Source organism: Alteromonas sp. 5NS40-0096 (assembly GCF_057544385.1).
In genome coordinates this window covers 173,015-230,685 of the sequence record NZ_BAAJLQ010000006.1, presented here as the reverse complement: position 1 = coordinate 230,685, position 57,671 = coordinate 173,015, and the positions used below count along the sequence as shown (strand labels likewise).

The 57,671-nt window shown below is 46.2% G+C and carries 47 protein-coding genes and 1 tRNA gene (1 of these 48 cut by a window edge); 21 read left to right on the top strand and 27 right to left on the bottom strand.

Annotated elements, in window-relative coordinates; all coding sequences use genetic code 11:
• Positions 1 to 136: 136 nt before the first annotated feature.
• Positions 137 to 1,342, top strand: a complete 1,206-nt coding sequence (locus AC27G9_RS17825; protein ID WP_487075833.1) for an OmpA family protein — start codon at positions 137 to 139, stop codon at positions 1,340 to 1,342.
• A gap of 92 nt (positions 1,343 to 1,434) precedes the next feature.
• Here AC27G9_RS17825 and dnaB read toward each other — a convergent pair whose 3' ends face one another.
• On the bottom strand, positions 1,435 to 2,829 hold the full coding sequence (gene dnaB / locus AC27G9_RS17820; protein ID WP_487075832.1) for a replicative DNA helicase: 1,395 nt from the start codon (positions 2,827 to 2,829) through the stop codon (positions 1,435 to 1,437).
• Between the two features lie 131 nt (positions 2,830 to 2,960).
• Between dnaB and AC27G9_RS17815 the strand changes: the two genes are divergently transcribed.
• From AC27G9_RS17815 to AC27G9_RS17800, 4 genes are all read left to right on the top strand, one after another.
• Positions 2,961 to 4,856 (top strand): diguanylate cyclase domain-containing protein, encoded by a 1,896-nt coding sequence (locus AC27G9_RS17815; protein ID WP_487075831.1) that lies wholly within the window; start codon positions 2,961 to 2,963, stop codon positions 4,854 to 4,856.
• Between the two features lie 149 nt (positions 4,857 to 5,005).
• Positions 5,006 to 6,844: a tetratricopeptide repeat-containing diguanylate cyclase gene (locus AC27G9_RS17810; protein WP_487075830.1), complete on the top strand. Its 1,839-nt coding sequence runs from the start codon at positions 5,006 to 5,008 to the stop codon at positions 6,842 to 6,844.
• Between the two features lie 11 nt (positions 6,845 to 6,855).
• Positions 6,856 to 8,700, top strand: a complete 1,845-nt coding sequence (locus AC27G9_RS17805; protein ID WP_487075829.1) for a tetratricopeptide repeat-containing diguanylate cyclase — start codon at positions 6,856 to 6,858, stop codon at positions 8,698 to 8,700.
• Positions 8,697 to 10,508 (top strand): tetratricopeptide repeat-containing diguanylate cyclase, encoded by a 1,812-nt coding sequence (locus AC27G9_RS17800; RefSeq protein ID WP_487075828.1) that lies wholly within the window; start codon positions 8,697 to 8,699, stop codon positions 10,506 to 10,508. Before AC27G9_RS17805 ends, AC27G9_RS17800 begins: the two co-directional genes overlap by 4 nt.
• Before the next feature lie 87 nt (positions 10,509 to 10,595).
• Here the strand turns inward: AC27G9_RS17800 and AC27G9_RS17795 are convergent, their stop codons facing one another.
• From AC27G9_RS17795 to AC27G9_RS17785, 3 genes are read right to left on the bottom strand one after another with little or no spacing between them, the layout of a single operon-like run.
• Positions 10,596 to 11,579, bottom strand: a complete 984-nt coding sequence (locus tag AC27G9_RS17795; protein ID WP_487075827.1) for a DUF4097 family beta strand repeat-containing protein — start codon at positions 11,577 to 11,579, stop codon at positions 10,596 to 10,598.
• Positions 11,580 to 11,595: 16 nt separating this feature from the next.
• Entirely contained in the window at positions 11,596 to 12,099 is a 504-nt protein-coding gene (locus tag AC27G9_RS17790; protein WP_487075826.1) for a hypothetical protein, read from the bottom strand.
• Positions 12,089 to 12,658, bottom strand: coding sequence for an RNA polymerase sigma factor (locus AC27G9_RS17785; protein WP_487075825.1), 570 nt, complete (start codon positions 12,656 to 12,658; stop codon positions 12,089 to 12,091). Before AC27G9_RS17785 ends, AC27G9_RS17790 begins: the two co-directional genes overlap by 11 nt.
• 173 nt (positions 12,659 to 12,831) lie before the next feature.
• Here AC27G9_RS17785 and AC27G9_RS17780 point away from each other — a divergent pair, with 173 nt between their 5' ends.
• Positions 12,832 to 13,476 carry an MOSC domain-containing protein gene (locus tag AC27G9_RS17780; RefSeq protein WP_487075824.1) on the top strand — a complete coding sequence of 215 codons (645 nt, stop codon included), beginning with the start codon at positions 12,832 to 12,834 and terminating at the stop codon, positions 13,474 to 13,476.
• A 78-nt stretch (positions 13,477 to 13,554) separates the two neighbouring features.
• Here the strand turns inward: AC27G9_RS17780 and rplI are convergent, their stop codons facing one another.
• From rplI to rpsF, 3 genes are read right to left on the bottom strand one after another with little or no spacing between them, the layout of a single operon-like run.
• Positions 13,555 to 14,007 (bottom strand): 50S ribosomal protein L9, encoded by a 453-nt coding sequence (gene rplI / locus AC27G9_RS17775; protein WP_487075823.1) that lies wholly within the window; start codon positions 14,005 to 14,007, stop codon positions 13,555 to 13,557.
• A gap of 26 nt (positions 14,008 to 14,033) precedes the next feature.
• A complete protein-coding gene (gene rpsR / locus AC27G9_RS17770) occupies positions 14,034 to 14,261 on the bottom strand; it encodes a 30S ribosomal protein S18 (RefSeq protein WP_073316739.1) in 228 nt (75 codons plus the stop codon).
• Positions 14,262 to 14,272: 11 nt separating this feature from the next.
• Positions 14,273 to 14,659: a 30S ribosomal protein S6 gene (gene rpsF / locus AC27G9_RS17765; protein WP_487075822.1), complete on the bottom strand. Its 387-nt coding sequence runs from the start codon at positions 14,657 to 14,659 to the stop codon at positions 14,273 to 14,275.
• A 265-nt stretch (positions 14,660 to 14,924) separates the two neighbouring features.
• Here rpsF and AC27G9_RS17760 point away from each other — a divergent pair, with 265 nt between their 5' ends.
• Entirely contained in the window at positions 14,925 to 15,383 is a 459-nt protein-coding gene (locus AC27G9_RS17760; protein WP_487075821.1) for a cupin domain-containing protein, read from the top strand.
• Between the two features lie 6 nt (positions 15,384 to 15,389).
• Here AC27G9_RS17760 and AC27G9_RS17755 read toward each other — a convergent pair whose 3' ends face one another.
• Complete coding sequence (locus tag AC27G9_RS17755) at positions 15,390 to 17,696, bottom strand: carbohydrate binding family 9 domain-containing protein (RefSeq protein WP_487075820.1); 2,307 nt, start codon at positions 17,694 to 17,696, stop codon at positions 15,390 to 15,392.
• A 155-nt stretch (positions 17,697 to 17,851) separates the two neighbouring features.
• Between AC27G9_RS17755 and AC27G9_RS17750 the strand changes: the two genes are divergently transcribed.
• Positions 17,852 to 19,237 (top strand): methyl-accepting chemotaxis protein, encoded by a 1,386-nt coding sequence (locus AC27G9_RS17750; protein WP_487075819.1) that lies wholly within the window; start codon positions 17,852 to 17,854, stop codon positions 19,235 to 19,237.
• A gap of 75 nt (positions 19,238 to 19,312) precedes the next feature.
• Here the strand turns inward: AC27G9_RS17750 and AC27G9_RS17745 are convergent, their stop codons facing one another.
• Both AC27G9_RS17745 and AC27G9_RS17740 read right to left on the bottom strand, forming a co-directional pair.
• Positions 19,313 to 22,441, bottom strand: a complete 3,129-nt coding sequence (locus AC27G9_RS17745; protein ID WP_487075818.1) for an efflux RND transporter permease subunit — start codon at positions 22,439 to 22,441, stop codon at positions 19,313 to 19,315.
• A gap of 1 nt (position 22,442) precedes the next feature.
• A complete protein-coding gene (locus tag AC27G9_RS17740; RefSeq protein ID WP_487075817.1) occupies positions 22,443 to 23,684 on the bottom strand; it encodes an efflux RND transporter periplasmic adaptor subunit in 1,242 nt (413 codons plus the stop codon).
• Positions 23,685 to 23,916: 232 nt separating this feature from the next.
• Here AC27G9_RS17740 and AC27G9_RS17735 point away from each other — a divergent pair, with 232 nt between their 5' ends.
• Positions 23,917 to 24,927 carry a LysR family transcriptional regulator gene (locus AC27G9_RS17735; protein WP_487075816.1) on the top strand — a complete coding sequence of 337 codons (1,011 nt, stop codon included), beginning with the start codon at positions 23,917 to 23,919 and terminating at the stop codon, positions 24,925 to 24,927.
• Positions 24,928 to 24,932: 5 nt separating this feature from the next.
• On the opposite strand, the gene AC27G9_RS17730 is transcribed toward AC27G9_RS17735, so the two are convergent.
• Together AC27G9_RS17730 and AC27G9_RS17725 are read right to left on the bottom strand one after the other, a co-directional pair.
• Positions 24,933 to 25,871: a GlxA family transcriptional regulator gene (locus AC27G9_RS17730; protein WP_487075815.1), complete on the bottom strand. Its 939-nt coding sequence runs from the start codon at positions 25,869 to 25,871 to the stop codon at positions 24,933 to 24,935.
• 117 nt (positions 25,872 to 25,988) lie between these two features.
• Complete coding sequence (locus tag AC27G9_RS17725) at positions 25,989 to 26,750, bottom strand: MBL fold metallo-hydrolase (protein ID WP_487075814.1); 762 nt, start codon at positions 26,748 to 26,750, stop codon at positions 25,989 to 25,991.
• 310 nt (positions 26,751 to 27,060) lie between these two features.
• Between AC27G9_RS17725 and AC27G9_RS17720 the strand changes: the two genes are divergently transcribed.
• The 4 genes from AC27G9_RS17720 (at position 27,061) to AC27G9_RS17705 (ending at position 33,777) form a co-directional block, all read left to right on the top strand.
• Entirely contained in the window at positions 27,061 to 30,342 is a 3,282-nt protein-coding gene (locus tag AC27G9_RS17720; RefSeq protein WP_487075813.1) for a VPS10 domain-containing protein, read from the top strand.
• A 157-nt stretch (positions 30,343 to 30,499) separates the two neighbouring features.
• The gene (locus tag AC27G9_RS17715; RefSeq protein WP_487075812.1) at positions 30,500 to 32,383 is read left to right on the top strand and encodes a TonB-dependent receptor domain-containing protein; all 1,884 of its coding nucleotides are present in this window, start codon (positions 30,500 to 30,502) and stop codon (positions 32,381 to 32,383) included.
• A 35-nt stretch (positions 32,384 to 32,418) separates the two neighbouring features.
• Positions 32,419 to 32,946: a PepSY domain-containing protein gene (locus AC27G9_RS17710; RefSeq protein WP_487075811.1), complete on the top strand. Its 528-nt coding sequence runs from the start codon at positions 32,419 to 32,421 to the stop codon at positions 32,944 to 32,946.
• An 84-nt stretch (positions 32,947 to 33,030) separates the two neighbouring features.
• Positions 33,031 to 33,777, top strand: a complete 747-nt coding sequence (locus AC27G9_RS17705) for a DUF1223 domain-containing protein (protein WP_487075810.1) — start codon at positions 33,031 to 33,033, stop codon at positions 33,775 to 33,777.
• A 378-nt stretch (positions 33,778 to 34,155) separates the two neighbouring features.
• Here AC27G9_RS17705 and AC27G9_RS17700 read toward each other — a convergent pair.
• From AC27G9_RS17700 to mutY, 3 genes are all read right to left on the bottom strand, one after another.
• Positions 34,156 to 34,231 (bottom strand) — tRNA-Phe (locus AC27G9_RS17700).
• A gap of 136 nt (positions 34,232 to 34,367) precedes the next feature.
• Positions 34,368 to 34,640: an oxidative damage protection protein gene (locus AC27G9_RS17695; protein WP_487075809.1), complete on the bottom strand. Its 273-nt coding sequence runs from the start codon at positions 34,638 to 34,640 to the stop codon at positions 34,368 to 34,370.
• 41 nt (positions 34,641 to 34,681) lie between these two features.
• Positions 34,682 to 35,722 carry an A/G-specific adenine glycosylase gene (gene mutY / locus AC27G9_RS17690; protein ID WP_487075808.1) on the bottom strand — a complete coding sequence of 347 codons (1,041 nt, stop codon included), beginning with the start codon at positions 35,720 to 35,722 and terminating at the stop codon, positions 34,682 to 34,684.
• A gap of 77 nt (positions 35,723 to 35,799) precedes the next feature.
• On the opposite strand from mutY, the gene AC27G9_RS17685 reads away from it, so the two are divergent.
• The 6 genes from AC27G9_RS17685 to arcA all read left to right on the top strand — a co-directional run bounded on the left by AC27G9_RS17685 (position 35,800) and on the right by arcA (position 42,516).
• Entirely contained in the window at positions 35,800 to 36,492 is a 693-nt protein-coding gene (locus AC27G9_RS17685) for an alpha/beta fold hydrolase (protein WP_487075807.1), read from the top strand.
• A 119-nt stretch (positions 36,493 to 36,611) separates the two neighbouring features.
• On the top strand, positions 36,612 to 37,331 hold the full coding sequence (gene trmB, locus AC27G9_RS17680; RefSeq protein WP_487075806.1) for a tRNA (guanosine(46)-N7)-methyltransferase TrmB: 720 nt from the start codon (positions 36,612 to 36,614) through the stop codon (positions 37,329 to 37,331).
• Entirely contained in the window at positions 37,328 to 38,416 is a 1,089-nt protein-coding gene (locus AC27G9_RS17675; RefSeq protein ID WP_487075805.1) for a methyltransferase, read from the top strand. The genes trmB and AC27G9_RS17675 overlap by 4 nt, the downstream gene beginning before the upstream one ends.
• A 78-nt stretch (positions 38,417 to 38,494) precedes the next feature.
• Positions 38,495 to 39,922 carry a glycogen synthase GlgA gene (gene glgA / locus AC27G9_RS17670; RefSeq protein WP_487075804.1) on the top strand — a complete coding sequence of 476 codons (1,428 nt, stop codon included), beginning with the start codon at positions 38,495 to 38,497 and terminating at the stop codon, positions 39,920 to 39,922.
• A gap of 105 nt (positions 39,923 to 40,027) precedes the next feature.
• The gene (locus tag AC27G9_RS17665; protein WP_487075803.1) at positions 40,028 to 41,674 is read left to right on the top strand and encodes a sensor histidine kinase; all 1,647 of its coding nucleotides are present in this window, start codon (positions 40,028 to 40,030) and stop codon (positions 41,672 to 41,674) included.
• A gap of 134 nt (positions 41,675 to 41,808) precedes the next feature.
• Positions 41,809 to 42,516, top strand: a complete 708-nt coding sequence (gene arcA, locus AC27G9_RS17660) for a two-component system response regulator ArcA (RefSeq protein ID WP_487075802.1) — start codon at positions 41,809 to 41,811, stop codon at positions 42,514 to 42,516.
• A gap of 64 nt (positions 42,517 to 42,580) precedes the next feature.
• On the opposite strand, the gene pmbA is transcribed toward arcA, so the two are convergent.
• Positions 42,581 to 43,912: a metalloprotease PmbA gene (gene pmbA, locus AC27G9_RS17655; protein WP_487075801.1), complete on the bottom strand. Its 1,332-nt coding sequence runs from the start codon at positions 43,910 to 43,912 to the stop codon at positions 42,581 to 42,583.
• Between the two features lie 71 nt (positions 43,913 to 43,983).
• Here pmbA and yjgA point away from each other — a divergent pair, with 71 nt between their 5' ends.
• Complete coding sequence (yjgA, locus tag AC27G9_RS17650; RefSeq protein ID WP_487075800.1) at positions 43,984 to 44,517, top strand: ribosome biogenesis factor YjgA; 534 nt, start codon at positions 43,984 to 43,986, stop codon at positions 44,515 to 44,517.
• Positions 44,518 to 44,957: 440 nt separating this feature from the next.
• Here the strand turns inward: yjgA and AC27G9_RS17645 are convergent, their stop codons facing one another.
• A complete protein-coding gene (locus AC27G9_RS17645; RefSeq protein ID WP_487075799.1) occupies positions 44,958 to 45,320 on the bottom strand; it encodes a hypothetical protein in 363 nt (120 codons plus the stop codon).
• A 190-nt stretch (positions 45,321 to 45,510) separates the two neighbouring features.
• Between AC27G9_RS17645 and AC27G9_RS17640 the strand changes: the two genes are divergently transcribed.
• Positions 45,511 to 45,966 (top strand): S1 RNA-binding domain-containing protein, encoded by a 456-nt coding sequence (locus AC27G9_RS17640; RefSeq protein ID WP_487075798.1) that lies wholly within the window; start codon positions 45,511 to 45,513, stop codon positions 45,964 to 45,966.
• Positions 45,967 to 46,074: 108 nt separating this feature from the next.
• Here AC27G9_RS17640 and AC27G9_RS17635 read toward each other — a convergent pair whose 3' ends face one another.
• From AC27G9_RS17635 to AC27G9_RS17590, 10 genes are all read right to left on the bottom strand, one after another.
• Positions 46,075 to 46,524: a GNAT family N-acetyltransferase gene (locus AC27G9_RS17635; protein WP_487075797.1), complete on the bottom strand. Its 450-nt coding sequence runs from the start codon at positions 46,522 to 46,524 to the stop codon at positions 46,075 to 46,077.
• Positions 46,525 to 46,739: 215 nt separating this feature from the next.
• Complete coding sequence (gene tldD, locus AC27G9_RS17630; RefSeq protein WP_487075796.1) at positions 46,740 to 48,182, bottom strand: metalloprotease TldD; 1,443 nt, start codon at positions 48,180 to 48,182, stop codon at positions 46,740 to 46,742.
• The gene (locus AC27G9_RS17625; RefSeq protein ID WP_487075795.1) at positions 48,166 to 48,993 is read right to left on the bottom strand and encodes a carbon-nitrogen hydrolase family protein; all 828 of its coding nucleotides are present in this window, start codon (positions 48,991 to 48,993) and stop codon (positions 48,166 to 48,168) included. The genes tldD and AC27G9_RS17625 overlap by 17 nt, the downstream gene beginning before the upstream one ends.
• On the bottom strand, positions 48,986 to 52,840 hold the full coding sequence (locus AC27G9_RS17620; protein ID WP_487075794.1) for a YhdP family protein: 3,855 nt from the start codon (positions 52,838 to 52,840) through the stop codon (positions 48,986 to 48,988). The genes AC27G9_RS17625 and AC27G9_RS17620 overlap by 8 nt, the downstream gene beginning before the upstream one ends.
• Entirely contained in the window at positions 52,837 to 54,303 is a 1,467-nt protein-coding gene (gene rng, locus AC27G9_RS17615; RefSeq protein ID WP_487075793.1) for a ribonuclease G, read from the bottom strand. Before rng ends, AC27G9_RS17620 begins: the two co-directional genes overlap by 4 nt.
• Positions 54,300 to 54,884, bottom strand: coding sequence for a Maf family protein (locus AC27G9_RS17610; protein ID WP_487075792.1), 585 nt, complete (start codon positions 54,882 to 54,884; stop codon positions 54,300 to 54,302). The genes rng and AC27G9_RS17610 overlap by 4 nt, the downstream gene beginning before the upstream one ends.
• On the bottom strand, positions 54,884 to 55,363 hold the full coding sequence (gene mreD / locus AC27G9_RS17605) for a rod shape-determining protein MreD (RefSeq protein ID WP_487075791.1): 480 nt from the start codon (positions 55,361 to 55,363) through the stop codon (positions 54,884 to 54,886). The genes AC27G9_RS17610 and mreD overlap by 1 nt, the downstream gene beginning before the upstream one ends.
• Positions 55,356 to 56,216, bottom strand: a complete 861-nt coding sequence (gene mreC / locus AC27G9_RS17600; RefSeq protein WP_487075790.1) for a rod shape-determining protein MreC — start codon at positions 56,214 to 56,216, stop codon at positions 55,356 to 55,358. The genes mreD and mreC overlap by 8 nt, the downstream gene beginning before the upstream one ends.
• Positions 56,217 to 56,249: 33 nt before the next feature.
• On the bottom strand, positions 56,250 to 57,293 hold the full coding sequence (locus AC27G9_RS17595; RefSeq protein WP_487075789.1) for a rod shape-determining protein: 1,044 nt from the start codon (positions 57,291 to 57,293) through the stop codon (positions 56,250 to 56,252).
• 301 nt (positions 57,294 to 57,594) lie between these two features.
• Positions 57,595 to 57,671 carry the final stretch of a DUF6701 domain-containing protein gene (locus tag AC27G9_RS17590; protein WP_487075788.1) on the bottom strand. Its footprint extends 3,526 nt past the window's final position, so 77 of the gene's 3,603 nt are visible here — the last part of the coding sequence; the start codon falls outside the window, past its right edge — the gene reads right to left on this strand; the stop codon is at positions 57,595 to 57,597.

Below are 57,671 nucleotides of genomic sequence, written 5' to 3'. Positions count from 1 at the left end.
GCATTTAAACTCCTATACTGCATTTAACTAGCATTGTTTATTTGTCGACCACTAGGTTAGGCGATTACAATATAGGCGACGCAGGTATGGTCATTTGAAAACACATTAAACACACTTAGAACTACAGGAAGTAATGATGAAAAAAATCATAACACTCTCTTTGCTGGCCAGTATGGCTGGCGCGGCTATTGCGGATGACAAACCGCAAAACGATGGCGACTGGATTGGTGTATTTGGGCAGTACTATTCAGCTGACGACAACAAACCTGTTAACACTGGGCCTCTAGATGATGGTTTTGGTTTAGGTGCAGAAGCAGGTTTCAGATTTACCGACGACTGGGCAGCGAGACTTGAGCTTTCTTATCTGGATATCGATGGAAAATCAGGTGCCAACGATGACTCAGGCCTTATGTACGGCGCAGACGCCATGTACTTCCTAGAAGATGATGTGATGTATTTGTTTGGCGGTTTGCGCCAGCAACATCTCGATGAGACCTATCGCATGGCTTCGCTTGGTTTGGGTAAACATTGGGAAGTATCGGATAAACTTCGCGTGATTACCGAGGTCGCAACTTACTATGATTTTGGTCAAGAGTTTAACGACGTTAGCCTAAAACTTGGTTTGAGCTACTACTTCGATAAGCCAACCTCATCCGCTCCAACTCCGGCTCCAGCGGCGCCTAAAGATAGTGATAATGATGGTGTAATCGATGCTAACGACAAATGCCCTGCAACTGCAGCCGGCGTGAAGGTTAATAGTATGGGCTGCCCAATGGACTCTGACGGCGACGGTGTACTTGATTCTAGCGATCAATGTCCTTCTACGCCACGAGGAACTGTGGTTGACGCAAAAGGCTGTAAAGTAGTCAATGACAGCGACAACGACGGCGTGAAAGACGATAAAGACCAATGTCCTGCTACACCAGCTGGCGACAAAGTCTACCCAGAAAACGGTTGTACAGTATTCGGTGAAGAAGACGTCTCTATTTCACTTGAAGTGTTGTTCGCGAATAACAGTAGTGAAGTCGCAGAGCCTAATCACCCTGATATTGTCGAGTTTGCCGAGTTCATGAAACGCTACGGTACTGCTAACGCTACAATTGAAGGCCATACTTCAGCGGTTGGTTCGGCAAGTTATAACCAACGCTTATCTCAACAGCGTGCAGATTCAGTTAAAACATTGCTTGTTGAGGAATTTGGTATCAGCGCAGATCGCCTAGAAGCGGTAGGTTACGGTGAGTCACAACTTTTGAACACTGCTAACACTGCAGAGGCGCACCGTCAGAACCGTCGTATCACAGCGACAGTTTCAGAAACAATTAAAGTTCGCCAAACAAAATAATCGCGAGATGAGATATCAAAAAAGCGCCCTTGAGGCGCTTTTTTTATGAATAAATACACAATTCATTAAGTGCACATTGTGCTATTGGCTAGCTAGTACTCGTCGGCTACGGCTGGACCTGCGTAGTTATCAAACCGAGAAAATTGCCCTTGGAAGGTTAGCCTACTGGTGCCGATTGGGCCGTTACGTTGCTTACCTATAATGATTTCGGCGACCCCTTTGTCTTCACTGTTCTCGTGATAAACCTCGTCACGGTAAATGAACATAATCAAGTCAGCATCCTGCTCGATTGAACCTGATTCACGAAGGTCAGAGTTAACTGGGCGCTTGTCGGCACGTTGCTCTAGCGTACGGTTAAGCTGAGAGAGCGCTACAACTGGCACTTCCAGTTCTTTTGCTAACGCTTTGAGTGAACGGGAAATTTCTGCGATTTCCAAGGTTCGGTTGTCGCTCAAAGCCGGGACTCGCATTAACTGCAAATAGTCGACCATGATAAGGCTTATACCACCGCGCTCTCGAGCCAATTTCCTCGCCCGGCTTCGCACGTCCATGGGCGTCAAGCCCGATGAATCATCAACAAACAAGTTATCCTTGTCTTTGAGCATTGCCATCGTGTTGGAAATTCTTGCCCAATCTTCATCATCTAATTGAGCAGTACGAATCTTAGTTTGATCTACTCGGCTCAAGGATGCCAGCATACGCATCATGATTTGTTCTGAGGGCATCTCAAGACTGAAAACCAATACGGGCTTTTCTTCTAACAACATGGCATTTTCAACCAGGTTCATGGCGAAGGTAGTTTTGCCCATTGAAGGACGCGCCGCGACAATGATCAAATCGGAAGGCTGTAAACCACTGGTTTTCTTATCCAGATCAGTATAACCGGTTGATACCCCTGTCACTTCTTTGTTGGTTTTAACCAGTGCTTCGAGACGGTCGATGGTTTTACCCAATACCGCATCTACGCCCTTGGGACCTTCGTTTTCACCGGTGCGCTTTTCTGCAATCTCAAACACTCGGCTTTCGGCTAAGTCGAGTATATCTGCACTCTCGCGGCCTTCGGGGTTGTAACCCACCTCGGCGATTTCATGGGCCACACCAATGAGCTCGCGGGTTACAGCGCGCTCACTGATGATTTTGGCATATGCGGTCACGTTAGCAGAGCTAGGCGTATTTTTGGCGAGTTCACCAAGATAAGCCAGCCCACCCGCGTCTTCTAAGTGATTGTGTTTTTCCAGCTCTTCAGAAACAGTGATGATATCAACGGGAATGCTGTCACTGAGTAACTTCAAAATGGCAGTAAAAATAATCTGATGCGAGCGATTATAGAAATCTGATTCCGTGACTATTTCAGCGACTTTATCCCAGCTTTCAGGATCTATAAGCATGCTGCCAATCACCGACTGCTCCGCCTCGATACTATGTGGGGGAACCTTCAGTTTTTCGACGTTTTTATCGTTTGGGGTTGATACCGCTTTCACGCTCATCTCTTACAATCGCACTCGGGCTCATATTATGCGCTAAAACGTCGCGTTTTTAAATTGGCTTTTACCATTGTGTTATATGACTTTGGTTCAATTTTCTGGCAGACTAATCGGTTTTCCGGCATTCAACTGTAATGCCATATGAGTTTTCGCAATGTTGGACATTGTGTCATGGAAAAGGACGACTTGTAGTAGATGTTGTTGCCGTGTTCATTCGATTTATCCTTATTCTGAGTATCGCTTTTTACTCTTCTTTTACCTATTCCAGCCCCCGTGTGTCGGAATATTTTGACAGTAGAGACAGACTCTTTTCTCTGCCATTGTCAGAACGCTATACTCAGCTTGTAGAGACTGCGCCCTTTGACCTCAATACGCCTGAAGGCCGCTATTTTTACAATGTCATTTTACTCGATTCCAATGCCAGTGACTTGTATCGACCATTAACACGCAACGATGTGCGTGAACTGCAGCGCCATGCACCCGAGCTGGCACTGGAGTACGAACTGGTTGAAATGCGTTTATCCGATGCCGACTCGGCGTCGAGACTGGCAATTATCAATAGCGTAATCCAGCGGGCTAAAGAAAGTGGATATCAGCGCCTAGCGCGGTTCGCAACCTCAGATAAGGTAAGCGTGCTACTTGATAGGCAAGAGTACAAACAGGCTATTGAAACCATCCTTTCTGTCATAGATACAGCGCCAGATATCGACCGTTATATGACAATATCCGACTACCCATTACCGGTTATCTACAAAGACCTCGCAGATGCATTTTTCATGGATTCGCAACCGCAAACGTCTATTTATTACTGTCAACGCTATGCTGATTATCTCGCCAACGATGAATATGTTCAGTTTGACGCAAAGCTTTGCAAGGCTCGGGCATTGCTGAGCCTCAATGATTTTACGAAAGTTATTCAGGAAGCTTACCCGGTACTAGAGCAAGCCGCACCATTGGGGTACGACCACCTTGCCATTGCGGGTTCACTGTATATCGCAAAGGCGAATGTGGGGCTGGGTCATTTTGACATTGCAGTGGAATATGCCAAATCGGCATTAACCGTTATGGCGCAAAAAAACCTGTTCGGATACGGGGATGAACTGTACTTGAGTTTGGTCCTAGCTCAAGCCTATAACGGCCTGATGCAGCCTGATGATGCAATACGCACTATTTCTGCTCTGCGTGAAAAGAGCAGTTACATTCAAGAGACGCCGCGCTTCGCACGTATGCTGCTTGAGGTTGAAGCGGAGGCTAGCTTGCTCAAACAAAACTTGCCTCGAGCAATCGACGCACTGCAGCAAATCATTGCCATCGACAGTAAGAAAAGCGCGCCAACTGAACAGGCGCTGCAAACACCTGAGTTACTTGAAAAGCTTAACCAAAACCACCTTGATTATTTGCAAAGCCAATTTGCAGACATTGAACAGCGCAACAAAATCGTGCTTGCTGTATCAATTGTGGCTATCGTTTGTGTGATTTTCTTAGCAGGCGCACTCTATCGCAGTAAAAGAACACGCACTCTGCCGCAGTCTTACGGCGAATTTGATGTCTACACCAATTCACTCCAAAAATTTGCCTTTACCGACAAATTAGACGACACCCTGTGCCAAACACGCAACGCCAATGAAGTGTTCTGCCTCGCTCGTGTCGATGTTCCAGCGCTTGAAGACATAAAAAAACAAGGACGACCCACTTGGGAGGCTTCACTGCATGAGATTGCCACGATAATCAACAACTCTGTGGAGGTTAATGACAGTCTTTGTCGGCTAGACGGTAATGAATTCGCCATTTTACTGCCTACTGACTACCTTCACGATGCAACGCGTAAACTTCGCTTGGTCAGTGAAAAGCTGGCATCTCAGCACTATGCCACGCATATCGCAGTACTTGAATTTGTACCGGCACTAGATAGCGACACGGCTATCGCCACTATTGATACGTTTTTACAAATGCATCATGAACAAGAGGTTATTAGTGGGAGAGTATCGTCAACTGGTAGTGTTAAACCTGTCGTTATTGCCCATACGTAATCGCAAATGCGTAAACTGTACTTTTTGATAGTTAATTAAATCAAAGGCTTCTGGCATACTCAGTGATTTATCGGACATCGGTTTTTGCTCGCAATCTTGTCATCGACTCAAGCGACGCACTTACCTACACCCAAAGATCGCTCATAACTATGCGTTTTATCATTCCTATTTTTTGCTTAGTGATATTGCTAAACAGTGCCATTGCAGTAGCTGATTCTGTAGGGCAAGCCTATATCGATGAAAGAGCGAGAATATTGGATTTGCCCTACGATTCCCGCTTAACCACGTTAGCAGAAAGTGAGGTTTTTGATAGGAATACAGTGTTGGGCGAGTACTTTTATCAAAATACCTATTATTGGGGGACGGAAGAAACAAAGTTCTTTGGGCTACAAGGTGCCGACAGAGAAAAACTCAAACAGCAACATCCCTATTTCTACGTTGAAATGCTGTATGAAGAAGTTCATTTTAATGAGAGCGATGCTTTACTTAACTACATGAAAGTATCGGAAATCGCCAAAGCCAATGGTTTATACGATATCGCAATGACATCCTCATCTATGGCATCAGAGGCGTTATTCAACGATGGTAAATTAGTCGATGCTGTTAGAGTTTTGGAATCGGTAATTCACTTACCTAATACACAAAGTGAATACCTCAGAACTCAAACCCCAACAATTGAAGACATTTTCCGTAGATTGGCCAATGTTTATATGTTGCTCGATGAGTTTGATACAGCGCTAAAATTTTGCGAAAAATCTTCCAGTACTAACGACTTAAAGAATTTGGTCTTTGTCTTCGCCCAATTATGTAAAGCAAACGCCTATTACTATTCAGGAAATCCACAACGAACCCTTGATATTGTTTACCCAATTTTAGAATCAGAAGGTAAACACCCGTACTATTTAATCAATCAAGCTTCTTATTGGATAGTCGCTAGAGCTAACAATCAATTGGGCTTATATGATGAAGCACTAGAGTTTGGTTTAAAAGCGCTCGAATTAGATAATGAACCCAGTACGATCTCAATTTCCCTAGGCTTGATCTTGACTGAAATCGTAACGTCCTATGTTGGCCTGGGTGATGAGAAAAACGCGACGCTCTATGCAGAGCGACTTGAAGAACCCATTAAATTACATAGTGATGTGCCCTTCACTTACCGAAAATTCTTAGTCGCCAAGTCACTCAATCAAGAACTGCAAGGGGATTACCAAGGCGCCCATGCAACACTCACCGAAATTCTTGAAATTGATGCAACACTCAAACGATTAAATGCAAACAGAAGTTCAGTTGTGAGTACCGTCAATGGTCTCAGTCAGAACCGAGTGCAGTACTTGGAAACCATTGCCGCAGAGGCGGAAGCGCACCAACAACAGCGCAATCTCGCAATTGCGTTAAGCCTCTTATTCTGTAGCCTTTGCTTGTTCATTTACTGGCGTAAACAAAATAAGCTCAAGTCCCTCGCCCACGCTATTGAGCGTGATGCCAGTACTGGTCTGTACTCCTATGGCTTTAGTTTGTTGGCCCTTGCAGACGCCATTGATACCCCTTCGTCTACGCCAACAACACTGGCGTTATTGAAAGTGGGCAATTTGAGCCTTACTATGAGACAAAAAGGCGAAGACTACGCAAACAACAGTCTTATCGGCATCGCCAAACACCTGAAATCAACACTGCCAGACAGTTTTACGATAGGCCGTTACAGTCAAGATACCTTTATTGTCGTGTTCCCCAAGACCTATGCAAAGGAGGCTGAGCTTATTCTCAGGGACGCGATTAAACCCTATGCGGCCGATATACAACTCTACAGTTCTAGCATCACCTTGAGCGCAGGAGTACTGGAAATAACCAAGCCACTTTCCTTGGACTATGCATTGGAACGATGCGAAGCGTTGCTTCCCAATAGCCCTTCTCCGACTGAGTTTGTTACCCATATTAGTACCAATGACATGGATGTAAAAGCTGTGACTGAAACGGTGGTTGCCAAGTGAGATTCCTGCATTTGTCAAAGACAATAGGCCCGTGTATCGGCTTGCTTTTGCTGGTGCTATCTAGCGCTTTGGCCAATGCCGATTCTGTTGGGCAAGCCTATATCGATGAAAGAGCACGAATAAGGAGTTTGCCCTACGATTCCCACTTAACCGCGTTAGCAGAAAGTAAGGTTTTTGATAGGAATACAGTGTTAGGCGAGTACTTTTATCAAAATACCCATTATTGGGGAACAGAAGACAGAGTTTTCTTTGGACTGAAAGGCGCCGACAGAGAAAAACTCAAACAGCAGCACCCCTATTTCTACGTTGACATGTTACTCGAAGAAGTAAATGCGACTTCAGATAACAGCCCAGAACAATATATAGAAGTCATGGGGATAGCGAAACAGCTCGGCTTTTACGATATAGCATTTGAAGCTGCAGACCTTGCCTCTAACAAACTCTTTAAGCGCGGTAAGATAGTAGGTGCCATTGCAGCTTTGGAATCGGTAATTCATTTACCCCCCACACAAAGTGAATACCTCAGAACGCCAACCCCAACAATCGAAGGCATTTTCCATACATTGGCCAATGTTTATATGTTGCTCGATGAATTAGATTCTGCGCTAAAATTTTGCGAAAAATTATACGCTGGTGCCGATATTAAAAGCTTGGAGTTTGTACACACACAGTTATGTAAAGCAAACGTCTATTACTATTCTGGAAACCCGCAACAAACCCTTGATATTGTTTATCCTATTTTAGAATCAAAATATACGTACCCGTTCTATGGACTCTACTCAACTGCTAATTGGCTAGTCGCTAGAGCCAACAATCAGCTAGGCTTGTATGAAGAAGCACTAGAATTGGGTTTAACAGCGCTCGAAATAAATGACGAACCCGAATCCATCTCACTTTACCCAGGGCTGATCTTGACTGAAATCGTAATGTCTTACGTTGGCCTGGGTGATAAGAAAAACGCGGCGTATTATGCGGCGCTGCTTGAAGAGTCCATACGGTTACACAGTGATGAGCCAATCAGTTATCGAAAATTCTTAGTCGCCAAGTCACTAAACCAAGAACTGCAAGGGGATTACCAAGGCGCCCATGCAACACTCACTGAAATTCTTGAAATTGATGCAACACTCAAACGATTAAATGCAAACAGAAGTTCAGTTGTGAGTACCGTCAATGGCCTTAGCAAGAGCCGAGTGCAGTACCTGGAAACCATTGCCGCAGGGGCGGAAGCGCACCAACAACAGCGCAATCTCGCAATTGTGTTAAGCCTCTTATTCTGTAGTCTTTGCTTGTTTGTTTACTGGCGTAAACAAAATAAGCTCAAATCCCTTGCCCACGCTATTGAACGTGATGCCAGTACTGGTTTGTACTCCTATGGCTTTAGTCTGTTGGCCATTGCAGACGCCATTGATACCCCTTCGTCTACGCCAACAACGCTGGCGTTATTGAAAGTGGGCAACCTGAGCCTTGCCATGAGACAAAAAGGGGAAGACTACGCAAACAACAGTCTTATCGGCATCGCCAAACACCTGAACTCAACACTGCCAGATAGTTTTACGATAGGCCGTTACAGTCAAGATACCTTTATTGTCGTGTTCCCCAAGACCTATGCAAAGGAGGCTGAGCTTATTCTCAGGGACGCCATCAAACCCTATGCGGCCGATACACAACTCTACAGTTCTAGCGTCACTTTAAGCGCAGGGGTACTGGAAATAACCAAGCCACTTTCCTTGGATTATGCACTAGAGAGATGCGAGGCATTACTTCCCAATAGCCCTTCTCCGACTGAGTTTGTTATCCATATCAGTACCAATGACATGGATGTAAAAGCTGTGACTGAAACGGTGGTTACCAAGTGAGATTCCTCCACTTATCAAAGACAATAGGCCCGTGTATCGGCTTACTTTTGCTGGTGCTATCTAGCGCTTTGGCCAATGCCGATTCTATTGGGCAAGCCTATATCGATGAAAGAGCGCGAATAATGGAATTGCCCTACGATTCCCGCTTAACCGCGTTAGCAGAAAGTGAGGTTTTTGATAGGAATACTGTGTTGGGCGAGTACTTTTATCAAAATACCTATTATTGGGGGACGGAAGACAAAGTTTTCTTTGGGCTACAAGGCGCCGACAGAGAAAAACTCAAACAGCAGCACCCCTATTTCTACGTTGAAATGTTGCATGAAGAAGTTCATTTTAATGAAAGCGATGCTGTACTTCACTACATGAAAGTATCGGAAATCGCTAGAGTCAATGGCTTTTACAATATCGCACTAACGTCCTCACTTTTTGCATCAGTGGCGCTGTTCGACGATGGTAAATTAGTCGATGCAATTCAAGTTTTAGAGCCGATCATCAGCCTGCCAAATACCCCTAGCTTATACAACACCAAAGACGCTTTTAATATGAACGATGTTTTTCAGTCTCTGGCCAACATTTATATGTTGCTCGATGAGTTTGATTCTGCTCTTAGGTATTGTCATCAATCTACTATCGATATTGATAAAGCGAGCAGAAGTTACTTTCTTTCGAAGCTTTGTGTTGCACATGTTTACTACTACTCCGGCAGTCCGCAACAAACGCTAAACATTGGTTACTCTCTTTTAGAAGCTGAATATAGTTTGCCCTACTACAATGCCTTGCCTTATATCCATTGGATCAACGCTAGAGCTAACAATGAATTGGGTTTGTATGAAGAAGCATTAGAATTTGGTTTAGAAGCGCTCAAATTAAATGATGAACCCAGTACGGTCTCACTGTCCCTAGGCTTGATCTTGACTGAAATCGTAACGTCCTACGTTAGCCTTGGTGATAAGAAAAACGCGGCGCATTATGCGGCGTTACTTGAAGAACCTATTAAATTACACAGTGATGTTCCCTTCAGTTACCGAAAATTCTTAGTCGCCAAGTCACTGAACCAAGAACTACAAGGGGATTACCAAGGCGCTCATGCAACACTCACCGAAATTCTTGAAATTGATGCAACACTCAAGCGCCTTAATGCAAACAGAAGTTCAGTTGTGAGTACCGTCAATGGTCTCAGTCAGAATCGTATTACGTACCTAGAAACCATTGCCGCAGAAGCCGAAGCGCAGCAACAACAGCGTAATCTCGCAATTGCGTTAAGCCTCTTATTCTGTGGCCTTTGCTTGTTCATTTACTGGCGTAAACAAAATAAGCTCAAATCCCTCGCCCACGCTATTGAGCATGATGCCAGTACCGGTTTGTACTCCTATGGCTTCAGTTTGTTGGCCCTTGCAGACGCCATTGATACCCCTTCGTCTACGCCAACAACGCTGGCGTTATTGAAAGTGGGCAATCTAAGCCTTGCCATGAGACAAAAAGGCGAGGACTACGCAAACAACAGTCTTATCGGCATCGCCAAACACTTGAAATCAACACTGCCAGACAGTTTTACGATAGGCCGCTACAGCCAAGATACCTTTATTGTCGTGTTCCCCAAGACCTATGCAAAGGAGGCGGAGCTTATTCTCAGGGATGCCATCAAACCCTATGCGGCCGACACACAACTCTACAGCTCCAGCATCACTTTAAGCGCAGGGGTACTGGAAATAACCAAGCCACTTTCCTTGGACTATGCATTGGAACGATGCGAAGCATTGCTTCCCAATAGCCCTTCGCCTACTGAATTTGTAATCAACACTCGATAGGGCAATAAAAAGGCTGCGCGGCCATCTCCCGTAACAAAAAGCCAGGTCAATGACCTGGCTTTTGATAATACGAACTACGCTGACCGTTTAGTTGTTTTCTAGTGTGACTCTGCCGCTGACCGTCGACACTTCCACTCGAGCTTTACCGCCGTTATGAGAAAACTCTAACCATCTGCGTGGGCCATACTTAGCTTTCATCATCTTGTCAGCACTAATGCGGTTGACGATACGTCCTCCTGCATGTGCTTCGATATCAAAGCGTGCCGATACGTCGTCTTGGAACGCTAGTGTAATACTGCCGCCCACTGAACTCGCTCGAACTTCGCCATTGGACTGTAGATTCATTGATGCGCGTACGCTGCCATTAACAGTCTCAACGTCGAAGTCTTGAATGCTCTCAAGCTCTACATCGACATCGCCATTGACCGTCTCGATTGTCACGTCTTCAGCATCACTGATTACGTCTATGCTACCGTTAACTGAGTTGAGCGATAACTCTTCTGTTTCGCGGCCTTTACCTCGAATACCACCGTTAACCGTTTCGACAACTAATTCGCCAACGAGATTGTCAAAGCGAATGTCCCCGTTGACCGATTCAAGTCGGGCATCTCCGGTGATTTTATCAAGCTGAATCGAGCCGTTTACCACGTCTACTTTGACGTTGCCTTGGATGTCAGAAATATCGACGTCCGCATTAACAGAGGTGTAACCGATGCGAGACTCCTGCGGTACATAAATCTTTAGGTCGTCACCTTCGTCGCTTCCCCAGCCCCATTTTTTACCGCTCTTTTTGACTTCGATCTCAATGATGATATCGCGGCCTTTGCGCTCAAAAATGAACTCTTCAGTACGTTCGCCTAACGTGCCTGTCACGCGCACTTCATCTTTGTCCCAGCCTATGATCTCAGCTTCGCCATTGATATGTTCGATTTCGACATAACTGCCCTTCTCGGCCTGTAAGGACTCATCAACCGATTGCTGTGCGAAAGCATTGCTGCTGCATAAAATCGCTAGAGAAGTAAGCGCACCGACCATCGGACAAAAATTTCGAAAAGACGTTATTGAATACATAATTGTCACCTTGTGGTTAAATTTGACGCCATTTGGGCGCGTGCACTCGCTCAATAAGCTCAATTTGTTGTTGATAAACACTTTGTAGCATTCTCAAAAGTGCTTTGTTGTTCGGATCTTCTTTCAGCGCAAGCTTAATTGCTACCGCTGCCTGATCTAATTCATTCAGTTGTTGTTCCCAGTTTTCTGTCACCGCAGCCGTATCGCTGAACTGCACCAACAATGCTTCTCGCTGCGCTTGGTATTGTGTGCTCAGCGCCTCTACTAACTGGTCGCCTTGTAACGCGATATCTTGCTCTGGCGCAATTGTCGTTTGCACACCGAACCAAGACAGTGTTGCCACTAGACCCACACTGGCTGCCACCGCGACTAGTCGCCCCGATCCTGATTTTTTCTCGATCGCCCCGCCATCTTCTATGCCGAGTTCGATACCTTTCCACAGATCTCTCTCTGGTGCTTTGCCTTGTGGTAAAGCATCTAACTTGGACTGTAACTCTGCTTCAAATGCTTTATTCGTCATAACCCATCCACTCACTCATTAACTGCTTCGCTCGGTGAAATTGCGCTTTACTCGAACCCACTGCCATATTTAGCATCTTGCTGATGTCTTCATGCCGATAACCTTCGACAGCATGCAACACAAAAACCATTCTCGCTCGTTCTGGTAACCGTAAAATTAACGCTTCCAAATCCACGTCACCTGCCGAGGTATCACTATGCGCGGTTTCTTCGATTCCACTGTCTTCGATATTCATCATTCGCTGCCACCATCCCCGTTGCTTGCGAATGTATGAAATGGTGACATTTGCCGTCACACTGTGCAGCCATGTCGAAAACTTAGATTGCTCATTAAAATTAGCGAGCTTTGACCATAACTGTATGAAGACTTCTTGCGTTGCATCCTCGGCCAAACTCTTATCAGCAGTAAGGCGATAGCACAAACTGTAGACCTTGTTGATATACAAGTCGTACAGCTGCTTATACGCGGCCTTGTCACCCTCTCGGGCGGCACGGATTACCGCAAGCTCTCTGGCTTGTGCAAACTCTTCTTGGGCATCTACCACATTAGTTTGCGACATCACCTAGCGTCCTCAGCATGTCTGTTCCTATCAAAGTAAAGCTGTCTTGTTTATTGAGTCGTCGTCTAATCTACAATGGTTTAAACGGTTAAAAAACTTTTTTTGAATTTACCTAGCCCAAACAAAAATTATCGTTAAACTAATGCTTTGCCGAATCTCAAGGAGACGTGAATATGCAAGTCAACGCATTGTTTGCAGCAACCCCAAAACCTTTCGGCCCCCGCGGGGCTCCCAGTAGCATTATCAAATCCCCTGTCGATACCATTACCGTTGAAATGGACCACACCTTAGAAGACGAGCAAGGCAACAAAAAGCTTCATGGTGGCCCTGAGAAAGTACTTCACCAATACGGCCCAATGGCTTATGACACATTAAAACAGGCTTTTCCAACACTTGGAGATTTGAGCGCACCGGGAAACATCGGCGAAAACCTCTCTGTTGAAGGAATGGAAGACACTAACGTGTGTGTTGGCGATGTATACCAAATTGGCAATGTAGTCATCCAAGTCAGTGCACCGCGTGCGCCGTGCAACAAGATTAGCCATCGATTTGACGTAAAGAATCTAGATAGGTTCGTCGGTGAAAATGGCATTACTGGTTGGTACTACCGCGTGATACAAACTGGCACTATTCGTAATGGCGATACTGTAACGCTTATCGAACGACCAGAAAAAACCGTCACTATTCACGATTTGATGAAAGCGGTATTTTTGCCAGAATTAGCTGACAAAGCTGCCGAGTATGTGGAGCTTGAAGTCTTAGACGATGAATGGCGTGAAAAGTGTCAGCGACAAGTCCGCAAGTTTTTAAAAGCATAAGTACGCTGCATTACCATCCATCAGATATAAAAAAGCCGCTCATTGAGCGGCTTTTTTTAGTTTGAGCTAAGACTTAACTTAAGCTTCAGCGATGATAACAACCTTCGCTGTTGCTGTTACGTCTGAGTGAAGCTGCAAGTCGATGTCGTACTCGCCAGTTTCACGAAGTGTACCTGTAGGAAGTTTAACTTCGGCTTTGGATACTTCAACACCAGCAGCAGTTACCGCATCAGCGATATCACGCGTACCGATTGAACCAAATAGTTTGCCTTCGTCACCTGCAGGTGCAGCGATTGTTACTTCGCCTAGTTCAGCAACTTTAGCAGCGCGCGCTTCAGCAGCAGCCAATTGCTCAGCAATTTTCGCTTCAAGATCTGCACGACGTGCTTCAAACTTTTCTACGTTCTCTTTTGTAGCAGGCACAGCCTTGCCTTGAGGGAACAAGAAGTTACGCGCAAAACCAGCTTTAACTGTTACTTTGTCGCCCAGTCCGCCAAGATTGGCGATTTTGTCTAGTAAGATGATTTCCATCTAAGCTACCCCTTTATTTCGCCAAATTACTTGTGTGAATCAGTGTACGGAAGCAATGCTAAGAAACGAGCACGCTTGATCGCACTTGATAGCTGACGCTGATATTTAGCGCTAGTACCAGTAATACGGCTAGGGACGATTTTACCGCTTTCAGTGATGTAATTTTTCAAAGTAGCGATGTCTTTGTAATCGATCTCGGTTACACCTTCTGCAGAAAAACGGCAGAACTTACGACGTCTGAAAAAACGAGCCATTATGTATCTCCTTAAGCGTTATCTGCAGTGTCAGCTTTAGCTTCTGCACGTGGTGCAGAATCTTCGCGACGTTCACGACGTTCTTCCTTCATCATTGGCGAAGGTTCAGTCACAGCACCTTTAGTACGCATAACAAGGTTGCGAAGTACAACATCGTTGAAACGGAAAGCTGTTTCTAGCTCTTCAACCGCTTCTGCTGTCGCTTCTGCATTGATTAGTACGTAGTGTGCTTTGTGAAGCTTTTCAATTGGGTAAGCCAATTGACGACGGCCCCAATCTTCTAAACGGTGAACTTGACCACCGTCTTGCTTAAGGATAGTGGTATAACGCTCGATCATACCAGGTACTTGTTCACTCTGATCAGGGTGAACCATAAAAACGATTTCGTAATGACGCATTATTGCTCCTTACGGTTGTAGCCTCTTGCAGAATAGCCAGCTGCGTTGAGACAAGGAACGGTTCAATAGGGCTATTAAGGGCGCGAAGTATATAGATCTCTGGGCAATTGCACAAGTCTTAATCAGTGTGTCGCTACGGGTAAATGGCAAATAGTGTAAAGTTTGATAAATTGATGGGGATTATTCGATACCTATTGACCCATCAGGGCCCCCGCTAGGTATACTTTAATCTGGGACACTCATTCAACGTCAAGGAATTCAAGTCATGCATCCATTGGTCGAAAAATACGGTCTACAGCCCCACCCTGAGGGCGGTTTTTACAAGCAAGTGTATTGCTCTATTTCGACTGTCGCGTCCCATGATCACGGCGAAGGCCGACCAGCAATGACCCACATTTACTTTTTACTGTTAAAAGGTCAGGTCAGCCGTTTCCATCGCGTATTGCACGATGAGGTTTGGAACTTCTATGAAGGTGCGCCACTTGAACTTATCACAGTAAACGATGAACACATTTGTTCTACACTCTTGGGCGCAAGTGATGGTGACTACGCCAGTGTGGTGCCTGCTGGGCACTATCAAGGTGCTCAAAGCACCGGTGACTATACCTTAGTGGGATGCACCGTTGCGCCCGGCTTTGATTTTGCAGATTTTAGTTTTATCGAAGACCAAGCGATGGCCCAGTGGTTAGTCACAACGGAGCCTCGCTTTAAACCTTTTATCTAGAGGTCATTATTGCAGCCACGCATAGCTGAACTTCATAAACACGCTTTGTTGTGTTTCTTCTAGCGAGGTTAATTCGGGGGTCTCGACACCCGCGCTAGACACTCCCACAAAAAACCGCGTTTCCGGGTTGAGTTTGTAAGAATAAAGTAGCTGCAGTCCAAAGGAACGACTGTACTCATCGACGTCGAACGTAAAGTTAGCCTGATTGCGGTGCACATTGCGATATGTCAGTATCATGCGCACAAATTGTCGGGGGTCAAACTGATAGGTAAGGCGCACATCAGACAATCGAGCAATGAATAACACCTCGTCATTGACGTCCAAGTTGCTGTAAGTATGGCGCATACGCAGCCGCGTATGGCGGCCAATATTCAAGTCCACTAGAGACTCAACAAACAATTGGTCACCCAAACGATTGTTGGCGAAATCAATTTCATCCCCTTTGCGAACAAAGTTGCGCAGGTAAATGTAGGGGTTGGGCCGTGTTTCCATGAACAAGCTGTATGATGTCTCATTGAACAAATCGGTATTGCCATCAATTGCTAAGGATCCCGGATTGAAACGTTGCCCCACACGGTCTCTTTCTCTAAAGCCAATTTCCACAAACGACTGCATAATACCGCGCACGCTAACGTAGCCTTCCAACTCTTCTTCTAACAGTTCGCCGTTGTCATTATGAGTAATGTCCCAATCACCACGAACTCTTACTCGATTCCACCAGCTGCCCTCGTTCCACCAACTGTAACCACCGCCGAGCACCGACTTTTCAAAATCCGCTCTGTTTTCAAAACCCAAGTCAGCTCTGAACCCTTCATCCACAACAAAATGTGTAGCTCTTGCGAACCAATCCCGTTCATCGTGACGGTAGGTCACTCGCCAAGATTGCCCCGAGAATTCCTCTCCTTCGTCGGTCCGCAAAGAGGCTTCGCTTTGATCGTCATCTTGCGAACAATCGTCCGAGCAAAAATCCCTAAACAGGGTCTCAGGGTACTGTGTACTAGAGGTCACGTATTGTGCTTCTACCGTATCTTGCTGTGTCACGCGATAGCGCACGTCAACGCCATTGACATAGTTGTGATAATTATCAGACTCACGCAATGTTGAAATCCACCCCAACGACAAGTCAGGATTCACATCGTAGCGGTAGCGCAGCGCACTATTGATAGTGTCTTCATCAAATTGGGCGATAGTCGAGCCAATGTTTCCCGGCACGATAAATTGCGCCGATACATCATTCGCAGCAAAGACGCCAAATGTATGCTTACCAATTTGCCCCGTGACTTTTGCGCCGAAATCTGGGGCACCAATGTTGCGGGTATAAACCAAGTTCTGATCGGTACTAAAGTAGTCAGCATTCTCGACGAAAAATGGTCGCTGTTCGGGGAAGAACAGGGCAAACGTATTGTTAATGCTGACTTGAGCGACATCGGCTTCTACCTGAGAAAAGTCAGGGTTAAGTGTCGCCTGTAGCGATACTTCTGGCGTAATACCCCATTTTACATCTAAGCCGATTTCCTGATTGTCGAAGTTCGTCCAATCCTCAGTTGCGAATGGGTCTCTTTCACGACCGGCACCAACGACTAAGGTGGGCACCCAAGCAATATTGTTACCTTGCCTAGCTTCATCAAACCCTTCGAGCAACCCCATCTGGCACAAAAAGCAGGAGTTGTTTCTGTCCCAAGGTAAATTCGAAATACGCAATCTGTCCTTTCGCGGATAAAAACGAACAAATTCTGCTCCCCACGTTTTCTTACCATCGCTTTCGAGAAAGTTCATGGTTCTCAGCGGAATTGCCATTTCAACGATATAGCCATTGTCTGTAATTTTGCCAGCAGACTCCCAAATTGCATTCCAGCTGTCACTTTCATCGCCCGTCATTTCGTTTTCGATAGCGTCAAGCTGCACCCCTAAAGGGTTAACAAAGAACTGATATGCGAGTCGTTGGTTATAAAATGGGTCAAGCTTAATGCCAACCAAGTCGTCATCCCACACTCGGTCTCTGTCGCGGTAAAACGCCGAAATAGCATCGATATCTGGATCTTGAGCGATGAAGCCTACGTACAGGGTTTCACCATCTTCGAATATATAGACATCGGTCTGCACCGGGCTGGGCGTATTTTCAAAAGGTCGAGTGACGATATCCAAGGATAAGGTTTTCGCTCGCTGCCACATGGGTTCGTCCAAATTGCCATCCACTGTGATCTCGCCATTCAACATCGGCACTTGATCACTTGTCACATTGCTTGCGACTTGGCTAAACGCAACGACAGGCCATATTGCAAATGACAATAGCAGCGACCTCAATGAACCCATGTTTTTTATCCTTATTTTGGGTGGGGATTTCAAACGCCGCAGTATGGCAGAAGATAGGTATTCCTCACCTCACATTCGATAAACTAGTTAGCCAGTGCGATAAATTCCAAATAGATAAACAAAATACTTAAGAGGTCGGACATCTAGACGAATTGATGAGTGTCAAAGCAAGGTATCGAATTCACTATTACACTTATTCAGATCAAACGCGTTTCGGGAAGAAATTTATGCTCAACCTTACGGTATGTTCGAAAGATTATATTGCCCAATTGAACGAAAATGTGGATTCCATGCGTGAATGTTTCGATTTGGTAGCGTCCATTCACGAAAACGTTCCATGCATCGAGTTTAAGCCCGACGGCACCATACTGACGGCAAATAACTTGTTTCTGGGCGCGGTAGGTTATCGCTTAGACGAAATTCGCGGTCAACATCACAAAATGTTTTGTGAAGGCAACCTCGTCAACAGCCAAGAATACCAAGCGTTTTGGCGTAGTTTAGGTAGTGGAGAAAAGCACTCAGGCACATTTAAACGAATTGACAAAAGTGGCAATGTACTCTGGCTGGAAGCGGTATACTTTCCGGTGAAAAAAGACGGCCGTGTACTCAAAGTTGTCAAAATTGCCAATGACGTGACACAAAAAGTCGAACAGCTAAACGATGAATTAGCGCTATCGTCGGCGTTAGACAAATCCCAAGCTGTCATCGAGTTTTCTCCCTCAGGAGAAATCTTAGCGGCCAACCAAAACTTCCTCTCTGCGATGCATTGCCGGCCCGACCAAATCATTGGGCAACACCACAGAATTTTCTGTTACGACGACTTTTACGAGATGAACCCGCGCTTCTGGCAAGATTTAGCCAATGGCGAGTTTAAATCCGGTTTGTTTAAGCGACGTACCCTAAATGGTGAGCAAATTTGGTTAGAAGCCAGCTACAACCCGGTTCTTGACGAAAGTGGCCAAGTTGTCAAAGTCGTCAAGTTCGCTTCAGACATCACTCAGCGCATCGAACAAGAAGAGGCGGTTAAACAAGCGGCTGAAATTGCTCACTCTACCTCTCTTGAAACAGAGAAAATTTCGATACAAGGTAGTACGACAATTCAGCGCACCGTTGATGTATCTGAATCCATTGAACAAGAACTGCAAAACGCTGCTGATCTCATCAATAAGCTGAACAAGCAATCAAGCGACATTCAAGCCATTGTCAGTACGATTCGAGGCGTCGCCGAGCAAACTAACCTGCTCGCATTGAACGCGGCAATTGAAGCAGCAAGAGCGGGAGAGAACGGTAGAGGATTTGCCGTTGTTGCCGACGAAGTTCGTAACCTTGCAGCAAATACCAGTAAATCAACCGTTGAAATTGAAGAAGTCGTCTCGCAAAACAGTATTCTTGCGGAGCAAGCAACCAAAAGTATCGAGATGATTAAAGACTTAGCAAAAGAGGGGAATCTTTCAGCGAACGAGGCGTATTCACTCATCGATGAAATTAAACGTGGTGCAGAAAACGTAGTGCAAACCGTCGCAGGGTTATCGACTCACTGACTTTTTGCACTATTTATTTGCTTAACAAATACTGTAAACAACAAAAAGCCGGGTCATACCCGGCTTTTTGTTGTTTTACGCTTTCTGATTCCGTTGTAATAGATAATAGAAAACCGGGGTCAATATTAACCCAAACACAGTGACACCTATCATGCCAGAGAATACCGCCACGCCCATTGCTTGACGCATCTCAGCACCGGCCCCCGTGGACACCACCATAGGGAACACTCCCATAATAAAAGCAATCGACGTCATCAATATAGGGCGCAGTCTGAGCCTACATGCTTCTTTAATAGCAGTAAGGGCTGTCATTCCTGACTCTTGCAGTTCTTTGGCAAACTCGACAATCAGAATCGCATTCTTAGTTGCAAGCCCCACCAATACGATAAAACCGATTTGGGTAAAGATATTATTGTCACTTCCCCAAATAATGACGCCAGTTATTGCCGACAATAAGGTCATTGGCACAATCAAAATAATAGCCAGTGGTAAACGCAAACTTTCATATTGGGCGGCCAGCACGAGGAACACCAACACGACGACAAGCGGGAACACGTACATCGCCGTATCACCTGCCAGAATTTGCTGATACGTCAATTCCGTCCACTCATAGGTCATACCTACCGGCAAGGTTTCATCGAGAATTTGTTCTATCGCGGCTTTCGCTTGGCCTGAACTGTAACCTGGTGCCGGACCACCATTGAGCTCAGCCGTTACGTAACCGTTATAGTGCATCACGCGATCTGGACCAGCTCCGTGGTTCACGTCCAAGAAGGTGCCCAATGGAATCATTTCACCATTCGCATTTCTGACTTTAAACTGCTTAATTTGCTCCACATTCTCTCTAAACGGCGCATCAGCTTGAACATTAACCTGATAGGTTCGGCCAAAGAGATTGAAATCATTCACATAAACACTACCTAAATAGGCCTGTAACGTATCGAACAAGGTATCGATACTCACGCCTTCACTGATCGCTTTAGTGCGATCTAGGTCAACATCTAGCTGAGGAACATCAACCGTAAAACTCGTGAAGTTACCGGTAAGCGCTGGGTGAGCCCAAGCTTTACCAATGACCTGCTGAGTGACTTCATTCAGCTTTTCAAAGCCCATGTTGCTGCGGTCTTCTATTTGCAATCTAAATCCACCGATAGTACCTAGACCCATGACAGGCGGCGGTGGGAAAATAGCGACAAATGCACCTTTAATAGACGAGAACTGCATATTGAGCTGTTGTGCAATAGCCCCTGCTGATAGTTCTGGTGACGTTCTTTGGTCAAACGGCTTCAAAGGCGTAAACAAAATACCTGAGCTCGGACTGTTGGTGAAACCATTGATGTTGAGTCCCGGGAATGCTACTGCGTCCGCTACACCAGGGTGCTCTAAAGCAATACGAGACATTTCACGAATGACTTCTTCGGTTCTATCTAACGATGACGCATTCGGCAGCTGGGCAAACGCAATCAAATACATCTTGTCTTGCCCCGGTACATAGCCAGTTGGTGTAGAAGCAAACTGTTGATACGTCAGCCCCATCAAGCCTGCATATAAGACAACAATAATGCCGCTCATTCGAATCAACTTACCCACGCCTTTGGTGTACCCTTCAGCCCCTTTGGCAAATACACGGTTAAACGGTTTAAACAACCAAGCGCCAAACACTTTGTCCATCAAGCGCGTTAGGAAGTCTTTCTTTGCGCCGTGAGGTTGTAATAGCAAAGCAGACAGCGCGGGACTTAGCGTCAACGAGTTAATTGCCGAGATAAACGTTGAAATGGTGATAGTCAGAGCAAACTGGCGATAGAATTGTCCTGTTAGCCCAGACATAAACGCCGTTGGAATAAACACCGCGGCCAATACCAAGGTGGTTGCAATGATGGGTCCTGTCACTTCTTTCATTGCTTTGACTGTCGCATCAATCGGCGATAGCCCTTCGGCAATGTTTCGCTCGACGTTTTCTACAACAACAATGGCATCATCAACAACAATACCTATTGCCAAAACGAGACCAAACAAGCTCAGAGCATTTAAAGAGAAACCCATCATTTGCATGAACGCAAACGTGCCCACTAGTGAAATGGGAACAGCAGCCAGCGGGATTATCGATGCACGCCATGTCTGCAAAAACAGAACAACGACGAGCACGACTAAAAGTACCGCTTCGAACAATGTACTTACTACAGCTTCAATTGAGCCGCGAACGAATATAGTGGGGTCGTATACGATTTCGTACTCTAAACCATCGGGGAAAACTTGAGACAGTTCGTTCATGGTCTGACGCACGTTGTCGGAGATCTCTATCGCATTGGAACCCGGCGCTTGGAAAATAGGCAATGCCACTGCAGGCTGGTTGTTCAGCAATGCTCGCAATGCGTAGCTGCTTGCACCTAACTCAATGCGTGCGACGTCTTTAAGACGAATGATTTCACCCGCATCGCCAACTTTAATAATGATATCGCCAAACTCCTCTTCATCGACGAGTCGGCCTCTAACATTGATAAGCCACTGGAACTCACTGCTTCCCGTGGGTTGGGCGCCTAGGCTACCTGCCGCAGCTTGCTGATTTTGTTCGCGAATTGCCGCAATAATGTCGCTAGGATTTAACTCAAGCGCAGCGACTTTATTGGGGTCTAACCAAATTCGCATGCTGTAGTCACTTGAGCCAAAAACGGCAACACGCCCTACGCCGTCGATTCGGGCCAATTCGTTTTCAACATTTTGCTCGGCATAGTTGGCTAAATACAGCATGTCATATCGCTGATCAGGCGAGGTAAGGTGCACCACCATCGTTAAATCGGGAGAGGATTTTTCGGTGACAACACCTAAACGCTGTACTTCTTGAGGTAGCCTAGGCAAAGCGCGGTTAACACGGTTTTGTACTAAAGTCGTCGCCGCGTCGGGATCGGTCCCAATTGCAAAGGTAACAATCAGTGTCAAGCGCCCGTCAGACGTCGCCTGAGAAGACATATAAAGCATATCTTCAACACCATTGATGGCCTGTTCGAGCGGAGTGGCCACCGTTTCCGCTATCACTTTGGGATTCGCACCAGGGTAGTTTGCCGTCACTTCCACCGTCGGAGGCACAACTTCTGGATACTCAGTTATGGGCAACTGCCATACGGCGATTGCTCCACCAATAAAGATTAAAATCGATAACACCGCCGCGAATATAGGGCGGTGTATAAAAAATTGAGAAAACTGCATATTAGAGTTCCGTTACACTGCTTTGTTGTGAAGGCAGTTGGGCGATTTTGCTATTGGCATCAAGGCGAGCTTGCCATGCTTCGATATTGGCCAATTGGTCTTTGGACGCCATCTCGATGATTTGAGGATCCACGGTAACACCCGGTCTCACTCGCTGAAGCCCATTGATCAAAATGGTGTCACCAGCTTCAAGACCACTGTTAATCAGACGCATATTGCCAATTTTGTCGCCGATTTTGACTGGGCGGTAAGCCACCGTGTTGTTGTCATCAATAACGTATACATATTTGTTATTGAGGTCAGTACCGATTGCCTTTTCATCAATCAGGATACCTTCATAGGTTGGGCTAGATGCGACTTTCAACTGCGCAAACATCCCTGGCACCAAGTAGCCATCAGTGTTGTCAAATACTGCTCTTACGCGAATCGTGCCTGTCGTAGGGTTGATTTGGTTATCGACAAAATCCAATTGTCCCCAAAAATCATAGTCACTGTCGTTGACCAGTTTCATGGCAACGGGATGTTCATCATCTGAGTCCATCTGGCCCGATTTTTCTAAATCTTTGTAATGCAAATAAGAATTTTCATCGACATCGAAGTAAGCATAGAGTTTGTCAGTTGACACTATGGTAGTGAGCACGGTTTCACCCGCTGACACATAGTTGCCCGCAGTAATTAGGGCACGAGACACACGGCCACTAATTGGCGCTTCCACTCGAGTATAGCCACGGTTGAGTTTAGCCAATGCGAGTGATGCCCGCGTTGCCTGCACTGCAGCTTGAGCTTGTTGCACAGCTGAGCGACGATTGTCCACTTCTTCCTGTGAAACCGCGCGGGTTTTACTCAATTCCAACACGCGCTGAAAATCGGTTTTGGCTAAAGATAACTGGCTCTCAACCTGAGTCAATTGCGCTTCTAGTCGATTCACTTCCTCTTTGTAGGGACGATTATCAATCAAGAAAAGGGTTTGACCTTGCTCTACCTCACTGCCTTCTTCAAATGCCACCATATCGATATAGCCAGACACTCTTGGACGCAAAGATACCGTTTGCGGCGATTCCAATCGGCCGGTAAATGCATCCCATTCTGTGATACGTTGACTGATGACCTTTGCCACCTCAACTTGAGGTGCAGGCATCCCTTGTGGTGCGGCAGCTTGATTTCCACTCTCGCCTGAGCACGCAAATAAAAAACTCGCGACCAATGAAACCATGGCCATCTGTCTTACAGATTGAAATGTCATGTAAAAAGCCTAAAAAAGAAATAGAAGAACCGACTACGGGAAGTCGAAATACACTGTGAAACTGGTCAGAAAAACCGGACGCACCAATCAGACTTTCCGTCACTGACTGGCTATGTGGCGGCTATTATCCACACTTCAATAGATAAAAATAATTATATTTTGATATACGATACATTTATTTTTGTGATAAATTTTATCGTAACATCTAGTTCACTTTATTTACGGATTTGCAATGCGCCATCAAGACCTTAATTTGCTCATTATTTTTGACGCCATCATGACTGAGGGAGCCATTACCCGTGCGGCAGATAGGTTAGCAATGACGCAACCTGCGGTTTCAAATGCCTTATCGAGAATGCGTTCTGCATGGAAAGATGAGCTTTTTGTAAAAGATGGCCGAGGCATTCAACCGACTAACTTTGCGCGCAATTTGTGGACTCAAGTCAAAGGCCCACTAGGCGAACTTGGTGAAGCGATTACACCTGGAGAATTTGATCCTGCGACAGCCGCGCGCACGTTCAGAATTGCGGCAGCGGATATCACAGTGGAATCGGTTTGGGGTAAATTGCGAAAAGCCATTGAACAGACTGCACCGGGCATCAATATCTACACGGTTCCTTACAGCTACCATTCGCAAGTCGACAAGCTCAGCAATGCCGAAGTTGACTTGGTAGTAGGGAAACAAACTATTACCGATAACACCATTAGAAGTGAGTACTTATTTACTCCTAAGTACGTATGTGTAATGCGTCATGATCATCCGTTGGCAAAGCGCGACGAATTGACCTTGGAAGACTTTATCCAAGCAGAACATTTGTTGGTATCGCCCTCAGGTGAGTTAGACAATGTGACTGACCAAGCCCTGATGAATTTAGGAATGCGCAGGCGGGTTGCCATGTCAGTTAATCACTTCTCCACGGTTCCTTCACTATTGCAGCAAAGTGATTTGATCTGCGTGGTGCCATCAATGGCCGTTGAGGACGAAATATTTTCCGGCGAGTTAGCCGTTTATGAAACGCCAGTAGAACATGCGCCCACGCATGCCAGCTTAATGTGGCACAAGCGTCAAGATAACGACCACGGTTTGCTGTGGGTTAAGCAATTGATTGGTGATATTTTGAGAGAACGTGCTCAAGACCACTTTGGTAATTTGTCTCAATGCTGTAAGAAAGGCTATTGCGCAGACACAGTCAAACAATTGATAGAACACCCTCAATCCCCCAACGTACAGTGTGCTAGCTGAACGGATTATTGGAATCGGCTTCGCCACCGATTGGGGGTGACCGAAAAACAGCGAATAAAGTGGTGCCGAAAAGTGGTAGTCGCGCCAAAACCACAGGCATTGGCAATATCGTCGATTGTCGATTGGGAATTCTCAAGCAAGTATTGTGCTTTGCGTAGCCTTGCACGTAGAACCCAATCACCAAAACTCAGCCCCGTGTGGGCGCGAAAACGACGGGTAAAGGTTCTGCGGCTAACGCCAAGTGACTCAGCCCACTCGTCAATTGAATGGGCTTGTGACAAATCTTGCTGAATCTTGCGTAGCACTTGGTTCAAGCCCTTATCGCTTTGAACAATGTCATCTAGTAATTCTTTGTACTGCGATTGTCCTCCCTCGCGATAAGGCGACATGACGAGGTAACGAGCGATAGAATTCGCCGTTTCTTTACCGTAGTCTCGTCTAACAACGTCTATACAAGCATCAATAGCCGCTGTGCTGCCCGCAGAAGTAACCAATTTGTCATGGGCAATAAAAATCGCATTCTCATCTAGCGCGCAATCTGGAAATAAGTAACTGAATGCTTGGCTAAATGCCCAATGGGTTGTTGCCCGCTTGCCATCCAATAGACCAGCGGCAGCAAGCACTGCAGCACCCGTGCAAAGGCCTAAAATGGTAGCGCCTCTTTGATGCGCTGCCACCACGTGCTCCACCATCTCAGTGTTGGGCGCGCGGTAAGGAGTATGCCAGCCGGGAATAATCACGATATCGGCGTTTTTCAGCGTATCGACGCTGTTGTTCACGTGAATACTTAACCCCGATTCGTAGTGCAAGGTTACCGCTTCATCGGAAAAGTAAGTCACGTCATACAGGGGCTTTACATCGCAAAACACGGCGTGCGGCATCGCTAAATGAAGTAAGCTGACACCGTCGAATACATAAATCGCAATTCGGGGTAATGAGTTCATCTCTGAGCCTTAACGCTTGGTGTTAATACGTTTGCTCAGTATAGGCAAAATTCTATATATCGCGTGAAAATTGATGAAAATTCGTACTAAAGACTAGAGCGTGTTACACGAGACGCGCTAGTGTTGCGCGTCACGCTTACCCAATGTTTTGGCTATGCGATTTTTCGAAGAATGCCAATGATTTTTTGGTAAATCGGGAGCTTCACCAATGATATCGTCAAATGGGATCTCGTTACCCGGCGTTGGTGGAACATGAGCACATAGCACTAAATCAGGTGCGAGATCGGCGATGCGCTTTAACGAGCGTTTGTATTGATTGGGGTGACATACTGGGTAGGGAGGCACGCGCTTCCTTTTCACCATCACCATCAAATCTGCAACATAAATTTGGTTACTAGGAACGTGTTTCACTGATAAGTCGTGATCAGTATGACCCGGCGTAAACAGTATCTGCCAATCTTCAAATCCAGGCAGTCGCTGCTCATCGAGCAAGATAATATCGGGCTTTAAAATCGGGTTATACCATGTTTTTTTCTTGGTTTTCCCCAAACGTCCAGCAACCCAACCGGCCAAAAACACATCGGTAAGGTGTGCCATTCTGCCTGAGAAGCCGGCATACCACTTCGGTGCTTTTGGATGACTCGCAATCTGGGCGCCCGTTATCGAACGCAATAAGTGAGCCCCACCTGCATGGTCTGGATGCATGTGTGTCACCACAACCAGTTTTAAATCGGTCAACGGCCGATTTAACATATCAGAAATGTATCGACACACGTTGCCAACATCGGATCGACTACAACCATCTAGCAATAAAATGCCATTGCCGTCCTCGACCAAATAGATATGTTGAATGTAACCTTCAAGGGTATGAACTTTCATAAAACCACATTCTGCCATGACCAAAGGTTACTATACCAAAGACCAAGTGGTCAGATCACTATTAACATACAATTTACATCACAAGGCGGGATGTTGTTGCCGCTGGCGTAGACTACATTTTGAATTCTGACACTTTTTTCATCCTTGAAACCTGACAACTGAGCGCATCACGATGTTTATTCGTTTTTTTTGTATATATTGTAAGGTGCGTTGTTCTTTGCTGTGCATTTTTGCAGCGGTTTGTGCTTACCAGTAAAGGCCAATACGCCCTATCCAGTGGAAAAAATAATAACGACTCTATGGCGACAATATGAAATCATTGATGAAAGCGGCTTTCGCCGCATCCATATTAGCGACAAGCGTCAGTGTCACAGCGGCAAAAGACTCTGACGACGCTAAAAAAGCGTTACCTTTCAGTACCAAAACCTTTGAAGCAATGTCATTGCGAAATATTGGCCCAGCCTATATGTCTGGACGTATTGCCGATATCGCAGTTGACCAAAACAACCCCTCTACGTGGTTTGTTGCCGTAGGGTCAGGCGGTGTCTGGAAAACCGAAAATGCGGGTACAACTTGGTCACCAATATTTGATAAACAAGCCGTTTATTCAACAGGTGATGTCACTATTGACCCGAGTAACTCAAACATTGTTTGGGTTGGTACTGGTGAAAACAACGGTGGTCGCCACATCAGTTTTGGTGACGGTGTATACAAATCACTAGATGGCGGTAAAACGTGGAAGAATATGGGGCTCAAAAACTCTGAGCGCATTTCTGACATTATCGTACATCCTACTAATTCTGACATTGTGTGGGTATCTGTACAGGGGCCATTATGGACCAGCGGCGGCGAACGCGGTTTGTACAAAACCACTGACGGTGGTGAGAATTGGAAGCAAGTACTTACACCTGAAGACGAATGGACTGGGGTCACATCGCTACTCATTGATCCGAGAAACCCTGACAAACTCTACGCAGCCACTTGGTCGAGACAGCGCACTATCGCGGCTTATGTGGGTACTGGCCCGGGCGCAGGTATTCACACGTCTGACGATGGCGGTGAAACTTGGACAGAATTAAAGACCGGCTTACCTAAAGGCAACATGGGTAAAATTGGTATGGCAATCTCGCCTATCAAGCCAGATGTGATTTATGCCACTATCGAAACAGACAACCGCAAAGGTGGTTTCTATCGCTCCGCGAACCAAGGTGCGAGCTGGGAAAAGATGTCTGACGAAGTAGGCGGCGGTACAGGCCCTCATTACTATCAAGAAATCTTTGCCGATCAACACCAGTTCGACCGCGTTTACATTGCGAGTAACTACAGTAAAGTGACCAATGACGGTGGTAAAACGTGGACACCTATCGACACTAAACGTAAGCACGTTGATGATCACGCCTTTGCGTTCCACCCAACCGACCCTGACTTTGTTCTAATCGGGTCTGACGGTGGTTTGTACATGTCTCACGATCGCATGGCAACATGGCGCTATATGGCCAACTTGCCATTGACTCAGTTCTACAAGATTGCTGTCGATGACGCTGAACCCTTCTATATGGTTTATGGCGGCACACAAGACAACTCTACTCAGGGCGGCCCTTCAAGAACTGACCGAACTGAAGGAATCAAGAACAAAGACTGGTTCCTAACACTTGGCGGTGACGGGCATCAACCAGCAACGGAGCCTGGCAACCCAGACATTGTGTACTCACAATGGCAGCAAGGTAACTTAAATCGTCATGATCGCAAGACTGGCGAAAACGTTTATATCAAACCTCAAGCTCGTCCAGGTGAGCCAGCTGAACGCTTCAACTGGGATGCGCCAATCAATGTATCAACTCACGATCCTAAGCGTTTGTACTTTGCATCGCAGCGAGTATGGCGCTCAGACGATCGCGGTGACAGCTGGACACCTATCTCAGGTGACCTGACGAAAAATGGCAACAGAATGCATATGCCGATGATGGGCCGCACTTGGTCTGTAGAAGCGGGCTGGGACATTTACGCCATGTCGGAATTCCATACGATTGCCAATTTTGCCGAAAGCCCGGTGAATGAAAATATTTTGTGGGCTGGTACAGATGATGGCCTCATTCAAGTTTCTAGCAATGGCGGTGATTCATGGAAGAAAATTGACTTATCTAAAGTCAGAGGCGTGCCATCTACCGCTTATGTAAACGATATTCGTGCGGATTTGTTTGATGAAAACACTGTCTATGTGGCACTGGATAATCACAAATACGGCGATTTCAAACCCTACTTGATCAAGTCTACTAACTTAGGACGCAGCTGGACTTCTCTTGCTGATACCTTGCCAGAAAAACACCTCGTGTGGCGTATCGTCCAAGACCACGTAAACAAAGATTTGTTATTTGTGGGCACAGAGTTCGGTATCTTCTTTACTGTGGATGGCGGCGAGAAGTGGCTTGAACTGAAAGGCGGTATGCCGACTATTTCAACTCGCGACCTAAAAATTCAGCGCCGCGAAAATGATTTAGTCGCAGGAACATTCGGCCGTGGTATCTATATCCTTGATGACTATGCACCACTGCGTGAACTCGATGCCAAAGCGATGGAGCAAGATGCATTATTGTTTGCACCTAGTCGTCCCGTGAAGTGGTTCAGACTGGATTCAAATCATACCCGCACTGACGGCAACGACCGTTTTGTCGCTGACAACCCTAAGCACGGTGCTACGTTAACCTATTACCTGAAAGACAGCTTGATGACGCTCAAAGACAAACGTCAAAAAGCGGAAAAGGAAATGGTTAAGAAAGAGAAGTACCCTAAATATCCATCATGGGAGTCGATCGAAGCGGAAAACCAAGAGTCTAAGCCAGCAGTTTATGTTGAGATTTACGATGCTGCAGGCAATTTTGTCGACCGTGTAGAAGGTAAGACGAAGAAAGGCTTACACCGCGTGACTTGGGGTATGACCCATAACAAGACAAGTGCGATCACGGGTGAGAAACGTTCACAATGGCATCCACTTGGAAATGGCATTATGGCAGCGCCGGGTAAGTACACAGCGAAATTGTTCAAGCGCGTGGGTGGTGAAATCACTGCGCTGGCTGAGCCTGTGGAATTTGAACTCAAGCCGATTTACGAGACCGCACTGGAAGGTGCGTCAAGTGAAGAGAATATGGCATTTAGCAATCAAATTGCTGCTGCGGAAAGACGTTCATCATCGATTTCGGCCGTTATGAAGGAAATGAATAAGACGATGAAGGCGCTTCGCTCTGCGTTAGACGCAACGCCAGGTAATACCGCTTCGTTAGAAGCTGATTATGAGCGTATCAAAGCTGAAATTAACGAGGTGCAATTAGCGCTCACTGGCCTCAAGTCTCGCGACCGCAAAGGTGCGAAACCAGCGAACATTGCTAGCCGCTTATCTTATGCCATGTCAGCTGTTAGATCGTCTTACGGCCCAACTAAGCAACACAGAGAGCAGCTTAACTATGCGCTTGAAGGCTTGAATGAAGTCAGTGCAAAAGTGAATGAGCTAGACAGCACGGTTATCCCTGCGTTACAACAAGCAGTGATCAATGCTGGCGGCCCATGGACAGCAGGTGCACCTCTGGTGACTCAGTAGTCCAGAGTTCATCTCAATGGTATTAAGGCGCTGTTTACAGCGCCTTTTTTTCCATAGCACAGAGATCAGTATACAATCTCGGGCGACACGTCGTTCGAAACCCACCAATTAAAGTGAGAAACACAGTGACAACATCAGAAGCGGAATTTCTGCTTCCATGAGACACCTAATTTTAACCAGCGTGTTAGGTGCATTTTCCATCTCGTCTCACGCCAGCTTCGAAAATGCAGAAGTCATTGAAATATTGGCGCCAAAGTCGACACAAGTCACAGAGGCTCAGCATTCCACTGTTTATTTGGAGGACGAGTTTAGCCTTGATTTCGGCCGCACTATTGCAGATGCCATGCGCCGAGTTAACGGCGTCAACTTAAATGGCCAAGGAGGCCAATTCCAAAGTTATTCAATTCGAGGCTTTAGTCGAGGCCGTATCCGCACGGAGATAGACGGTATCCCTATTATTACCGACAGACGCGCTGGTAACTCTGTATCGTTCGTTTCTCCCGAGCTGATCAACCGACTCCAAGTCATCAAAGGCCCAATTTCATCTTTGTATGGCACCCAGGCCCTAGGTGGCGTGGTAAACCTAACTACAGAATGGCATTCAGGGACGTCGTTTAAGCTGGCATCCCAACTGGATGGCAGAAATCAAAATGTTAGCTTTAAGCATCAACGGGACAATTACGACTTTGCCATTGCTCATCAGCGCAGCGCCAATGAACGTGCGGCAAACGGTCGTACCTTGTTTACCGAGTACTCTCGGACATCTTCGATTATGCGCTACCGCTCTCGGCTCAAAGGTATCGCAACAACGTTCTCCTGGCTTCCAAGTTACGGCAGTGACATCGGCAAAAGCAGTGAACGGTTCCCTGCAAGAGAAATCAGCGATTATCCAGAGGAGATTCATTCTCTTGCACAACTCCATTTAGCAGCAGATAGCGGTTGGACAGCAAAAGTTTTTCACCACTATCAAAATTGGGACAACGCTACTGAACGCCCAGACCAGTTTAATGCGCTCAATCAATATCAGAGTCATACCATCGGTGCCAGCTGGCTTGATAATATGGCATTTTTGGGTGATCAAGGCGTCGTTGGGGTCGACTGGTTATCGCGCCGGGGCGTGAAAATTATCAGTGAGTATCAACTAATCGCGCCAACAGATAACACCGAGCTCCCGAATGCATTCAACAATAGCGTGCTGGGTAGCGAGGATACATTCGCGCTCTACGCAAAATCATCAAAGCAAGTGGCCGACATTGAGATTGACCTAGGCTTGCGCTACGACAGACTGGTGCAACGCAACGCCAATCAGCCTACAGTAAACGACGACTACTTAAGTGGGTCTGTGTCAGCGTATCTCGATGTGAGCCCCACTCTTGGCCTTGGTTACAGTGTGGCGAATGGATTTCGCTACCCTACATTATCAGAGCGCTATTTCGACGGCCGAACGCCCCGTGGGTTTGTAACTGGAAATGCCGCATTATTGCCAGAGGAAAGCCTCGGCCATCAAGTCACTTTGGACTGGCGGGTCTCGTCAGCGCTGAATTTCAATATTCAAGCCTATCACTATGACCTAGACAACTACATTCAGCGCTATGAGATTACTCAAGACCAACTTTCCTATAGAAACTTGGATACCGCGCGCATTCACGGCTTCGAGATATCGGCTCATTGGCGCGTAAGCAATCGGCAGCGTCATCAATTCGCCTATCAGCAACAACTCGGGAGAGACAATCAGGACCAACCGTTAGATGACCTGATTCCGAGACGAATTCACTGGACGTTCCACTACGATTTTGACAAGCTGTCGCTTTCAAATACTGTGAGTCATACTTTTCGCACAGATGAGGTAGGGCCGTCCGAATTGGAGCGGGGCTCAAACACGTTGTGGAATGCGTCAATGACGTATTTATTAAGTGACAATCACACTATCAGTTTTACCGTTAATAACATATTGAACCAAACCTATTACGCTAGTTTGGATGAAGACGCACCACTGCAACCCGAACGCAGTCTGCGCTTAGCAACAGAGTGGTCGTTTTAGTCGCGAGTGTTGTTCAATTTAGGTTGTAGTAAAAAATGAGCATTACGAGCACAAATAGAAAAATCCATAAATGGGGAAGCATCATTATTGCCTTGCCACTGCTAGTGGTACTGGCAACAGGCATCTTGCTGCTGTTGAAAAAGGAACTGAGCTTCATTCAACCGCCCACCGCAAAAGGCAGTGTTCAGCACTCACAAAGCGCCCCAGAGATTAGTTTCGATGACATTCTCGCTGCAGCCCAATCGGTACCAGATGCACAAATCACATCTTGGCAAGATATCGACCGTCTCGATGTGCGCCCATCAAAAGGCATCGTCAAGATTCGAAGTCATAACAGTATTGAGATTCAAATTGATAGCCACAGCGGCGATATCATCCAGATTGCGCAGCGAAATTCTGATCTCATAGAGAGCATTCACGATGGCACATTTTTCCAGAAAAATGCCAACTTGTGGCTAATGCTACCGGCTGCACTTACTGCACTGACGTTACTCATAACTGGCCTAGTACTGTTCTTCTCGCCTTATGTAAAACGCCATCAACGACGCCGAAAGTCACAGTAACGACGAGAAAAAATACGGTTTTGTGACCTTGTTGTGATAATCCTTTGCCACACTCATCAGGTAAAGCGTTATCGAGGAAGCATTATGTGGTACAGAATACTTGGCGTTGTGGTTTTTTCTTCACTGTTATCCGTGGCATCTGCACAGGAAAGCGTACAATTCGAATCGTCAGAACAGTCTTTGCAGATAGAACTTTTCACCTCTCAAGGGTGCAGTAGCTGCCCCCCAGCAGAGCGCTGGTTAAACAAATGGGAAAAACACTCCGGCTTGTGGAGTGAGTACTTTCCAATGGCGTTTCACGTGGACTATTGGGACCAACTAGGCTGGCCTGACCCGTTTGCCAGCGGCGAATTTTCTTGGCGCCAAAGAACATACAAACAACAAGGCTTGAGTAAGTCAGTTTATACACCGGGATTAATGATTAACGGTCATGAATGGCGCGGTTGGTTTCACGGAAAAACACTCCCTAAACCCCAACCACGACAGGGTAAACTTATCGCGACTATTGACCGAGACAATGCCAGTGTAAGTTACCGTAATACGGAAAGCCAAAACAAACGATTGGTGCTGAATAGCGCAATATTGGGCGTAGGCTTATCGACATACGTAAAACGTGGAGAAAACGCCCGTAAGCAGCTCAAGCAAGATTTCGTCGTGCTGGATTTCAACCAAACCATCAGCAACACTGGTACCTGGCAACTTCCCGTAGAGAAACCCGCCATCGAAGCACCGCGCTACGCCATAGTGTATTGGGTCAGCGAAATGGGCAGCCAAAAACCACTACAAATCACTGGCGGATGGATAGACGAGAAGTGGTTACAGTCTAATTAGCCGCAACTCACGGTGACCGGCACCGATACGCATCGCGTGTCGGCCTTTTCAGCTAGAACAGTAAATTCTAGAGCAGAAACAAAAAAGCCCTGCTTATGCGAGGCTTCTAAGTAATAGTGCCCAGAGGCAGGATCGCAACTCACGGTGACCGGCACCGATACGCATCGCGTGTCGGTCTTTTCAGCTAAAGCAGTAAATTCGAGAGCAGAAACAAAAAAGCCCCGCTTATGCGAGGCTTCTAAGTAATGGTGCCCAGAGGCGGGATCGTGACTCACGGTGACCGGCACCGATACGCATCGCGTGTCGGTCTTTTCAGCCAGAGCAGTAAATTCGACAGCAGAAACAAAAAAGCCCCGCTTATGCGAGGCTTCTAAGTAATGGTGCCCAGAGGCGGGATCGAACCACCGACACGCGGATTTTCAATCCGCTGCTCTACCAACTGAGCTATCTGGGCAAATCTGATTAGCGTTTTTGGAGTTAAACCCCGTTGCGCTGTGGGTGCGTATTAAACGGATTTCTCGTTACTAAGTCAACAACTTTTGTGAGAATTTTTTCCAAGTGGACAGGTTTTAATCAAACTGTCGAAATTTTCACTTATTTGGCGGAACATAGCCTTCAATTGTTGGCTCTTTTCCTTCAAACAGGTATGCCGACATCTGTTGTTCCAAAAATGCTCTGGCCGTGGGGTCCATCATATTGAGTTTGTGCTCATTGATCAGCATGGTTTGCTTTTTTTGCCAATCGGCAAACGCTTCTTTTGAGATATTGTCAAAGATACGCTTGCCCAACTCTCCTGGATAAAGTTGAAAATCCAAGCCATCTGCCTCTTTTTGTAGGCGCTGACAAAATACGGTTCTACTCACTGGTGATATCCTCTTTGTGTTTCCACAATCATGGGGCTAGTTTACAGCATCTGTACAATAGATTTGATGATTTTTTGCGTCGGTGTGGAAGTACCTACGTCAATGTTATTGATGTCGAACCATTGTTGATTGTCCTCCATCACATTGGTTGGTGGGCGCTCCAGCATGACTAAACGCGGGGAAATATCCAAATGAAAATGGCTAAATGTATGGCGAAATGCGGGTAACGCTCTGACGTCGGCCTCTGATAGCCCCTGACGAGCCAACCAGCCATTGCCGTCGGCTGTCGATTCAAATTCTAAAAACCCCCATAGTCCTCCCCAGATACCCTGCTGCGGTCGCTGTTTCAACATGATCCGTCCTTGAGAAAACAAAACCAACATCTCTACCGATCTTTCTGGTAATGCCTTTTTCGGTTTCTTCCCCGGGAAATCAGCCTGCGTACCTTGGGCATAAGCGAGGCAAGTTTGTTGAACTGGGCACTCATCGCACTTGGGTTTACCTCTGGTACATACCATGGCGCCTAAATCCATCATCACCTGAGTATAGTGATGACAGCGGGATGTTGGCGTGTATTTCTGGGCGGCATCCCATAGTTGCTGTTCGACTTTCTTTTGCCCGGGCCAACCCGCAATGGCCTCATGACGCGCTAACACTCGTTTAACGTTGCCGTCTAATATTGGATGAACTTGCCCAAGGGAGAGAGACAATACTGCCCCTGCGGTTGACCTCCCTATTCCAGGCAGCGCGATGACATCATTGATATCCGTAGGAAACTCACCGTTGTGTTGTTCCACGATAACTCGAGCTGCTTTGTGAAGGTTCCTCGCTCTCGCGTAGTAACCGAGCCCCGTCCACAAATGCAGCACGTCATCCTGTGGTGCCTCGGCCAACGCTGATACCGTTGGAAATTTTTCCATGAATCTTTCGTAGTAACCAATAACTGTGGTCACTTGGGTTTGCTGCAGCATTATTTCTGATACCCAAACACCATATGGCGTAACTTGCTGCTGCCAAGGCAAGTGTTTTCGGCCGTGCGCGTCGAACCACGCCAACGCGCGCTGGGAAAAGCTCTGAGACATATAATTGCTATTCTGTATTACTGTTGTTGCTATGATACCATCTCATACGTTCAAAATTATTATGAGTATCAATCCTCTTGGCCCATCCAACACTATTTTTTCCCGGTACCTTATGTGACGAACGAGTATGGTTACCTGTTTGGCAACAACTCAATTTGTCTCAACGGCGATACGTACCCTTGCAATGGGCGGGCTCATTTGAAGACATGATATCGCTGACTAACGACAGGGTACTGCCGGATGAAAAAGTTCACCTTGTCGGGTTTTCTATGGGTGGCTATGTGGCAACGCAGTGGGCATTAAACCACTCAAACAACGTCGCTTCGCTGACCTTAATAGGCTATGCACCACAAGGGTTAACACAGCGAGAAGAAAAGAAACGCAAAGTATTGTTGCAAACTTTGTCCAAAGCGAACTTCAAACCTCACAGCGACAGTTTTATCGCACCTTATGTTTTGGACAGTAATATCGTTGATGAACAAATAGGCAAGGTGGTAGCACAAATGGCCGAAGACTTGGGTGCAACCACATTAAAAGCCCATATTGCGAGTACGACACCGAGGAAGAACCTGCTCAACTCGCTGGCCAAGGTACGTTTTCCCATTCATTTTATTGGTTCGTCAAGCGACGCTATAGCGCCGTTGTCCAGTGTGAAAGAAGCACACAGCCAAATGAATAACGCTCGTCTGACGGTCATAGAAAACGCGGCGCACATGATGACCTTGGAAAACCCAAGTGCGGTGACAGCAGCGTTGTCTGCGTTAAAATAGTGGGAACTCGAGCAAATCCCGTTATTTTTGCTTAAAATAATCGAGTAAAGTTGCATTATGGCTTTGACTGGGCATAATGCCGCAGCTTTTTTAATCATTTTTAGTACTAGATAAGGTTTATGGGTCGATTTAATAGCCAGGCCGAAGCGGAAGCTGCAGGCGTCTACATCAGTAAAGTTAAGAGTTATGTGAAACGCGAAGGGCGCCTAACTAAAGGTCAGGCCAAATCGCTAGAAACATATTGGCCAACTATGGGTATTGAATATCAAGACCATGCCATCGATCTCAATGAGGTGTATGGCCGACAAGCGCCTACCGTGCTTGAAATTGGTTTTGGCATGGGCAAATCTCTGGTAGAAATGGCTGGCGCCGCACCGGAGCTTAACTTCTTGGGCATTGAAGTTCATAAACCAGGCGTAGGATCTTGTATCGGCGAAGCCGGCGAGCAATCTCTTACCAATATCAAGCTAATGGAATACGACGCCGTAGACGTCTTGAAAAACATGTTACAAGACAAAAGCCTTCATCGTGTTCAGCTGTACTTCCCAGACCCGTGGCACAAAAAGCGCCACCACAAGCGTCGAATTGTACAACCAGAATTCATCGAACTGGTTCGTCAAAAGCTAGAAATTGGTGGTACCTTCCACATGGCCACTGATTGGGAGCCTTACGCAGAATCCATGGCGGATAACATGAGTGAAGCCCCAGGCTTCACCAATACCGCGTCTGAAGGTCACTTTGTGCCGCGTCCTGATTATCGCCCGATTACAAAATTCGAAACTCGAGGCCAGAAATTAGGCCATGGCGTTTGGGATTTGATATACGAGCGCGTTGAATGAGCTTAAGCCCTCAAAGCCAGCTATTAGAGCGTAATATAGACATACTCAGCAGTGGAAAGTGCCTCGTCATTAACCCTGCTGACTCGCTATTCCTTCGCGCTCAAAAAGACACTGCGCTGACCATAATGCATCAGTACTATGATGTATTTAGTCAGTCGGTTCGAACTACGTCAGCACTCAAGCTGGATAGCCGCGATTTAATCAGTCGCGCGAATGGCTTTGAAGAGACGGTCACAATGGGTAAGCACACCCATGTGTTTGCTCCCTTTTTGCTGTCTGCACCGCAATATACCGACATCGTGATCTATATGCCCAAGTCTAAGCCGCACACGCAAATGCTGTTGGCGATGGCGGCGTGTATGCTTACCTTAGATGGTCGACTGTATTTGGTTGGTGAAAACAAAGGGGGCATCAAGAGCGCAGGGAAATTACTCGAGCAATACGGTCCGGTACAAAAACTCGATTCTGCACGACATTGTAGCTTGCTGTGTTGCCAAGTTACCGCTCAAGTTCCTTTGTTCGATCCAATAAAATGGCTCAAAAGTGCCAACTATGAGCTCAATGGTGCCGAATGGGAAGTGTCCTCTCTCCCGGGTGTGTTTAGCCATGGAGAATTGGACGCAGGTACAAAATTGCTGCTGGAAAAACTCCCTACCTCGTTTCGCGGTAGTGTGCTCGATTTTGCCTGTGGTGCAGGTGTCATCGGCAGTTATATTGTTAGCCAGTTTCCCCATGTTAATCTGACGCTGTCAGATGTGAGCGCGCTCGCCTTGTATTGCACAGCATTGTCTGTGAATGACAATGGCCATCACGCCACCTTAATCGCAGCGAATGGACTGAGCGGCATAGAAGAAAAATTCGATACCATTGTGACCAACCCTCCGTTTCACACTGGCGTAAAAACCGATTACAGCATTACCGAAGCATTTGTTCGTCGCAGCCCGTCTTTGATGAAATCTGGCGCGAGCATGTATATGGTTGCAAATCGCTTCTTGCCTTACCCTGGGTTGCTGTCTGAGTCTTTCAATGATTTCAACACGCTGGCACAAGACACGAAATTTTCGGTTTATTTAACTTCCCGTTAATAGCCAGCTTGCGTGCTTGTGTGGTAACGTAACTTTTCGTTCTTTAGGCAAGAATAATTCCAAGGGCAAGTATCCAAAATGAATATCGTTTTTGCTATTTCTGAAGTTGAAGACATCGTAAAGACTGGCGGGTTGGCCGACGTGGGTAAAGCGCTTCCTATTGCGCTGAAAGCACTTGGTCACAACGTGACTATGGTCATGCCTTACTACCGTGAGATTGCACAAAAGTACAAGCTCGCCGATGCCTGTGGCCCTCAAACCCTTTTTTCCGAGGGCAAAGTTTATCACTACAGCATCAAGCAGCTACACTGGCACGGCTTAGACATTCTTTTTATCGATTATCCCGAGTACTTCGACCGCGATGGTCTATACACCAATGGCTATGAGGCGTACCACGATAACGGTGAACGTTTTAGCTTTTTTAGCGGTTGTGTTCTGAGTGCATTACAAGCAGTGAGCTTGCAGCCCGATGTAATTCATTGCCACGATTGGCACACGGCTTTGCTGCCGTTTTTAATGGTGCATGAAAAATCTGGCTTTTTCGCTGACACGAAAACGGTCTTTACTATCCATAATGCGGCATTTCAGGGTGTCCACCAGCTGCAAGACATTCCTTTTTTACGTCATCACCCAGCAATATTGGGGCAAGTGCACGGCGGTTACATCAATATGCTGCAAAGCGGGATTGAGTACGCCACCAAAATTACCACGGTAAGCCCGAACTATGCACAAGAGTTACTAACCGATTTAGGTAGCCACGGGCTCCATGATCGCTTGGTAACTCGGGCCAATGACCTAAGCGGTATTCTTAACGGTTGTGATTACACTCAGTGGAATCCGAAAACCGACGATTACCTGCCAGCAAACTACAACAGCGACGATGTTCAAGGTAAACAAGCGTGTAAATCAGCGCTGCAGCTTAAATCGGGTTTGCCTCTGGCGCCCAATGTGCCTGTTATTGGCATGGTTTGTCGCTTAACCGAACAAAAGGGTTTTGGTTATATTCTGCCCATCCTTGATAACCTGATGTCACATAACCTACAGATTGTCATCGTCGGTACGGGCGATCCAAAAGTATGTATGGATTTGGGAGAGTACGCTGCTAACCACCCTGCGCAATTTGCGTTTATCAATGGCTTTAGCATTGAACATGCTCACCTTGTCGAAGCCGGTGCTGACTTTTTCCTCATGCCATCTCAGTTTGAGCCGTGTGGCCTGAATCAAATGTACAGCTTGGCCTATGGCACTATGCCAATTGTTCGCTCTGTGGGTGGTCTTAAAGATACCGTCATTGATTTAGAGGATAACCCAAACACTGCGACGGGTTTCGTGTTTGACGAGCCTTTACCTTCGGCCTTGTTAGCCTGTATTCGGCGCGCATTGCTGTTCTACTACGAAAACCCACCGGCATTCAGAGAAATGCAGATGCGTGGTATGAATACGCGGTTTACGTGGGAAAAATCTGCTCAGGAATACTTATCGTTATACGAGTCTATTACCGGATAAAACAAATGCGTTTAGTACCCCGCTAAACGCATTGCTTTTCTTTTTGTCTGGATTAGGCCAATATTAGACAATCAACTACAGAGAAGGCAGGCTAAAACAACTATTATGGCCAATCCGATGGTAAGACTTTCCATTCGCAGTTTGTTCCTCTGGGTAGTAATGGCCATAGCTACTATCACTCTCGTTTTCTCTTCCAGCCTTTCCATGTATTCCCAAATACAGACGTATCGGGAAGATCTGATGACAGATGTACAAACACTGGCGTCGCTAATGGGATCGAACACCGCGGAGTATATTCACTCGGATGACCCATATGGTGCCGAAAACAAGCTCAACAGCTTAACCTCTGCGCCCATGGTGACGAATGTTCATCTCTACCGCAAAGATGAACAAGGCAACATGCAGTATTTCGCTAGCTACAACCAAACTGGTAACCCGCCGGTTGAGAGTAAAACCGGTAGTTTCAGTAAACTGTTGCGGCCTAAAATTACCAATGACGTTGTAGAAATCGCTCGCCCGCTAACCTTCGACGACAGTGAAGTCGGTTATATCTACCTCAGGGCGTCAGCCGATAGCTTCAACAAATTGGTAGGTGAATCAATTTTGCTTAACTTGTCAGTGATGTTCGTGATGATGATCGTGAGCTTTCTACTGGCCCTGCGCCTGCAGCGTATTGTCACTAGCCCAATAGAGTACCTCGCTGGTTTCTTGCAACGCACATCGCGCCATCGCGATTACTCGGCAAGAGCTGAATTCTCAAGCATCCGCGAGCTGGGCATACTGTCTGAAGCGGTAAACGTGATGCTGAGCCGTATTCAAGAATACATGCAGAAACAACAAGCGGCAGAAGAACAGCATCGCAAATTAAATGCGAGCTTGGAAGATATGGTTAGTCAGCGCACACTGGCGTTGAAAGACGCTAACCAAGAACTAATTCAAACACTCGAGAAACTGCACCAATTCCAGCGCCAAATTGTCCAAAACGAAAAGATGGCATCACTGGGGGATATGGTTGCCGGTGTAGCACATGAAGTTAACACCCCTATCGGCCTTGGTGTGACTGCATCTACCATGATGTTAGACCGTTTAGCGGTAATTCAAAAAGACTTCGAGAACAAAACACTGAAAGCCAGTGCGATGAAAAAATTCATTGTTGAGAGCCAAGAAAACCTTAACATTATCTACCGCAACTTAAACCGCGCGGCTGAACTCATTTCTAGCTTCAAACAAGTAGCGGTGGACCAATCGTCTGAAACCAGCCGAACCTTTGTCTTTCCCCAATTGGTTAATGAAATTCTGTTGTCTTTGCGCCCACGGCTCAAAAAAGTGGAACATGACATCAATGTGGAATGCGACCCTAAATTGATGGTCGAAACCAAAGCCGGCCCCATCAACCAAATCTTGATCAACCTGATTATGAATTCAATCATTCATGGCTTTGAAGGGGTTGAGCACGGCAAGATTGATATTATTGCGGAACTTATGCCAGCGAATAAACTCAAAATTGTTTATCGCGATAACGGTAAGGGTATCCCAGAGGAAATTCGCAAACGGATTTTCGATCCGTTTGTAACGACAAAACGGGGGCAAGGTGGCTCTGGGTTGGGCATGCACTTGGTGTATAACCTAGTAACACAGGGCTTAAATGGCTCCATCTCACTCACGAGTGAGGAAGGCAATGGCGTGGAATTTGTGATTGTATTCCCCGTAATTGCCAATAAATCGCAGAAATCACTAAAATTAGTTCAATAAGTCCTTGAATTTTGCAGTCAAAGCCTTATACCGTAGACTAACGAAATATTCGATTAACGCTTGCAAACGCGATAGCGACTATTAAAATTTACATGATAGACCGATAAACAGATTGTAATTAGAGTGTGGAACACATGCAGACGCCAAATGTACTAATAGTAGAAGATGAAGTGGTAACAAGAACCACGCTAAAGAGCTTATTTGAAGCTGAAGGCTATAATGTCTTCGAAGCAGAAAACGGCGATCAGATGCATGATTTTTTCGAAAATCACACAATCAACCTTGTTATCATGGATATCAACCTTCCAGGTAAGAACGGTCTGATCCTCGCCAGAGAAGTCAGAGACCGCAAAAATGTCGGTCTGATTTTCTTAACCGGTCGCGACAATGACGTCGACCGCATCCTTGGCCTTGAAATCGGTGCTGATGATTACCTTACTAAACCGTTTAACCCACGCGAATTAACGATTCGTGCGCGCAACTTATTGTCTCGCACCACCAGCTCAACGGAAGACGATGACTTGCCGTCACGTGTTAGTTTCAATGGCTGGACGCTAGACGGTGATAGTCGTTCATTGATTGCGCCTAGTGGCAATGAGTTCAGATTGCCTCGCAGTGAATTCCGTGCGCTACATTTATTCTTGAGCAATCCGGGTAAAATTCTTACTCGTGAGCAACTCATTATGGAAATGACAGGCCGTGAATTGCGTCCTAACGACCGTACGGTTGACGTCACTATCCGTCGTATCCGTAAACACTTTGAATCAGAGCCGAATGATGAAGAGTTGATTGTCACCATTCACGGTGAAGGTTACCGCTTCTGTGGTTCGGTTGATAACTAATCACAAGTAGCAATAAAAAACGCGGCTTAAGCCGCGTTTTTTTATGTGAATTCAACCTGTTGACTTACTCACCAGCAATCTTCATGTTTTCGATAAGTATCGAACCTGTTTCTACGCTACCACGTTTGTCTTTCACAGCACCGATAGCCACAACATTGCGAAACATTTCTTGCAAGGTACTAGCAATAGTAATTTCGTGAACCGGATATTGAATCACACCGTTTTCTACCCAGAAACCAGCAGCACCGCGAGAATAATCACCTGTGACAGTGTTCACACCTTGCCCCATTAGTTCAGTCACCAGTAGACCCGTTCCCATGGCACGCAATAATTCTGCATCGTCTTGGCCAGTATCAGACACCTGCCAATTGTGAATACCGCCAGCATGACCATTGGTCACAGTACCAAGTTTTCTCGCTGAATAGCTGGTGTACAAATACGACGCAAGCTTGCCTTGATCTATAACGGTTAAGTCAGACGTTGCAACGCCCTCATTGTCAAAGCTCGAACTGGCAAGGCCACCCAAAATATGGGGACGCTCTTCGATATTGAGCCACTCCGGGAAAAGTTGTTCACCGAGGCTGTCGAGTAGGAAACTCGAACGGCGGTACAAGCTACCACCACTGATTGCACTCACAAGGTGTCCAAATAGACTAGAGGCGATATCACGGTGCAAGATGACAGGCATGGTACCTGTTTTGATTTTCTGTGCGCCTAACCTCGCGACTGTCGCTTCAGCGGCATCTCGGCCTACCTGCGTTGGGGATGTTAATCCCTCTAGCTTTCGACTTATGGTATACGCATAGTCTCGCTGCATATCATCGCCTTGTGCACCAATCATCATACAGCTCAGGCTGTAGCGGCTACTCGGATAACCCGCATTGATGCCATGGGTATTGCCGTAAACCCGCATCCCCATGTTCGCGTTGTATGACGCCCCATCGGAATTAACAATGCGATCATCTAGATCCATTGCTGCGGTCTCTGCTTCAATGGCCATTTTTAAGCCTTGTTCCGCATCCAATTCGATCGGGTGATACAAATCTAAATCAGGAAACGAAGTGGCCATTAAGTCTGCGTCAGCTAGGCCTGTGCATTCGTCTTCACTGGTGTAACGTGCAATGTCGACGGCTTTTTCTACTGCTAAGGTCAGTGCTGCCTGACTGAGGTCCGCGGTAGATGCACTGCCTTTGTGTTTACCTACATATACACTAATGCCCAGCCCACCATCATTGGTAAACTCAACGTTCTCTACATCTTTCATGCGCGATGAAATGGCAATGCCTTGCACTTTTGACATGCTTGCTTCCGCTTGCGTGGCACCTTTAGCTACTGCTAGCTTAAGAACATCGTCTACCTTGTTCTGAATTTCTGCTAATTGCTCATCGATTTGCATAGTGAGTTTCGCTATTTAAGTCAGTCTGTCATAATTACGCTTAATCCAAGTGTAACATTTATGAGTCCGAAATGAGTGACCCAAACGAATATATGGGTGAAGATCCCAATTTTGACGACGAAATTGAATTTGTCAGTAAAACCGAATTGAAAAAAATGTCTGAAGCTCTGCAAAAGCTAGGCGAAACCCTTGTAGGGCTAACCGACGCGCATCTAGCAACAATACCGTTGGATGAAGAGCTAGAAGATGCCATCGCCATTGCCAGAAGAATCAGCCGTAAAAAAGATGGCTTTCGCCGTCAATTGCAGTTCATCGGTAAACTGATGCGACAGCGAGACGTTGAGCCCATTCAAATTGCATTGGACAAAATCACGCACAAACATCAGCAGCAAAATGCAGCATTTCATGCCCTTGAGAAAGCGAGAGAAAGTGTGATCAATGAGGGAGACTCAGCTATTCAAGCACTACTTGAAAAGCACCCTGACCTCGATAGGCAAAAATTACGTCAATTTCATCGCCAAATCAAAAAGGAACGGGAAAAGAATGCCCCACCAAAAGCATTCCGAGAATTGTTTCAGTACTTAAAAGACACCATTCACGAATAATCGACAATACAATCAATGGGGGCGCATGTGGTGATGCGCCTAAATCTATGCGCTGTTGCAGCGAAGGGAGATGCTTACTTATTGCCGTTCGGAGGTAGACACAAGAGGCGATAAAATTAAGAAAACCGCGTAACCAATCCAAGACGTACAGATCACTAAAATTACCCAACCGGCTTTCTGCGCTCCGCGAGCTCGTTTAGAAAACAATGTAAGTAGAAGAGGGATAAGAAGAAAACTGCCGAAAATGACAAAAACCATCAATAGTTGAAAGATACTAATGCCGCCCATCCTAGGCTCCTTTTTTGTGATTTAGTCATGTAGGTTCGTGAATATACCCCAACGGACTATATATGAAAACCGAGCTCCCAATAAAAGATTTGGAGCTCTAGGCGCCGACAATATTACCTGACCCGCTATACCACTCACATCCTTGATTAGCGCTATTTAAACCACTGAAACAAAGACAAAAGCACGATAGATAGGACTAGCCAAAGTACAAAGTTAACCAATAGACTGCGATTATTCGTCTTTGGATTGGAAGTCTCTACTCTTGTTTTAAATTCAGGAAACAATTCTTCTACAGCTAGTTCATTGTTTACAAAAGCCTGCGTCGAAAAACTTTTATGTGTCATAGATACATCTATCTCTACTACACAACCACCAACTTCAAAACGCGACCTGTCTTTGAATTTGAAACTCCAACGGCGAAGGAGAAGTCGCCCATCATAGTAATATTTCTCTATCCCAAAGATAGAAAATACGATTTTGAACTCTTTGCCCGAAACATCAAAATTGGCTTCCATACAACTTCCTTTTTTGTCTTTGTGTTTTACTAGTTTGAGAGTTCTTTTGCAGGGGCTACAAATTCTTTGCCATTCCCAGTTCAGCGCTGGCTATAGTAGTTAGAGGTAAAAGTTCGATCAAACTATTTTCACCAAGTAGAACAATGCATAATGCGTCTATCAAACATCAATCCGAGGAGTCATTTCTCATATGGAAGTCGACCAGATTATTGAAGTTTTAGTTACTGCGGTAAATCCAGGATTTGTAAAAGTTGATTACGAAGGTCGCCCGGCTACGCTACAAGCCACTGAGTTAACCTGGAAACCCAGAGCGTTAGATAGCTCGGAATATGTAAAAATCGGACAAAGAATTCGCGTAAAAGTTACTGCTATCTCAGGGAACGCTTACAGCATTTCGTTAAGGCAAGCTTTACTTGGTGGTAATCCATGGGACAAGCCCCCTCAAGTAGGAGACCACTTTTTTGCCCCCGTTGTTGGTATAACAGACTATGGTTACTTCGTCGAAATTACTTATTTTTGTCACGCGTTATTGCTAAGTGAAAATACACCGGACCAATACCAGATAGGAGATCGCATCGAAACGATAGTGTCGTCGGTAGATCTAAGTCGTCACCGAGTTCAATTAGTACTAGCCAATAAAGCATAACGCTCGGATTAAAATGGCGTAGGTAACCAAGACGTACTCAGCGCTAGCTTTAACAACATAAAATTTTTGATTTAACGTTCATCTTTCGATGAACTGGCAAAGGCGCGATTAAGCGTAATGCAACTCCATAATGGTTTCATCAAACTCATCTTGTTCAACAACTGCAAAGCCAAACCGTTCGAAAAAACGTTTCATGACATCATGGCCCTCTACATAACAGATAGAAATAGCATTAAACCCTTTCAACGATTTAATTTTTGAGATGGCAAGCTCTGTTGCTTTTGTACCATAGCCCATGCCTTGGTAATTCAAATCTATGATTAACTGATCGATAAATATCTCGTGAGGCTTGTTATCATCGAGGTTAGGGTAGTATTGAATAAAACCTACAGGCGTATCACCTAAGTAAATACCTTGATTGATGTAGTGTTCATAGAACTTCGAGGCGGCAATAGCCTCAGATGGCAGCGCGACATAGTTTTCCTGCTCTTTGGAAATTTCCAATTCAATCATGTCTAGCCAGTTGTCTTTTGTAACATCCCTAAGTGTTATTTCCATATGTGACGTCCTTTTACGGGTTTGAGCATAGCCATCAAATGAATATGGGGGATGGGTCGTGTACAAACAAGGGCGCGGGATTAGCGTTTTTGTTCTAAAACGGCAGGCAAGGGGTAGCCATGTTGTGACCATAGGCTAGTTGGGAATGCGTAAAACTAAAAAGGAAAAAGCACCAAATCTAAGATCAAAAAAGCCGGCACTTGCCGGCTTTTTCATTAGGCTGTTCCACCTACGGTGAGTTCATCAATTTTAAGAGTAGGTTGGCCGACACCGACTGGCACGCTCTGGCCATCTTTGCCGCATACCCCCACGCCTTTGTCTAGCGCTAGGTCATTACCGATCATCGATATCTTCTGCATGACTTCTGGGCCGTTCCCAATGAGAGTCGCACCTTTTACTGGGGCCGTTATTTTCCCATTCTCAATCAGATAAGCCTCGGCACTTGAGAAAACAAACTTGCCAGATGTAATATCAACTTGGCCGCCTGCAAAATTTGGCGCAAAAATACCTTTTTCGATCGTCGAGATAATTTCTTCTTGGCTATGTTCACCCGCCAGCATGTAAGTATTGGTCATCCTTGGCATCGGAAGGTGAGCGTATGACTCTCTGCGCCCGTTACCTGTCGGCTTAACGCCCATCAACCCTGCATTCATTTTGTCTTGCATGTAGCCGGTTAAAATTCCGTCCTCGATGAGAACATTTTTCTGTGTGGGCGTGCCTTCATCGTCAACAGAGAGCGAACCACGGCGATTTTCTATTGTGCCATCATCAATAACGGTAACGCCTTTAGCCGCTACTTGCTGACCAATACGACCACTGAATGTGGACGCCCCTTTACGGTTAAAGTCACCCTCTAGGCCATGACCCACCGCCTCATGCAGAAGCACGCCAGGCCAGCCATTACCCAACACGACAGGCATCAGCCCAGCGGGCGAAGCGATGGCTTCTAAATTCACTCTTGCCATGTGAAGCGCGTCATCAGCTAGCGCCTCATAAAAAGGTTGCCCAGACTCTTGTGAAGCGAAAAACTGGTAGGCATGACGACCTCCCGCTCCCGCACTACCTCGCTCTCTTCGCCCGTCTTTTTCAATCAACACTGAACAGTTCAAACGGACTAGTGGACGTATATCGGTTGCAAACGTGCCATCACTGGCCGCGATCAGTACTTCCTCGTAAACTCCGCTAAGGCTAACCACAACTTGATTGGCGTTGGGCTCTTTGGCACGAATATATGCATCCACTGATTTAAGCAATGCTATTTTTTCTGCATCTTCCATTGCTTGAATGGGGTTTTCACTCGAATACAGGGGCTTTGGAGTGAGAGGGTTTGCTGGTGTTACTGCAACTTTGCCACCTGACGATGAAATAGTTCTCGCGGCTTTCGCGGCTTTTGTCAGTGCATCTAGATTAATATCATCCGAGTAGGCAAAACCCGTTTTTTCGCCACTGATAGCGCGTACACCTACGCCCCGCTCTATGTTGTAGCTTCCCTCTTTGATGATCCCATCTTCCAGCACCCAACTTTCATGCTGGCTCGATTGAAAATACAGGTCAGCATAATCAATTTTGTGTTGATGGATAACACCGAAAGTAGATGCGAGTGCATCGCGATCAAGACCTGATTCTGCGAGTAATCGGGTTTCAACTGGATTTGACAAAACTGCTCCTGAATTGATTATGTTGTTGTACTGGCATACGTTGCTGCAGCGCTTTGCGTTCATCTATGGATACTTGCGCACTGCAACTACCGACATTTTCCGGTAACTCAGCCAGTTTTTTGCCCCAAGGCGAGTAAATTAAACTGTGCCCAAAGGTTTCTCTGTTGTTGTCATGCAGGCCTGATTGATTAGCACCCACTACATATGCTTGTTTTTCTATGGCTCTCGCACGTAGCAATGTATGCCAGTGCGCTTCGCCTGTCACTTTAGTGAAGGCCGCAGGGACAACGATAATATCTACATCACCCATGGCACCATACAAGCCAGAAAAGCGCACATCATAACATACTGACATGCCAATTTTACCGATGGGCGTTTCTACCGTTACTACTGACTCACCAGCTTTCGTGTACTTTGATTCTAGATAATGCTTAGTTGAATCGGCAACCGAAACGTCAAATAAATGGATCTTCTGGTATTCAGCTAAAATTTCACCTTCAGGTGATATCAATAGCGAGGATGCACTAAAGTGGCTGTCACTTTGTGTTTTCAGTGGCACAGTACCTGCCACTAGATAACAATTGTATCGCTTTGCCATTGCCCGAAACGCGTCTTGGATTGGACCGTGCCCCAGTGATTCTGCTATTGAAAGCAACTGTCCGTCTTTATCCGGAAAACATGCAACGCACTCAGGCAAGGTAACGAGTGTAGGCTGGCTGGTATCTAACTGTGAGAGTTGATATTCGACTTGAGCTAAATTCTCTGCAACATTAGGACTAGAGGTCAGTTGTATTGCGACTAGGTTAACCATCGATAATCTCTACTTTTAATGGTGTTAAATCCTCATCTGTCACAGGTATTTCTGGCTCAGATTCTGGCGCAACTCGCGCGGGCAGCTCTATGTCTTTACTATCACGGCCAACTTCTTCGATACTCGGCTCACTGATTGGCCCCGTAACGCGGTAATTAACATTGGAAATTACCTTCGCCGAAGTCAGCATTTGGTCAATGGCTAAGGCTGCCAACGCCGTTGGAGGGTTGACTGCAAAGTATACCAATATAGGCAAATTGCCCGTTACATTCGGCGCAAAACTGACATTGTAATCAAGAGTTTGATCGATAAGGTTGGTATAGCCCACAATTTCAATCTCGCCCGCTCCGCCGTCGATTTCGGTATCATCGGTAACCGCTAATCCATCGTGAATTTGAATCGTGCCTTTCATACCGTCATAGAAAAAGCCTTTCGCAAAGACGTCGCGAAAATCAAGGCTGAGCTTTCTCACAAGAGAATTAAGGCTAAACAGGGTAAAGATTCTCGACCCCTGATCACTGAGTTCAGACAAGTAACCATCAGTTAACGACCATTTGGCTTCTCCATCGACGGAATCGAAAGCAAAATCCATCGGCGAATCTGGCCAACTCAATTCAAAAGTCAGTTCCGCTTCAGAATCTTTGATACCAGAATTTATGCCATAGTTCTCGAGTAACCGGCCAATATCTGGGCTATCTACACGCCCTTTGATGTTGGTTAGCGAGTCGCCGTTTTCAATCGCCCATGTGCCCGCAGCACTTAAATGGCCATCATTGGATTTTGCTTCCAACCGGCGAATCGTCATACCCAGATCAGATTTAGCCACATCTACCGTCACTTCACCCAAGTCGCGATTAAACAGCGTACACTGGCTGCAATGGAAATAGATTGGCGGTAGTTTTGCGTGATCCCAATCATGCTCAAAAGACCGGTCAGCCTGTTTCCAGTCATTTAATTGAATGAAATCGGCTTCGATTTCGATGCCTCTTGAAAGCCATTGGTCATAGAGATTCACCGACGCCCTGGCTTGATCAGAAGCGATATCTAACAGCCAGTTTTTATTCAGCTGCTTGGCGGTAATCGACACATCGTCAAGGGTTTGTTCAAACAACACTAGGTGTTCGGCATCGATAAATATTCGCTCGGGTACCGAAAAGATTGGCGTTTGTTGGCTTTCACCCAAGCCACCCACCAGTAACTCAATCGCTTTGTACCAATCCTCGACGAACAAATTGTCCACATTTGCGGAAATACTGAAGCCAGTACCTAATCCTACTAACTCAGAATCACCCAGGGCTAAATGCGCCCGAGAAAATTGACGCTCTTGATGGGGCAGTATGCCATCAAAGCGCACGTCATTGCCTAACCTTGCCATAATAGTCGACGCTTGACGGTTGCCTTCGCTGGTCAATCTTAACGCCATTTCATCATCGGCTAACTTGTTAAATGGCGCGGGCAGAGAAGAGGACAATCCAGTTAAACTAGATGTGATTTGTGCTGAATAGTCGACGTCTTTACCGATAAAGCTAACGTCAACATCTGCACTCCACTGCGCACTGCCGTTGATATAAGACAAGTACTCAGGGTTAAATCGATTGACTAGGGGTTCAATTAGCCAGTCACCATTCAGCTTGGCATTCAATACATATTCACTGCCTTGTTGCTCTGAAAAGAGATCCAACACCACAGCTTGAGATAACAAGCTTGCACTCAAGCCCGATGCACTAATCGTTTCGTTAACAAAAGAAACGCTGCCCTGAGCATTGTCAAAAACCATATCAATGGCGGGAACTGTCACTCGACTACCGAGTAAAGACGCTGTGCCTTTGGCCACCACGTCGTTGTCAGTCAGAGGGATCTGTAGGTTTAACGTTGAGGCAATGTTGCCGTCAATAAGTACACCTTTGTCCAGTACATCACCCAAGGTCCGAGACAAACTACTTTGTAGCATCAAGTCTGTTAACGCTCGCCCTGTTGTTTGCCCGTACGCATCAATCACCACTTCTTGCGCATTGGACAGCTGCATAATATGCGCAGACATCTTAGATACATCGACGCCTTCGAGCTTGGCCGATGGACTCTTCATAAAAAGGTCGTTATTGATAAAGTCTAGCTGTAGCTCAAGTTGGCTTAACTGAGGCCACTGAGACGAAAATACGAATTCGGCGTCATCGATGTGAACTTGAGCGTGGAATATGCCCTGATTGTCGGCAAAGGGGAATTCACTGGGCTGGCCTTGCCATATCAAATTTGCTGAAGACACTCGCCCTGCACCGTTAAAGGCCCGATTCAAGAAGGCGGTAGTGTGTTTACCCATTAATGGTTCAGGGAGCAGACTTTTTACGTTTTTGGTATCGAAGCCCTCAATTTGCGTGGCAATAGACAACAATGCCGTGCCAGTTTCATATCTCGCAGACGATTGAAAAGACAACTGTTCGCTGCTGAAAGACAGCGCTGGGATTTGTATCACCCATTGCCCTTCAACTCCCTTTTCCTGATAAACAAACGCGTTAGCGGCCACATTCACTGCATTTAAATCAGCGGGAAGTAAGTGGTCGACATCTAATTTCGAGTCATTCGCACTAAGAGAGATACTGCCCTGATTTTTATACCAGTAGAGATCAAGATCTACACCATCCAATCCTGGCGTTAAATTGGTTTGTTGCCAACCCACATCAATCACTTTTGCGGCTAGAGACACCCCTTGTGGACGAGATTGCAATTGGAAAATGGCCAATTCGCCTGAAGGGCGAAGTGCATCGACATCAGAGGGCGTTAAGGTTTCGCTGAACAATGGCATAAACGCAGCGAACGGGGCAATTTCCATCGGTTTGATAGTATTGATAACAAACTCATTGCCTTGAGTGTAAGCACCAACAAAGTCGGTCACTAAGCTGCGGTTATTGGTTTCAACGACTAAATCATCGACTCTGAATAACCAGTCTCCATCTACCGGCAACGCGGTAAATTCGCCTCGGCGAACGTGAGTTTGCAAACTCTCAGCCGTATCGTCACCCCATTGCAAACGGCTATCGCCCAAAAGCGCTTGTACATTGCTAACGGTGCCATTCTCAATCGAGACCCACAATTCGGCATTCGCTCGGCTCTCGATAAGAGGCATGGGTGTTTCCAGCAAACCACTTATCCACGGCGATACGTCGAGTTCTTGCCCTCGCGCATAGAAAGTGCCGCGGGTTAACTCTCCTTCGCCATACAGATCGAGTATAAAAGAGGCCGAGTTATTCGCTAGCTCTTGCGCGCGAATTTGACCTAAACCTTGGTGTCGCTCACCACGGTTTGACCATTGCAGCGACTCTAATTCCAAAACGCTAACACCGTCTGCTTTGTGTATCGCCACTTCACTGTCAGACAACGAAAAGCGTTGAAGCTGATTCAGGAAAAGACTTTCAAGCGCATCAACTATCGGGTATTCGCCAGAGCCTTGTTGCTGTTCCAGTTGCGTAGCGTTGATATCAACTCTCAAGCCTTTCAAATCAAAACGCCGAGACTTGACCATCGCTTGAGAAAGCGAGCGCCAAAAATCAATTTCTACGTAAACTTGATCAATCGTAAGAGCGACGGGAGAGGTATCGAGGCTGTCTATCGCCACGTCATTTAAAACAATACTTGGGCCGGTTTTAAGCCAAACAGCATGGATGTTGTCTATGCTTAGCGCTACACCATATTGCTCTTCAATGTAGCTTTCGATGTATTGTTTTTTAGTTTCAAGGTGCGGCAAGGCATAACGCGCAGCACTGAGCAGCAACGCAAATAACACCAGAGCAACAGCCAAAAAGAACCAAATCTTTTTGACCAAAAAGGTCGCCACACCAACCGCTTTATTCACATCATTACCACATCGTATTTATCTTGGTTATACAGTGGTTCCGTTTGTACCTTGATCTGCCTAGAGACAAATACCTCTAGTTCAGCGAGCATATGTGACTCTTCTCCCAACAACGCTTCTGCTACGGGAGGAGCAGCGTAGACAACAAACTTGTCTGCCACGTAAGCACGGTTTACTCGTACAATTTCACGCATAATTTCAAAACAAATCGTTTCGATCGTTTTCACGGACCCGCGCCCTTTACACACTGGGCATTCGCCACACAAGATGTGTTCCAGGCTTTCCCTTGTCCGCTTCCGCGTCATTTCAATTAGACCAAGTGCCGTAAAACCATGAATATTCGTTTTGGCTCTGTCCTTACTGGTCGCGACTTCTAGACTATGTAAGACACGTCTTTTGTGGTCAGGTTCAATCATATCGATGAAATCGATCAGGATCATCCCCCCGAGATTGCGCAGACGAAGTTGTCTGGCGATAGCCAGGGTTGCCTCGATATTGGTATTGAAGATGGTTTCTTCGAGATTTCGGTGGCCAACAAACGCCCCCGTATTGATGTCGATAGTCGTCATCGCTTCTGTTTGATCAATGATCAAATAGCCACCTGATTTTAAGTCTACGCGTCTTTCAAGCGCCCTCTGCCCCTCGTTTTCTACGTCGTACAAGTCGAAAATCGGGCGATCGCCTTTGTAATACTCAAGCTTTTTGTTTAATTCAGGTACGTACTCTTTAGTGAAATGCTGCAACTCTTGATAGGACAAGTTGGAGTCAATGCGAATTCGGTCTAGTTCCGTCCCGACAAAGTCACGGAGTACACGCCTTGCTAATGGCAAGTCTTCGTATAAAACATGGGACTTCTGCTTTTTCATGCGAGATTGAATCTTGTTCCACAGGCGTCTCAAAAAGGCGGCATCTTGCACCAACTCGTTTTTTTGCACTCCTTCAGCAGCTGTCCGCAGAATAAAACCACCGTTTTCGTCACAGAACTCTTGTACCAGTTCTTTTAAACGTTCTCTTTCTTGTTCATCTTCTATGCGTTGTGACACACCGACATGAGTCACGCTTGGCATAAACACCAGATAGCGAGAGGGAATAGTAATGTCAGTTGTCAAACGTGCACCCTTTGTACCAATGGGATCTTTGACAACTTGAACCACGATATCTTGACCATCTCGAACCAGCTCTCGAATATCCTGCTTTTCGATCTGGCTGGTATTCACTTCTTCGACAATTTCGTTGTGAATGACAATATCTGATGCGTGCAAAAAAGCGGCCTTGTCTAAACCGATATCCACGAAGGCAGCCTGCATACCCGGTAATACTCGACTGACCTTACCTCGATAGATATTCCCCACTAAGCCTCTTTTGGTATGTCGTTCTACGTGAATCTCTTGCAAGATACCGTTTTCAATCAGTGCGACTCGCGATTCTGAAGGGGTAACGTTTATTAGTAATTCTGCACTCACACGGACACTCCAAATGATGACAACAATTGCTCAGTTTCAAACAATGGCAATCCAACGACTGAACTGTAACTTCCTGTAATAGACACGACAAAACGCCCGCCTATTCCCTGTATAGCATAACTTCCCGCTTTATCTTGCGGTTCACCAGACGCCCAATACGACTCGATGTCGTTTTCATTCAATTTGGCAAACTGGACTTTTGTCACTACGTGCTCAGTTACCGCACGGCAACTGTCCGCTACGCAAATGGCGGTAATGACTTCGTGTTCCTGCCCCGAGAGTGACGACAGGATGGCCTTTGAATCGGCAAGGTCTTTGGGTTTACCCAGTGGCTTCCCATCGAATGCAATCAAAGTATCAGCGGCCAATATGACTCCCAACTCTCGTGCGGAATCTGGCAGCCTCGACAATGCCGCTTCGGCTTTTTGTGTAGCCAGTCGACGCACAAGTGTTAAGGGCGCTTCCTCTTCGTTGGGGCTTTCATCAATATCGACAGGAAAGACTCGGTGCTCAATACCCAACTGAGTTAACAGTTCGGTGCGACGTGGAGAGCCAGAAGCGAGATAAAGTGTTTTTTGCATCAAGTAATCCGAAGTTGGCGGCGAATCTTACGCAACATCCAAAATACCCATGGCCATAAAGCCATAGAAGTAACAACGGGTAAGAGATAATCCAATCGGAAAGGGATGTCTAACAATAAGCGTTGTAACCAAAATAAAACAAGATGATATAACGCGCTCACAAGCCCAATTATGATTGCTTGTTGCCACACCGAATAGTTTCTCAAGCGCTGATAGTTAGCGGCCAGCACGTAGACCGATATGCTCAGGGCCAAACTGTGCACACCTAACGTTGTGCCCAACAAGATGTCCATTGCCACGCCAGCTATAAATGCCATGCCGACATTAACCCGATGGGGTAACGCCATAGCCCAATACGATAAAACGATTAACACCCAATCGGGGCGATATACATCAACCTGAACCGGTAACGGTGTAATCTGCAACACTAAGGCGCCAAGAATACTCAAAACCACAGTGTAGTGACGCGCTTTAATCATTGTCGTCCTCCACTTCTTCGGTCGTTTGTTCTGTACCGTCAGGCCAAAGCAATAACAAATACTTCAGCCGGTCTAAACGCGCCAGCGGTTGTGCACTGACATAAGCAAATGGTCTGCCTTCGTCACGAATGACTTGTTTTACCCGAGCTACAGGGTAGCCCTGTGGGAAGACTTGCCCCAATCCCGACGACACCAGTAAATCTCCCTCGCGAATATCGACGCTGTGTGGGACGTGTTCGAGCAACAACTCATCAAGCGCACCGCTGCCCGATGCAATAAAACGAATGTTGTTACGCAACGCTCGAACTGGTACGGAGTGATTCAAATCTGTTACAAGTAACACTCGGCTGTTAGTGGTCCCAACTTCCATCACCTGACCCACAATGCCTTTGTCATCCAAGATGGGCTGAGATAAATAGACGCCGTCGATAGCCCCTTTATTGATTACGATCTGTTGGCTGTAGGGGTTGTTGTCGACCGCCATTAACTCAGCAACGCGTTTTCGCATTTGTGTTTTCACTGGCGCTTCAAGCAACCGTCGCAACTGAGCGTTCTCATTTTGCAATACCTCAAAGCGTTGTAAGCGCTCACTCATCAAAACAATACTGTTCTTGAGTTGCTCATTTTCTTCGATTAGCTGTTCTTGTGAAGCCAAACGATTCGCGCTCAAATTCAACATAACGCCGGGCAAATTTGCCAGATACTGCAAAGGGCTCATCAGTGAATTCATAAAAACACGCGTTGACTGAAAGCCGTCTAATTTGTGGTCTACAAAGATCAACAAAACCGACATGGCTACCGCTAGCACAAGTCGGTTGTTTAAAGAGGGTCCGCGGGTAAAAATAGTATCCATGATACAGATAGGGCAACTTGCGTTGCCCTATTTTTAGTCGTAGCTAAACAGGTCGCCGCCATGCATATCGATCATATCGAATGCTTTACCACCACCCCGTGCAACACAGGTCAGTGGATCATCGGCTATGACTACAGGAATTCCCGTTTCTTCCATAAGTAAGCGGTCTAGATCTTTAAGCAGTGCACCACCACCGGTCAATACCATGCCTCGTTCTGAAATATCAGAAGCCAACTCTGGTGGAGATTGCTCAAGTGCAACCATTACAGCAGAGACAATACCTGTCAGTGGTTCTTGCAAGGCTTCAAGAATTTCATTGCTGTTGAGTGTGAAACCTCTTGGTACACCTTCAGCTAAGTTGCGGCCGCGAACTTCAATTTCACGCACCTCTTCACCAGGGTATGCTGCGCCAATTTCGTGCTTGATTCGCTCGGCTGTCGCCTCACCGATCAAAGAACCAAAGTTACGACGAATGTAATTGATGATTGCTTCATCAAACTTATCACCACCGATGCGCACAGATGACGAATACACCACACCATTCAGTGAAATGATTGCGACTTCCGTTGTACCACCACCAATATCTACGACCATTGAACCTGTCGCTTCTGAAACAGGTAATCCGGCACCAATAGCTGCTGCCATTGGCTCATCGATAAGGAAGACTTCTCTGGCCCCTGCGCCTAGCGCTGATTCTTTGATGGCCCGGCGTTCTACTTGAGTGGAGCCACAAGGTACGCATACCAATACACGAGGGCTTGGGCGCAAGAAGTTGTTGTCGTGTACTTGTTTAATAAAGTGCTGGAGCATCTTTTCAGTAACGTAGAAGTCTGCAATTACGCCGTCTTTCATCGGGCGTATCGCTTTTATGTTACCGGGTGTTCTACCGAGCATTCGTTTTGCTTCTGCACCAACAGAGGCAACACTTTTTGGACCTGCTGCACGCTCTTGACGAATCGCGACAACAGAGGGTTCATTCAACACAATTCCTTGATCTTTAACGTAGATCAGCGTGTTAGCTGTTCCGAGGTCGATAGACAAATCGTTAGAGAACATGCCTCGAAGCTTTTTAAACATGAAATGCTCATTCCTGTAACTGGTCCATGCACTCTGTAGTGGGCGTTAACTAGCGCATAGTAGGTATTTAAAGAGTAATCCGCACACTTTAACAATGGGGGCGTTATTGGGCAAGTAAAGACCCCATTTTTAAAAGGTTTTCGTTCAATATCAGAGTATGCGTGATAATTCGTTTTTCGAACAGCCAACGCGTATTGAGTTGCGCCTTTAGAAACAGATGTTAATAACAGCCGACAAAAATCGGAACGTGTCGAAATAACGAGCGACTGAATAATTGTCGCGTACGTTTGCTCAACACGTCCTAGTCAAACTGTTCCCGCCAATTGAGCGTTCTATCGTTTCCTCGGAAATGGCCAAAAGACACACTCGCCGTCGGTT

Bases quoted from the DNA above. Each gene is read 5' to 3' on its own strand.
- AC27G9_RS17755 (WP_487075820.1), bottom strand. From the start codon at position 17,696: ATGGGTTCATTGAGGTCGCTGCTATTGTCATTTGCAATATGGCCTGTC.
- AC27G9_RS17725 (WP_487075814.1), bottom strand. From the start codon at position 26,750: ATGAAAGTTCATACCCTTGAAGGTTACATTCAACATATCTATTTGGTC.
- mreD (WP_487075791.1), bottom strand. From the start codon at position 55,363: ATGATTAAAGCGCGTCACTACACTGTGGTTTTGAGTATTCTTGGCGCC.
- rpsR (WP_073316739.1), bottom strand. From the start codon at position 14,261: ATGGCTCGTTTTTTCAGACGTCGTAAGTTCTGCCGTTTTTCTGCAGAA.
- AC27G9_RS17610 (WP_487075792.1), bottom strand. From the start codon at position 54,884: ATGCAAAAAACACTTTATCTCGCTTCTGGCTCTCCACGTCGCACCGAA.
- AC27G9_RS17720 (WP_487075813.1), top strand. From the start codon at position 27,061: ATGAAATCATTGATGAAAGCGGCTTTCGCCGCATCCATATTAGCGACA.
- AC27G9_RS17710 (WP_487075811.1), top strand. From the start codon at position 32,419: ATGAGCATTACGAGCACAAATAGAAAAATCCATAAATGGGGAAGCATC.
- AC27G9_RS17785 (WP_487075825.1), bottom strand. From the start codon at position 12,658: ATGTCGCAAACTAATGTGGTAGATGCCCAAGAAGAGTTTGCACAAGCC.
- AC27G9_RS17640 (WP_487075798.1), top strand. From the start codon at position 45,511: ATGGAAGTCGACCAGATTATTGAAGTTTTAGTTACTGCGGTAAATCCA.
- AC27G9_RS17735 (WP_487075816.1), top strand. From the start codon at position 23,917: ATGCGCCATCAAGACCTTAATTTGCTCATTATTTTTGACGCCATCATG.
- AC27G9_RS17815 (WP_487075831.1), top strand. From the start codon at position 2,961: ATGCCATATGAGTTTTCGCAATGTTGGACATTGTGTCATGGAAAAGGA.
- AC27G9_RS17675 (WP_487075805.1), top strand. From the start codon at position 37,328: ATGAGCTTAAGCCCTCAAAGCCAGCTATTAGAGCGTAATATAGACATA.
- AC27G9_RS17780 (WP_487075824.1), top strand. From the start codon at position 12,832: ATGCAAGTCAACGCATTGTTTGCAGCAACCCCAAAACCTTTCGGCCCC.
- AC27G9_RS17595 (WP_487075789.1), bottom strand. From the start codon at position 57,293: ATGTTTAAAAAGCTTCGAGGCATGTTCTCTAACGATTTGTCTATCGAC.
- rplI (WP_487075823.1), bottom strand. From the start codon at position 14,007: ATGGAAATCATCTTACTAGACAAAATCGCCAATCTTGGCGGACTGGGC.
- AC27G9_RS17795 (WP_487075827.1), bottom strand. From the start codon at position 11,579: ATGTATTCAATAACGTCTTTTCGAAATTTTTGTCCGATGGTCGGTGCG.
- glgA (WP_487075804.1), top strand. From the start codon at position 38,495: ATGAATATCGTTTTTGCTATTTCTGAAGTTGAAGACATCGTAAAGACT.
- arcA (WP_487075802.1), top strand. From the start codon at position 41,809: ATGCAGACGCCAAATGTACTAATAGTAGAAGATGAAGTGGTAACAAGA.
- AC27G9_RS17665 (WP_487075803.1), top strand. From the start codon at position 40,028: ATGGCCAATCCGATGGTAAGACTTTCCATTCGCAGTTTGTTCCTCTGG.
- mutY (WP_487075808.1), bottom strand. From the start codon at position 35,722: ATGTCTCAGAGCTTTTCCCAGCGCGCGTTGGCGTGGTTCGACGCGCAC.
- dnaB (WP_487075832.1), bottom strand. From the start codon at position 2,829: ATGAGCGTGAAAGCGGTATCAACCCCAAACGATAAAAACGTCGAAAAA.
- trmB (WP_487075806.1), top strand. From the start codon at position 36,612: ATGGGTCGATTTAATAGCCAGGCCGAAGCGGAAGCTGCAGGCGTCTAC.
- AC27G9_RS17645 (WP_487075799.1), bottom strand. From the start codon at position 45,320: ATGGAAGCCAATTTTGATGTTTCGGGCAAAGAGTTCAAAATCGTATTT.
- AC27G9_RS17740 (WP_487075817.1), bottom strand. From the start codon at position 23,684: ATGACATTTCAATCTGTAAGACAGATGGCCATGGTTTCATTGGTCGCG.
- AC27G9_RS17715 (WP_487075812.1), top strand. From the start codon at position 30,500: ATGAGACACCTAATTTTAACCAGCGTGTTAGGTGCATTTTCCATCTCG.
- AC27G9_RS17625 (WP_487075795.1), bottom strand. From the start codon at position 48,993: ATGGTTAACCTAGTCGCAATACAACTGACCTCTAGTCCTAATGTTGCA.
- AC27G9_RS17635 (WP_487075797.1), bottom strand. From the start codon at position 46,524: ATGGAAATAACACTTAGGGATGTTACAAAAGACAACTGGCTAGACATG.
- mreC (WP_487075790.1), bottom strand. From the start codon at position 56,216: ATGGATACTATTTTTACCCGCGGACCCTCTTTAAACAACCGACTTGTG.
- yjgA (WP_487075800.1), top strand. From the start codon at position 43,984: ATGAGTGACCCAAACGAATATATGGGTGAAGATCCCAATTTTGACGAC.
- AC27G9_RS17760 (WP_487075821.1), top strand. From the start codon at position 14,925: ATGCATCCATTGGTCGAAAAATACGGTCTACAGCCCCACCCTGAGGGC.
- AC27G9_RS17790 (WP_487075826.1), bottom strand. From the start codon at position 12,099: ATGACGAATAAAGCATTTGAAGCAGAGTTACAGTCCAAGTTAGATGCT.
- AC27G9_RS17810 (WP_487075830.1), top strand. From the start codon at position 5,006: ATGCGTTTTATCATTCCTATTTTTTGCTTAGTGATATTGCTAAACAGT.
- AC27G9_RS17750 (WP_487075819.1), top strand. From the start codon at position 17,852: ATGAGTGTCAAAGCAAGGTATCGAATTCACTATTACACTTATTCAGAT.
- AC27G9_RS17745 (WP_487075818.1), bottom strand. From the start codon at position 22,441: ATGCAGTTTTCTCAATTTTTTATACACCGCCCTATATTCGCGGCGGTG.
- AC27G9_RS17705 (WP_487075810.1), top strand. From the start codon at position 33,031: ATGTGGTACAGAATACTTGGCGTTGTGGTTTTTTCTTCACTGTTATCC.
- pmbA (WP_487075801.1), bottom strand. From the start codon at position 43,912: ATGCAAATCGATGAGCAATTAGCAGAAATTCAGAACAAGGTAGACGAT.
- rpsF (WP_487075822.1), bottom strand. From the start codon at position 14,659: ATGCGTCATTACGAAATCGTTTTTATGGTTCACCCTGATCAGAGTGAA.
- AC27G9_RS17825 (WP_487075833.1), top strand. From the start codon at position 137: ATGAAAAAAATCATAACACTCTCTTTGCTGGCCAGTATGGCTGGCGCG.
- AC27G9_RS17730 (WP_487075815.1), bottom strand. From the start codon at position 25,871: ATGAACTCATTACCCCGAATTGCGATTTATGTATTCGACGGTGTCAGC.